This is a genomic window from Arthrobacter koreensis (assembly GCF_035792275.1).
In the GTDB taxonomy this organism is placed as follows: domain Bacteria; phylum Actinomycetota; class Actinomycetes; order Actinomycetales; family Micrococcaceae; genus Arthrobacter_B; species Arthrobacter_B koreensis_A.
On sequence record NZ_JAMWKK010000011.1, the window covers coordinates 57672 to 113783 of the forward strand.

58 protein-coding genes (2 of these 58 running past the window's edge) are annotated in these 56112 nt (G+C 66.4%); 37 read left to right on the plus strand and 21 right to left on the minus strand.

The window, feature by feature from the left end; genetic code table 11:
* Positions 1 to 269: the start of a non-hydrolyzing UDP-N-acetylglucosamine 2-epimerase gene (gene wecB, locus NGB94_RS11745; RefSeq protein ID WP_325790828.1), read on the minus strand. It extends 883 nt beyond the left edge of the window; 269 of the gene's 1152 nt are visible here — the first part of the coding sequence; the start codon lies at positions 267 to 269; the stop codon falls past the left edge of the window.
* Between the two features lie 76 nt (positions 270 to 345).
* Positions 346 to 582, minus strand: a complete 237-nt coding sequence (locus NGB94_RS11750; protein ID WP_325790830.1) for a hypothetical protein — start codon at positions 580 to 582, stop codon at positions 346 to 348.
* Between the two features lie 198 nt (positions 583 to 780).
* Between NGB94_RS11750 and NGB94_RS11755 the strand changes: the two genes are divergently transcribed.
* Genes NGB94_RS11755 through rsmD form a run of 3 tightly spaced genes read left to right on the plus strand, consistent with a single transcriptional unit; the run spans position 781 to position 4629 of the window.
* Positions 781 to 1758, plus strand: a complete 978-nt coding sequence (locus NGB94_RS11755; protein ID WP_325790831.1) for a DAK2 domain-containing protein — start codon at positions 781 to 783, stop codon at positions 1756 to 1758.
* 6 nt (positions 1759 to 1764) lie between these two features.
* Positions 1765 to 3990 carry an ATP-dependent DNA helicase RecG gene (locus NGB94_RS11760; RefSeq protein ID WP_325790832.1) on the plus strand — a complete coding sequence of 742 codons (2226 nt, stop codon included), beginning with the start codon at positions 1765 to 1767 and terminating at the stop codon, positions 3988 to 3990.
* Between the two features lie 57 nt (positions 3991 to 4047).
* Positions 4048 to 4629 carry a 16S rRNA (guanine(966)-N(2))-methyltransferase RsmD gene (gene rsmD / locus NGB94_RS11765; RefSeq protein WP_325790833.1) on the plus strand — a complete coding sequence of 194 codons (582 nt, stop codon included), beginning with the start codon at positions 4048 to 4050 and terminating at the stop codon, positions 4627 to 4629.
* A gap of 6 nt (positions 4630 to 4635) precedes the next feature.
* Here the strand turns inward: rsmD and NGB94_RS11770 are convergent, their stop codons facing one another.
* Together NGB94_RS11770 and NGB94_RS11775 are read right to left on the minus strand one after the other, a co-directional pair.
* A complete protein-coding gene (locus tag NGB94_RS11770) occupies positions 4636 to 5430 on the minus strand; it encodes a fused MFS/spermidine synthase (RefSeq protein WP_325790834.1) in 795 nt (264 codons plus the stop codon).
* Between the two features lies 1 nt (position 5431).
* Positions 5432 to 6676, minus strand: coding sequence for an aminotransferase class I/II-fold pyridoxal phosphate-dependent enzyme (locus NGB94_RS11775; protein ID WP_325790835.1), 1245 nt, complete (start codon positions 6674 to 6676; stop codon positions 5432 to 5434).
* A gap of 244 nt (positions 6677 to 6920) precedes the next feature.
* Between NGB94_RS11775 and NGB94_RS11780 the strand changes: the two genes are divergently transcribed.
* The 3 genes from NGB94_RS11780 (at position 6921) to coaD (ending at position 8471) form a co-directional block, all read left to right on the plus strand.
* Positions 6921 to 7139: a hypothetical protein gene (locus NGB94_RS11780; protein WP_325790836.1), complete on the plus strand. Its 219-nt coding sequence runs from the start codon at positions 6921 to 6923 to the stop codon at positions 7137 to 7139.
* Between the two features lie 234 nt (positions 7140 to 7373).
* On the plus strand, positions 7374 to 7970 hold the full coding sequence (locus tag NGB94_RS11785; protein ID WP_325790837.1) for a polysaccharide pyruvyl transferase family protein: 597 nt from the start codon (positions 7374 to 7376) through the stop codon (positions 7968 to 7970).
* 36 nt (positions 7971 to 8006) lie between these two features.
* The gene (coaD, locus tag NGB94_RS11790; RefSeq protein ID WP_325790838.1) at positions 8007 to 8471 is read left to right on the plus strand and encodes a pantetheine-phosphate adenylyltransferase; all 465 of its coding nucleotides are present in this window, start codon (positions 8007 to 8009) and stop codon (positions 8469 to 8471) included.
* On the opposite strand, the gene NGB94_RS11795 is transcribed toward coaD, so the two are convergent.
* Positions 8468 to 9052 (minus strand): YdcF family protein, encoded by a 585-nt coding sequence (locus NGB94_RS11795; protein WP_325790839.1) that lies wholly within the window; start codon positions 9050 to 9052, stop codon positions 8468 to 8470. The genes coaD and NGB94_RS11795 overlap by 4 nt on opposite strands.
* Positions 9053 to 9271: 219 nt before the next feature.
* Between NGB94_RS11795 and NGB94_RS11800 the strand changes: the two genes are divergently transcribed.
* From NGB94_RS11800 to mutM, 4 genes are all read left to right on the plus strand, one after another.
* Positions 9272 to 9835, plus strand: a complete 564-nt coding sequence (locus tag NGB94_RS11800) for a YceD family protein (protein ID WP_152227418.1) — start codon at positions 9272 to 9274, stop codon at positions 9833 to 9835.
* Positions 9836 to 9837: 2 nt separating this feature from the next.
* Positions 9838 to 10041: a 50S ribosomal protein L32 gene (gene rpmF, locus NGB94_RS11805; RefSeq protein ID WP_055240805.1), complete on the plus strand. Its 204-nt coding sequence runs from the start codon at positions 9838 to 9840 to the stop codon at positions 10039 to 10041.
* 82 nt (positions 10042 to 10123) lie between these two features.
* On the plus strand, positions 10124 to 10831 hold the full coding sequence (rnc, locus tag NGB94_RS11810) for a ribonuclease III (protein WP_325790840.1): 708 nt from the start codon (positions 10124 to 10126) through the stop codon (positions 10829 to 10831).
* Between the two features lie 8 nt (positions 10832 to 10839).
* On the plus strand, positions 10840 to 11802 hold the full coding sequence (gene mutM, locus NGB94_RS11815) for a bifunctional DNA-formamidopyrimidine glycosylase/DNA-(apurinic or apyrimidinic site) lyase (protein WP_325790841.1): 963 nt from the start codon (positions 10840 to 10842) through the stop codon (positions 11800 to 11802).
* On the opposite strand, the gene NGB94_RS11820 is transcribed toward mutM, so the two are convergent.
* Genes NGB94_RS11820 through NGB94_RS11835 form a run of 4 tightly spaced genes read right to left on the minus strand, consistent with a single transcriptional unit; the run spans position 11803 to position 17264 of the window.
* A complete protein-coding gene (locus NGB94_RS11820; RefSeq protein WP_325790842.1) occupies positions 11803 to 12621 on the minus strand; it encodes a serine hydrolase domain-containing protein in 819 nt (272 codons plus the stop codon). It lies immediately after the preceding gene.
* 10 nt (positions 12622 to 12631) lie between these two features.
* Positions 12632 to 13618 (minus strand): NAD-dependent epimerase/dehydratase family protein, encoded by a 987-nt coding sequence (locus tag NGB94_RS11825; protein WP_325790843.1) that lies wholly within the window; start codon positions 13616 to 13618, stop codon positions 12632 to 12634.
* Complete coding sequence (locus NGB94_RS11830) at positions 13615 to 16245, minus strand: alpha/beta fold hydrolase (RefSeq protein ID WP_325790845.1); 2631 nt, start codon at positions 16243 to 16245, stop codon at positions 13615 to 13617. Before NGB94_RS11830 ends, NGB94_RS11825 begins: the two co-directional genes overlap by 4 nt.
* Positions 16239 to 17264: a 3-oxoacyl-ACP synthase III gene (locus NGB94_RS11835; RefSeq protein ID WP_325790846.1), complete on the minus strand. Its 1026-nt coding sequence runs from the start codon at positions 17262 to 17264 to the stop codon at positions 16239 to 16241. Before NGB94_RS11835 ends, NGB94_RS11830 begins: the two co-directional genes overlap by 7 nt.
* Before the next feature lie 213 nt (positions 17265 to 17477).
* Here NGB94_RS11835 and smc point away from each other — a divergent pair, with 213 nt between their 5' ends.
* Positions 17478 to 21077 (plus strand): chromosome segregation protein SMC, encoded by a 3600-nt coding sequence (smc, locus tag NGB94_RS11840; protein ID WP_325790847.1) that lies wholly within the window; start codon positions 17478 to 17480, stop codon positions 21075 to 21077.
* Between the two features lie 5 nt (positions 21078 to 21082).
* Here smc and NGB94_RS11845 read toward each other — a convergent pair whose 3' ends face one another.
* Positions 21083 to 21814 (minus strand): glutamine amidotransferase, encoded by a 732-nt coding sequence (locus NGB94_RS11845; protein ID WP_325790848.1) that lies wholly within the window; start codon positions 21812 to 21814, stop codon positions 21083 to 21085.
* Positions 21811 to 23049, minus strand: a complete 1239-nt coding sequence (locus NGB94_RS11850; protein WP_325790850.1) for an MFS transporter — start codon at positions 23047 to 23049, stop codon at positions 21811 to 21813. The genes NGB94_RS11845 and NGB94_RS11850 overlap by 4 nt, the downstream gene beginning before the upstream one ends.
* 110 nt (positions 23050 to 23159) lie before the next feature.
* Here NGB94_RS11850 and ftsY point away from each other — a divergent pair, with 110 nt between their 5' ends.
* On the plus strand, positions 23160 to 24362 hold the full coding sequence (gene ftsY / locus NGB94_RS11855) for a signal recognition particle-docking protein FtsY (protein WP_325790851.1): 1203 nt from the start codon (positions 23160 to 23162) through the stop codon (positions 24360 to 24362).
* Between the two features lie 69 nt (positions 24363 to 24431).
* Here ftsY and NGB94_RS11860 read toward each other — a convergent pair whose 3' ends face one another.
* Positions 24432 to 26141: a hypothetical protein gene (locus NGB94_RS11860; protein ID WP_325790852.1), complete on the minus strand. Its 1710-nt coding sequence runs from the start codon at positions 26139 to 26141 to the stop codon at positions 24432 to 24434.
* 251 nt (positions 26142 to 26392) lie between these two features.
* Between NGB94_RS11860 and NGB94_RS11865 the strand changes: the two genes are divergently transcribed.
* Together NGB94_RS11865 and NGB94_RS11870 are read left to right on the plus strand one after the other, a co-directional pair.
* Positions 26393 to 27685, plus strand: coding sequence for an ammonium transporter (locus NGB94_RS11865; protein ID WP_325790853.1), 1293 nt, complete (start codon positions 26393 to 26395; stop codon positions 27683 to 27685).
* The gene (locus NGB94_RS11870) at positions 27682 to 28020 is read left to right on the plus strand and encodes a P-II family nitrogen regulator (RefSeq protein ID WP_055240813.1); all 339 of its coding nucleotides are present in this window, start codon (positions 27682 to 27684) and stop codon (positions 28018 to 28020) included. The genes NGB94_RS11865 and NGB94_RS11870 overlap by 4 nt, the downstream gene beginning before the upstream one ends.
* Before the next feature lie 105 nt (positions 28021 to 28125).
* Here NGB94_RS11870 and NGB94_RS11875 read toward each other — a convergent pair whose 3' ends face one another.
* Positions 28126 to 29544, minus strand: coding sequence for a glucose-6-phosphate dehydrogenase (locus NGB94_RS11875; protein ID WP_325790854.1), 1419 nt, complete (start codon positions 29542 to 29544; stop codon positions 28126 to 28128).
* Positions 29545 to 29674: 130 nt separating this feature from the next.
* Here NGB94_RS11875 and ffh point away from each other — a divergent pair, with 130 nt between their 5' ends.
* From ffh to NGB94_RS11940, 13 genes are all read left to right on the plus strand, one after another.
* Positions 29675 to 31258 (plus strand): signal recognition particle protein, encoded by a 1584-nt coding sequence (gene ffh / locus NGB94_RS11880; RefSeq protein WP_325790855.1) that lies wholly within the window; start codon positions 29675 to 29677, stop codon positions 31256 to 31258.
* A 102-nt stretch (positions 31259 to 31360) separates the two neighbouring features.
* Entirely contained in the window at positions 31361 to 32077 is a 717-nt protein-coding gene (locus NGB94_RS11885) for an alpha/beta hydrolase (RefSeq protein ID WP_325790856.1), read from the plus strand.
* Positions 32070 to 32603, plus strand: coding sequence for a GNAT family N-acetyltransferase (locus tag NGB94_RS11890; RefSeq protein ID WP_325790857.1), 534 nt, complete (start codon positions 32070 to 32072; stop codon positions 32601 to 32603). The genes NGB94_RS11885 and NGB94_RS11890 overlap by 8 nt, the downstream gene beginning before the upstream one ends.
* A 26-nt stretch (positions 32604 to 32629) precedes the next feature.
* Entirely contained in the window at positions 32630 to 33517 is an 888-nt protein-coding gene (locus NGB94_RS11895; protein WP_325790858.1) for a VOC family protein, read from the plus strand.
* A 208-nt stretch (positions 33518 to 33725) separates the two neighbouring features.
* Entirely contained in the window at positions 33726 to 34133 is a 408-nt protein-coding gene (gene rpsP / locus NGB94_RS11900) for a 30S ribosomal protein S16 (RefSeq protein WP_055240818.1), read from the plus strand.
* A gap of 1 nt (position 34134) precedes the next feature.
* Positions 34135 to 34377, plus strand: coding sequence for an RNA-binding protein (locus NGB94_RS11905; protein WP_091604027.1), 243 nt, complete (start codon positions 34135 to 34137; stop codon positions 34375 to 34377).
* Positions 34378 to 34509: 132 nt separating this feature from the next.
* Entirely contained in the window at positions 34510 to 35052 is a 543-nt protein-coding gene (gene rimM / locus NGB94_RS11910) for a ribosome maturation factor RimM (protein ID WP_325790859.1), read from the plus strand.
* Positions 35053 to 35841 carry a tRNA (guanosine(37)-N1)-methyltransferase TrmD gene (gene trmD, locus NGB94_RS11915; protein WP_325790860.1) on the plus strand — a complete coding sequence of 263 codons (789 nt, stop codon included), beginning with the start codon at positions 35053 to 35055 and terminating at the stop codon, positions 35839 to 35841.
* Between the two features lie 230 nt (positions 35842 to 36071).
* Positions 36072 to 36431: a 50S ribosomal protein L19 gene (gene rplS / locus NGB94_RS11920; RefSeq protein WP_325790861.1), complete on the plus strand. Its 360-nt coding sequence runs from the start codon at positions 36072 to 36074 to the stop codon at positions 36429 to 36431.
* Between the two features lie 62 nt (positions 36432 to 36493).
* Positions 36494 to 37141 carry a signal peptidase I gene (gene lepB, locus NGB94_RS11925; protein ID WP_325790916.1) on the plus strand — a complete coding sequence of 216 codons (648 nt, stop codon included), beginning with the start codon at positions 36494 to 36496 and terminating at the stop codon, positions 37139 to 37141.
* Positions 37142 to 37152: 11 nt separating this feature from the next.
* The gene (lepB, locus tag NGB94_RS11930; protein WP_325790862.1) at positions 37153 to 37935 is read left to right on the plus strand and encodes a signal peptidase I; all 783 of its coding nucleotides are present in this window, start codon (positions 37153 to 37155) and stop codon (positions 37933 to 37935) included.
* Positions 37932 to 38732: a ribonuclease HII gene (locus NGB94_RS11935; protein ID WP_418910648.1), complete on the plus strand. Its 801-nt coding sequence runs from the start codon at positions 37932 to 37934 to the stop codon at positions 38730 to 38732. Before lepB (NGB94_RS11930) ends, NGB94_RS11935 begins: the two co-directional genes overlap by 4 nt.
* A 7-nt stretch (positions 38733 to 38739) precedes the next feature.
* On the plus strand, positions 38740 to 39063 hold the full coding sequence (locus NGB94_RS11940; protein WP_091604041.1) for a DUF2469 domain-containing protein: 324 nt from the start codon (positions 38740 to 38742) through the stop codon (positions 39061 to 39063).
* On the opposite strand, the gene NGB94_RS11945 is transcribed toward NGB94_RS11940, so the two are convergent.
* Positions 39060 to 39677, minus strand: a complete 618-nt coding sequence (locus NGB94_RS11945; RefSeq protein ID WP_325790863.1) for a GNAT family N-acetyltransferase — start codon at positions 39675 to 39677, stop codon at positions 39060 to 39062. The two genes, NGB94_RS11940 and NGB94_RS11945, sit on opposite strands and share 4 nt — an antisense overlap.
* Before the next feature lie 51 nt (positions 39678 to 39728).
* Between NGB94_RS11945 and NGB94_RS11950 the strand changes: the two genes are divergently transcribed.
* The 7 genes from NGB94_RS11950 (at position 39729) to NGB94_RS11980 (ending at position 45965) form a co-directional block, all read left to right on the plus strand.
* On the plus strand, positions 39729 to 40370 hold the full coding sequence (locus NGB94_RS11950) for a 2'-5' RNA ligase family protein (RefSeq protein WP_325790864.1): 642 nt from the start codon (positions 39729 to 39731) through the stop codon (positions 40368 to 40370).
* 143 nt (positions 40371 to 40513) lie between these two features.
* On the plus strand, positions 40514 to 40873 hold the full coding sequence (locus NGB94_RS11955) for a YraN family protein (RefSeq protein ID WP_325790865.1): 360 nt from the start codon (positions 40514 to 40516) through the stop codon (positions 40871 to 40873).
* Positions 40873 to 42417: a YifB family Mg chelatase-like AAA ATPase gene (locus NGB94_RS11960; protein ID WP_325790866.1), complete on the plus strand. Its 1545-nt coding sequence runs from the start codon at positions 40873 to 40875 to the stop codon at positions 42415 to 42417. The genes NGB94_RS11955 and NGB94_RS11960 overlap by 1 nt, the downstream gene beginning before the upstream one ends.
* Positions 42414 to 43721, plus strand: a complete 1308-nt coding sequence (locus NGB94_RS11965; protein WP_325790867.1) for a DNA-processing protein DprA — start codon at positions 42414 to 42416, stop codon at positions 43719 to 43721. The genes NGB94_RS11960 and NGB94_RS11965 overlap by 4 nt, the downstream gene beginning before the upstream one ends.
* Before the next feature lies 1 nt (position 43722).
* On the plus strand, positions 43723 to 44247 hold the full coding sequence (locus tag NGB94_RS11970; protein WP_325790868.1) for a methylated-DNA--[protein]-cysteine S-methyltransferase: 525 nt from the start codon (positions 43723 to 43725) through the stop codon (positions 44245 to 44247).
* Positions 44248 to 44278: 31 nt separating this feature from the next.
* Complete coding sequence (locus NGB94_RS11975) at positions 44279 to 45247, plus strand: tyrosine recombinase XerC (RefSeq protein WP_325790869.1); 969 nt, start codon at positions 44279 to 44281, stop codon at positions 45245 to 45247.
* 214 nt (positions 45248 to 45461) lie between these two features.
* On the plus strand, positions 45462 to 45965 hold the full coding sequence (locus NGB94_RS11980) for a DUF3145 domain-containing protein (protein WP_325790870.1): 504 nt from the start codon (positions 45462 to 45464) through the stop codon (positions 45963 to 45965).
* 89 nt (positions 45966 to 46054) lie between these two features.
* Here NGB94_RS11980 and fabF read toward each other — a convergent pair whose 3' ends face one another.
* From fabF to aceE, 7 genes are all read right to left on the minus strand, one after another.
* Positions 46055 to 47296, minus strand: a complete 1242-nt coding sequence (fabF, locus tag NGB94_RS11985; RefSeq protein WP_325790872.1) for a beta-ketoacyl-ACP synthase II — start codon at positions 47294 to 47296, stop codon at positions 46055 to 46057.
* Between the two features lie 96 nt (positions 47297 to 47392).
* Positions 47393 to 47638: an acyl carrier protein gene (locus NGB94_RS11990; protein WP_055240832.1), complete on the minus strand. Its 246-nt coding sequence runs from the start codon at positions 47636 to 47638 to the stop codon at positions 47393 to 47395.
* 79 nt (positions 47639 to 47717) lie between these two features.
* Positions 47718 to 48779 (minus strand): beta-ketoacyl-ACP synthase III, encoded by a 1062-nt coding sequence (locus NGB94_RS11995; RefSeq protein ID WP_325790874.1) that lies wholly within the window; start codon positions 48777 to 48779, stop codon positions 47718 to 47720.
* Positions 48776 to 49732 carry an ACP S-malonyltransferase gene (locus NGB94_RS12000; protein WP_325790875.1) on the minus strand — a complete coding sequence of 319 codons (957 nt, stop codon included), beginning with the start codon at positions 49730 to 49732 and terminating at the stop codon, positions 48776 to 48778. Before NGB94_RS12000 ends, NGB94_RS11995 begins: the two co-directional genes overlap by 4 nt.
* 131 nt (positions 49733 to 49863) lie before the next feature.
* On the minus strand, positions 49864 to 51093 hold the full coding sequence (locus tag NGB94_RS12005; RefSeq protein ID WP_418910649.1) for a PucR family transcriptional regulator: 1230 nt from the start codon (positions 51091 to 51093) through the stop codon (positions 49864 to 49866).
* Positions 51094 to 51169: 76 nt separating this feature from the next.
* Positions 51170 to 51424 carry a hypothetical protein gene (locus NGB94_RS12010; RefSeq protein WP_325790877.1) on the minus strand — a complete coding sequence of 85 codons (255 nt, stop codon included), beginning with the start codon at positions 51422 to 51424 and terminating at the stop codon, positions 51170 to 51172.
* Between the two features lie 100 nt (positions 51425 to 51524).
* The gene (gene aceE, locus NGB94_RS12015) at positions 51525 to 54263 is read right to left on the minus strand and encodes a pyruvate dehydrogenase (acetyl-transferring), homodimeric type (protein ID WP_325790878.1); all 2739 of its coding nucleotides are present in this window, start codon (positions 54261 to 54263) and stop codon (positions 51525 to 51527) included.
* A 304-nt stretch (positions 54264 to 54567) separates the two neighbouring features.
* On the opposite strand from aceE, the gene NGB94_RS12020 reads away from it, so the two are divergent.
* The 3 genes in view from NGB94_RS12020 to NGB94_RS12030 are tightly spaced (at most 9 nt apart) and all read left to right on the plus strand, a layout consistent with a single transcriptional unit that may run on beyond the window.
* Positions 54568 to 54987 (plus strand): DUF3052 domain-containing protein, encoded by a 420-nt coding sequence (locus tag NGB94_RS12020; RefSeq protein WP_152227474.1) that lies wholly within the window; start codon positions 54568 to 54570, stop codon positions 54985 to 54987.
* A gap of 9 nt (positions 54988 to 54996) precedes the next feature.
* Positions 54997 to 55482: a peroxiredoxin gene (locus NGB94_RS12025; protein ID WP_325790879.1), complete on the plus strand. Its 486-nt coding sequence runs from the start codon at positions 54997 to 54999 to the stop codon at positions 55480 to 55482.
* Between the two features lies 1 nt (position 55483).
* Positions 55484 to 56112, plus strand: the 5' portion of a protein-coding gene (locus NGB94_RS12030) for an NAD-dependent protein deacetylase (RefSeq protein ID WP_325790880.1). Its footprint extends 319 nt past the window's final position; the window shows 629 of its 948 coding nt (coding positions 1–629); the start codon lies at positions 55484 to 55486; its stop codon lies off the right edge, out of view.

The following is a 56112-nucleotide window of genomic DNA, read 5'->3' on the forward strand; positions in this document are numbered from 1 at the left end:
ACGCCGAACAGCTTGTCCAACCCCTCAATCGTCCTGATGAGAATCCCGTTGAGGCTCTGCCCCGGGGAAAATATGTTCAGATCATGGTCGGGGACGATGCCGAACAGCCGGTTGACCTGGTCCAGCATGGAGCGGTGCTGTCCGGTCACGGTAACAAAGCACTCCAAGCCCGGCGCGCGCCGCAGTTCCACGACAAGGGGAGCCATCTTGATGGCTTCGGGGCGTGTCCCGTAGATGGGCATGACAAGCGGCAAGGCGATACTCCACATGGCTGCGATGGTGAGCGTAGTGGAGGGGAGTGTAACGGATAGCAGTTACGGGTGTTACAGGTGTTTTTGCCTGCTTTTAGCCGAAGAGCACCAGTGCTGCTATCAGCGCTGGAACCGAAGCCATCACGAGGACCGTCAAAACCCAGGCGACGGCCCGCTTACGGCGGTAGGCCCGGAGTTCGGCGGGATCTGTCCGCGGAGCCAGCTGCACCGAGAACGGAGCGCTCGCCGCAGAGTCATCCGAGGCGGAGCGTTTTGTCCCCGAACTCATGTGCCGCGCAGCCGCAGCCTCCGCGTATAGCCGTTTTCCCATGGGGTCCACTTTCCCATATTTTCGGTTCCGCTTCTCGGACGCTGTCAGAGCCCTGCGGTAGGCTTCCTAGTGACCAAGCCGGTTCCGGGACAACGATGTCCTGGAAGATATTCCGGAGGAGAAGCATGAGCAGCAGCACGGAACGGGATTACCTTGCAGACTAAGATCACCGCAAACGCTCAGGCGCTCAAGCGATGGTTGAGTAACGCCGAGGTGTCCCTTGGGAACCACAGCGACCGGCTGAACGCCATCAACATTTTCCCGGTAGCCGACGGCGACACCGGCACGAACCTCTACCTCACCATGCGGGCGGCCTCGGCTGCCGCAGCGGAGCTCGATACCCAGGACATCGGCGAGCTGCTCTCCGCCGCTGGCAGGGCTGCCATGGAACAGGCAAAGGGCAACTCGGGGACGCTGCTCTCCGTATTCCTGACGTCCATGGCTGAGCCGCTGCAGGGAAACACCCGACTGTCCGCGCCCGTGCTGGCCCGCTCGCTGGAGCGTGCCCAGCTGCGTTCATGGTCCGTGCTGAGCGATCCGGTTCCGGGCACCATGCTCTCCGTACTCGAGGAAGCCGCCCGGGGCGCCTCCCAGGTGGAAGCAGCGCAGACCGGGGACGACAGCAATGCAGGGCTCGCCGAAACGCTGCGGGCCATGATGACCTCCGCGCTCGCCGCCGTCGTGCGCACTGAAGAGCAGCTTGAAACCCTGTCTGACGCCGGCGTCGTGGACGCAGGCGGCGTGGGGTTCCTGCTGGTCCTGGACGCACTGCGCGCCGCTGCCCTGGGTGAGGAACTGCAGGGTGAGCTCCTGGACGGCCTGCACGGCTACGACGTCCAGGATCCCCATATCCACGGCACCCAGCCGCAGCTTGAAGGCGTTGAGGTCATGTGCACCATCACGCTCAGCCCTCTCGATGCAGCGACACTGCGACTCCAGCTCGATGAGCTGGGAGAGTCAGTGATCATGAGTGCGGTCAGCCCGGTGGGCGACGGATACCGCTGGCGCGTCCACGTCCACACCCCCGACGCCGGTGCCGCAATGGATGCGCTGCATGCGGTGGGTGAGCCGACCAACGTGACCATCACGGAGCTTTCTGCCAACGGGCACCAGACCACGGAGATACCGCAGGTGCCGCTGCCGGGCGAGTCCGCCGGTTTCGCCCGCGAAGCCTAGAGGCCCATGCAGGACAGGATTCCCGGCGAGCTCGATTTCCCCCTGAACCGCCGGATTGGGAAGAAATCTGCGGACAAGATCGAGAAGCAGCTCGGCATCACCACGGTGGGCCAGCTGCTGCTCCATGTTCCGCGGCGGTACATGGAACGCGGGGAACTGACCCGGATTTCAGAGATCCCGTTCGATGAGGAAGTCACCCTCATCGCGCGGGTGCAGAGCAGCAACTCGCGCCGCATGCAGACCCGCAAAGGGATGATCGTTGAAGTCACGGTCACTGATGATGACGACGACGGCGCACTGGGCCTGCTGCATCTGACCTTTTTCAACGGCTACGGGGCGCTCAAGGACCTGCAGCCGGGCATCCGTGCCATGTTCTCCGGCAAGGTGGGCGTCTATAAGGGACAGCTGACGCTCACCAACCCGAACTATGTGCTGCTTAGCGACGAAGCGGATGACGAGGAAGAAGCCAAACGGCCCATCCCGGTCTATCCCGCCACCGCCAAGCTGACCAGCTGGGAAATCAAGACCACGATCGACCTGCTGCTCGACTCGCTCCAAACCGAGCGCCTCCGGGACCCCATTCCGCCGGCCATCCGCTCCCGGGAGCGGCTGATGGGCATGGCTGACGCGTTCAACGCCATCCACCGCCCCGCCGCGATCGAAGATGCCTACAAGGCGCGCCACCGCTTCCGCTACGAGGAAGCCCTGGTGCTGCAGACCGCGCTGGCCCGCCGGCACGCCTTCACCGCGGAACAGGATGCCACCGCCCGCCCGCCGCGCGCCGGTGGTCTGCTGGAGGCCTTCGACGCCGCTCTTCCGTTCACGCTCACGGCAGGGCAGGCCTCGATCGGCGGGGAACTGGCCGCCGACCTGGCCAAGCCCCACCCCATGAACCGGCTGCTGCAGGGCGAAGTTGGCTCCGGCAAGACGCTGGTGGCCCTGCGCGCCATGCTGCAGGTGGTCGACGCCGGGGGACAGGCAGCGCTGCTGGCACCCACCGAGGTCCTGGCAGCCCAGCACTACGCGTCGATCACCCGGACGCTCGGTCCGCTGGGGCAGGCTGGCATGCTGGGCGGCAGCGATACCGCCACCCGGGTCACGCTGCTCACCGGTTCGATGTCGACCGCCCAGCGTAAGGCCGCCCTGCTCGAAGCAGCCTCCGGTTCTGCGGGCATCGTGATCGGCACGCACGCGCTGCTCTCCGAACACGTGCAGTTCGCCGATCTGGGCCTGGTGGTGGTCGATGAGCAGCACCGGTTCGGCGTCGAGCAGCGGGATATCCTGCGCACCAAGGGACGCGATTCCACCCCCCACCTGCTGGTCATGACCGCAACTCCCATCCCGCGCACCGTGGCCATGACCGTCTTCGGTGACCTGGACGTCTCAACCCTGACTGAACTGCCTGCCGGGCGGGCACCGATCTCCACGTATCTGGCCCCGCTGGCGGACAAACCGGCCTGGGGTCCCAGGATCTGGGCACGCGCCCGGGAAGAGATCGACGCCGGGCGGCAGGTCTACGTGGTCTGCCCCAAGATCGGGGACAGGGAAGAAGAACCGGGAACCGAGCTGGCGCTGCTGGAGGAGCTGCCCCAGCCGGCTGCTCCGCGGAACCAGCGGCCGCTGGCATCCGTCCTGGAAACGATGGAACGCCTCCAGGAACTGCCGGCGCTTGCGGGAACGCGGCTGGGCATGCTCCACGGCCGGATGGATCCGGCTGACAAGTCCGCCACGATGGACGCGTTTAACCGCGGCGACATCGACCTGCTGGTCTCCACCACCGTGATCGAGGTGGGCGTGGATGTGCACAACGCCACCATGATGGTGATTCTCGACGCCGAGCGCTTTGGCATCTCCCAGCTCCACCAGCTGCGCGGCCGGGTGGGCCGAGGGGGACTGCCTGGGACCTGCCTGCTGGTCACCAACCTGGAGAACGGCCATCCCAGCCGGGAACGCCTGGACGCGGTGGCAGCCACCACGGACGGCTTTGAGCTCTCCCGGCGGGACCTGGAACTGCGCCGCGAGGGGGACATACTCGGTGCCTCCCAGTCCGGCGGCCGGTCGACCTTGAAGCTCCTGCGCGCCATCCAGGACGAAAAGGTCATTGAACGTGCCCGCGCAGACGCCCAGGCGCTGATCCAGGAGGATCCGGATCTGCTGGAGCATCCAGCCCTGAACGAGGCGATCGAGGCGTACCTGAACCCGGAGAAGGAAGCGTTCCTGGACCGCGGCTGACACCGGCAGAGGGTCGAGGATGCCGGACGGCACCTGCCCGCTGGCTAAAGTGGACACATGAGCCGCATCATTGCCGGAGCCGCCGGCGGATCCACCCTGTCCAGTGTTCCCGGATCGGGTACCCGGCCCACCACGGACCGGGTGAAGGAAGCGCTCTTCTCCCGCCTTGAGTCCTACGGGATCCTGGACGGAGCCTACGTACTGGACCTGTTCGCCGGATCGGGTTCCCTTGGCGTGGAAAGCGCCAGCCGCGGGGCCGCACGCGTAGACCTGGTGGAGCTGGCAGAAAAGGCTGCACAGGTCTGCCGCAGCAACGCCTCGCTGGTAAACAAGATCCTGGGCTCGGAGCGGGTGCGCGTTCACCGGACCAAGGCGGAGTCCTACCTGCTGAGGGTCCCGCCGGGACTGGCCTGGGACCTGGTCTTCCTGGACCCGCCCTACCCACTGGAGGAGGAAGGCCTGGCAGCTGTGCTGGAGGCGCTAAGCCCCCGGCTGGCGGACGGCGCCGTCGTAGTGGTGGAACGCTCAACGCGGTCACCCGAGCCCGCCTGGCCGGCAGGCATGGAGCGTTTCAGTGAACGTTCCTACGGCGAAACAACCCTGTGGTTCGCCGAACCGGCGCAGAAAGACGAGGACTAGGCTTCCTTAGCGCCCGGACGCAAAAGCATCCAGGTCCGTCCCGGTCAGCACTGCTGCCGGATGCGGCCCGGCCTGCAGCAGGGACTGCGTCCACTCCGCCGGCCAGCGGAAGGGCGCCGCTGCCAGGACAATGTTCCCCGGGTGCCTGCCGGTGAACATCGAGGTGTCACCAAGGGCTGCCACGTCGCCGCCGGCTGCAGCGAAGACTTCCTGCAGTGCCTTCGCCTGCCGGCGCGCGAAAGCCAGCGGCGGATCGTCGCCCACGTTGACCAGCAGCACGCCGCGTTCCGAAAGCAAGTCCTTCAGCTCAGCGTAGTAGCCGGGGTCCGTTAGATGCTCCGGAGCATCCGCACCTGCGAAGACATCCAGGACGACGGCGTCGAACGAGCCGGGTTCGAACCGTTCAAGTTCGGTGCGCGCATCGCCGGTCACCGTTTCCAGCTCGGTTCCCTCCGGGAGCGGCAGGTACGCCAGGACATAGTCCAGGAGCTCACGTTCAAGTTCGACCGCGGCCTGCATCGAACCGGGACGCGTTGCCTGCACATACCGGGCGAGGGTAAGGGCACCGGCGCCCAGGTGCAGGACCCGCAGCGGTGCGCCGGGCGGGCCGGCCAGATCCAGGACGTTGCCAATCCGGCGCAGATACTCGTAGAAGATTTCATCAGGATGGGCAAGGTTGACGTGGGACTGCTGGGCTCCGCCGATGGAGAGGATCCAGGCGCCGTCATTGAAGGCGTCCTCGTCCAGCTCAGCGTGTGCGCCGATTCCCCGCAGCAGGCGTGAGGGCGGGCGATGTGCCATCTCAAAGCACCTCGTTCAGGCGGGAAATGCGCTCAGCGGCTTCCTGCAGCACATCGAAGCGCTTGCAGAAGGCAAACCGGAGCATTGTCCTGGTCCGTTCCGCTCCGTCGGAATGGCAGAACATTGCCACCGGAATGGCTGCGACGCCCACCAGTCCCGGAAGCCGCCGGGCCAGTTCGGTGGCGTCACCGATGCCCAGGGGAGCGACGTCGGCGTTCACGAAATACGTTCCCTGCGGCTGGTAGACGTCCAGCCCGGCTTCGCGGAGGCCGGCTGAGAGCACATTGCGCTTGGCCCGGAGGGTTCCGGCGATGTCGGTGAAGAAGGCATCGTCCATCCGGAGACCGTCGGCGATGGCCGCCTGGAACGGGGAGCCGGAGCTGTAGGTCAGGAAGCTCTTGACGGCACGCACCGCGGCAATGAGTTCCGCGGGTCCGCTGATCCAGCCGATCTTCCAGCCGGTCAGGGAGAACGTTTTTCCAGCGGAGGAAATAGTCAGTGTCCGGTCTGCGGCACCGGGCAGCGTGGCCACCGGAATATGCCGGGGGCCGAACGTGAGGTGTTCGTAGACTTCGTCGGTGACAATCACGGCGTCGTGCTTCACTGCGAGGTCAACGATGCGCTGCAGGACTGCTTCCGGGAAGACGGCGCCGGTGGGGTTGTGCGGGTTGTTGACCAGGACTATCCGGGTGCGGTCGGTGAACGCTGCTTCCAGCGCAGCCATGTCCGGCTGGAAGTCCGGGACCAGCAGGGGAGCGGTGGTGTGCTTGGCACCGCTGAGGCCGATCATGGCGCCGTAGGAGTCATAGAACGGTTCGAAAGTCAGAACCTCGTCGCCCGGGCCGGCCAGTGCCAGGAGCGTGGCTGCGATGGCTTCGGTGGCGCCGGTGGACACCATGACTTCGCTCCCGGCGTCCAGCTGCAGGCCGTAGAACCGTTCCTGGTGTTCGGCGACGGCCTCGCGGAGCACCGGCAGCCCCATTCCCGGGGCATATTGGTTGGCCCCGGCCAGGATAGCTCTGCGGGCTGAGTTGCGGATCTCTGCCGGACCGTCCTCGTCCGGGAATCCCTGGCCCAGGTTGATCGCTTCGTGGGTACCCGCCAGGGCAGTGATCTCTTCGAAGATGGTTATGCCCAGGTTGCCGTCTGCGCCAAGCAGGTTTGCGCCGGCGGCTGTCCGCTGCCACGGTGCGGGCTGTCCGTCCCGGGAGTTCCGTAGCGGGCGGGTGCGCGGTGTTGAAGTCATGCTTTCCAGTATTACCTGCCGCGGCCGCGAAACGGGCCGCCGGTATAGTTGCTGGCGATTGGCCGCACCGTCCAGCCGGGCCCGGCCCGGTTCGGAAGCAGGAAAGGCAGGAAACATGGAGTCATCCCCGCTGCTGCGGCCTGCCGTGCAGCGTGAAGCCCGTGAAAAGACCCCAAAGTGGCAACCGGTCCACACCGGCAGCAGGCATGGACCTGCACTCAGGACCGGGGGCCACAGCTTCTCATTGGAAACCAGATCTGACGGAGGCGCGCCGCAGCTTTCAGTTACCGCCGTGGGCGAAGAACCGCGCCGGGTGCTGCGGAACGCACTCGTGGGCAGGTTTCCGCTGGTCCAGGACGAGGGCGAGCGGCACCTCCTGGGCGCCGCCGCAGCAGATCCCGCGGAGCTGCCGGCTTGCGCTGAGGAGTGGGCCCGGCGTCTCGGCCTGCTCATCAGCGGCTGACTGGATGCCTCGCTGGCTGGGGGAGCGGTTCCCGCCGGTTTCCTCAACCTGCTCTGGTGGGATGAGCGGCCCAACTTCGGAGACGCCGTCGGGCCGTGGCTCGCCAAACGTCTGAGCGGCCTCACCCCGGTGAACGGCAGGGGCCGACGGCTGGCAACACCCGCACTCGCCACGGCTGGGTCCATCGCGGGTTGGCTGGAACAGGACGGCTCCGGGATTTGGGGTTCAGGGCTGATGGGCCCCCTGGAAGGGGACAGCCTGGCCCGGCTCCGCAGCCTTGAAAACGTGCGCGTCCATGCTGTGCGCGGGCGGAACACCCGAAAGGAACTCGTGCAGAAAACGGGCTGGGAAGTGCCGGAGGTCTTCGGCGATCCAGCCCTGCTGCTGCCGCGCTTCCTCTCCGCCGGGGGCGCAGGCAGCACTGGAGGCATCGCCGTCGTGCCCCATCTGGACCACCGGAGCTGCACTGACGCCGCTGCGGGGCCGGGGATCACCATGGTGGATGTCCGGGAGGGCGTGGAAACGGTGGTCCGGAAAATCGCCGGGGCGGACGCCTGCGTCTCCAGTTCCCTGCACGGCATCATCGTGGCGCAGGCGTACGGCGTGCCGTGGGTGTGGCTGCGAGTCAGCGACCGCATTATCAGCGGAGACCGGTACAAATTCGACGACTTCTTCACCACGCTGGACGCCGGCGCCGTGCGGTCCTGTGACGTGCCTGCCGATGCGCTTTCACCCGGGCTGTTCGAGCAGCTTGCAGCCCGGGCTGCCCTGCCGGAACTCACCATCGGCCTGGACCCCCTGCTGCAGAGTTTCCCTCACCGCCGTGCCTGACCGGGCAACAGGCCGGCAACCGGGTAGATTCGTCTCATGCGACGCGCTGTATGCCCCGGATCCTATGACCCCATTCACAACGGCCACCTTGAAGTGATCGCCCGCGCCACGAACCTCTTCGACGAAGTGATCGTGGCAGTCTCCACGAACTATTCCAAGAAGTACCGGTTCTCCGAGGAAGAACGCCTGGAAATCGCGGCAGAGACGCTGGGTTCCCTGGCCGGAGTGTCAGTGCTGCCCATGGGACGCGGCCTGCTGGCGGATTTCTGCCGCGAACACGGTGCAAGCGCGATCGTGAAGGGACTGCGCTCGGTGCAGGACTACCAGTACGAACTGCCCATGGCCGTAATGAACCGCCAGCTTGCGGGCGTGGAAACCGTTTTCCTGGCTGCGGAGAACTCCTACACGCACCTCTCCTCAAGCCTGATCAAGGAAGTGGCATCCCTGGGCGGCGATATCACGGACTTTGTGCCGCGTGCTGTCCTGAAGCGGATGGGCTAGCCCACCGGGGAGCCGCAGGCCGGGCGCAGGAAGGCGGCCAGCAGTCCGCCGGTTTCCTCAACGAACCGGCCCAGCCACTGGCCTGCCGAAAGATCCGGTTCCGCGGCCACCATCCGCACCGTGGCATTGCTGCACTGCTCGATGTTCGCCTTGGCCCGGACCAGATGATAGGTGGACGTAACCACAATGATGTTGTCCCAGCCGTTGTCCGCTGCCAGCCGGGCAACGGACCGGGCTTCGCCGCGGGTCGTCAGCGGCGAAGGGGAGAAGCACTGTATGGCGGGGTCTTCGGTGTACTTGCAGACGATGTCCATGTTGGTGTTGCCCGGCGTGCTCGTCGTCGAGAGAACCAATACGGGGGCGCTGCCGGCGCGCATCAGTTCCCGGCCTACGGGCAGGCGCTCCGAGGCAGCACCGGCCAGGACCACGACGGCGTCGGCCGGTCCGGTTTCCCGTGCCGTCTGCGGGTAGTAGAAGAGGTTTACTGCCACCAGCAGCCAGACAAGCAGAACGGATACTGCGGCCGCTGTGGACACGGCGATGATCCGAAGCAGTCTGTTGCGGGAACGGGTAAGCAGCACACCCTAAGCCTAGGCGACGAGGGAAAGCCGCTCAGCACCGGCGCCGCCGCGTGGTGCGCAGGCAGTAGACTTGATCCGGAGACGGAAACCGGGAGTGCTTTCGGCTTGCCCGAACCCCGGTTTGAGAGATTCCGGCTCCTCAGGCTAAGATGATATGTCGGTCTATGTTCTACAGGAGTTCTCATTAGCGTTTCATCGCGGTCACAACCGAGTTCCCCCTTGGCAATTAATGTCAAGGATCTCGGGCGCAGCCCGGGAACCATGCGGACAATGCATGAGCATGTGCCGGCACCGAAAGACTTCGGTGTTGCGCTTATTGGCGTGCCGTTCGGATCGGACATTGAGCTCGATCTGAGGTTCGAAGCTGTACACGAGGGGATCCTGGTCTCGGGTTCCGCACTTGTTCCCGTCAAGGGGGAGTGCGGACGGTGCCTGGTTCCCATCGAGTACAACGAGGACGTCGATGTGCAGGAACTCTTCTACTACGAGGACACTGAGTCCTTTGAAGAAGAAGAGGAAGAAGAGCAACGCCGGATCGAGCGAGATGTAATCGATCTTGAACCGGTTTTGCGGGACGCAGTGGTAACTTCCCTGCCGTTCCAGCCGGTGTGCCGGGAGGACTGCGAAGGCCTTTGCTCCGAATGCGGGGCGCGCCTTGAGGAGGATCCGGGTCACCACCATGAAGTCGTGGATCCTCGCTGGGCAGCCCTTGCCGGGTTGGCTGGCACCGCCGCTGAAGATGCGGCAACAAGTACAGAGTCAGACGAGAGAGAAGAGAGTTAGTCGTGGCTGTTCCCAAGCGGAAAATGTCCCGCTCGAATACGCGTGCACGCCGGTCCCAGTGGAAGGCAACTGCGCCCAACCTGGTGAAGACCGTTGAGAACGGCCGCGTTACCTACAGCCTGCCCCACCAGGCCAAGGTCGTAACCGACTCCGCAGGTACCGCGCTGTTCCTTGAATACAAGGGCCGCAAGGTAGCGGACGTCTAAGACCAGTGAACGTCCCCTTTGCCGTCTGCCCCACGGGCAGCCGCTGGAGGGGGCGCACTGCTTTTCGGGGCACAATCAGCAAGTGAAAAATACTGAAGAGCTTCTGAAGCGTCTCGGCGTCGACATCGACGCCGAGACGCTTCGTCTTGCGCTCACACACCGCTCCTACGCGTACGAGCACGGCGGCATCCCCACCAACGAGCGCCTCGAATTCCTGGGCGACTCGATTCTGGGCTTCTCCGTGACCGATGCCCTTTACCGGGACAACCCCGATCTTTCCGAGGGCGAACTGGCCAAGCGCCGTTCCGCCGTCGTCAGCACCAAGGCGCTGGCATCCGTTGCCCGCCAGCTGCACCTCGGAGACTTCATCCTGCTCGGCCAGGGTGAAAAACTGACCAACGGCAAGGACAAGTCCTCCATCCTGGCGGACACCACCGAAGCGCTGATCGGCGCGGTCTACCTCTGCCACGGCATTGAAACTGCGCGCTCAATGGTCATGCGCCTGATCGGACCGCTGCTTCACGACGCCGACACCCTGGGCGCCGGAACCGACTGGAAGACCAGCATCCAGGAAATCGCTGCCGCCCGGAAAATGGGCGACATCGAATACCGGGTCACCGGATCCGGACCGGACCACTCCCGCAGTTTCGTCGCCGTACTGCACATTGGCGGACGTGCCTTCGGTACGGGAACCGGCAGGTCGAAGAAGGACGCCGAGCAGGAAGCCGCCGCCGACACCTGCCGCCTGCTCCGGGAGCAGGACGCAGTCCAGAGCCCTGCCGGCGCGTAGGCTGCGCCATGCCCGAACTCCCCGAAGTCGAGGTAGTGCGACGCGGCCTGGCCCGCTGGGTGCGCGGGCGCACCATCACCGGCGTCGAAATCCTCGACGTGCGCTCCATCCGCCGGCACGCCCCGGGTCCCGAGGACCTGCGCGGCAACCTTGAAGGAGCCCGCGTCCTGGACGTGGCCCGGCGCGGCAAATTCCTCTGGATGCCGCTGGTGGAGGCCTCAGCGCCCGACGCCGCACCCCCGTTCGCGCTGATGGCCCACCTGGGCATGAGCGGACAGCTGCTGATGGAAACCCCGGACCTGCCGGATGAAAAGCACCTAAAGGTCCGGTTCACGCTCAGCCCGGCATCGGACGCCGACGGCGAGCCGATGCCGGATGAACTCCGCTTCGTGGACCAGCGGATCTTCGGCGGAGTCTTCCTGGCCGACCTGCAGCCCACCCCCGACGGGGAGCCGGGCGGCCTCTCCGAAACGGGCCTGCCGCTGGTCCCCTCCGAAGCGGCGCATATCGCCCGGGATCCCCTGGACCCGGCGTTCTCCTTCGACGAGTTCTACCGCCGATTGCGTGCCCGCCGCACCGGCATCAAACGCGCCCTGCTGGACCAGGGCCTGGTCTCCGGCGTCGGCAACATCTATGCGGACGAGGCCCTGTGGGCTGCGAAGCTTCACTTCGCCCGGCCCACGGACACTATGCGCCGTGCCGATGCCCTGCGCCTCGTGGAAGCTGCTCGGGATGTGATGCTCCGCGCCCTCGAAGCCGGCGGAACCAGCTTCGATTCGCTCTACGTCAACGTCAACGGAGCGTCCGGCTACTTCGCCCGGTCCCTGAACGCGTACGGGCGCGAGGGCCAGCCCTGCCCGCGGTGCGAGGCAGCAGGACTCCCCACGCTTATCCGGCGCGACTCGTTCATGAACCGATCCTCGTATTCATGCCCGGTCTGCCAGCGGCGCCCGCGCAACGGCCGCTGGTAGTCAGCGCTCCCGCAGTTCGGCGACCAGCGCGTCGTTAAAAGCCGGCCATGTTTCGGCCGCCCAGGGGCCAAAGGCCCGGTCAGTGAGCGCAACGGCAGCTGTCTTGAGCTCCGGATCCACCCACAGGAACGTGCCCGACTGCCCGAAGTGCCCGAATGTCCGCGGGGAGTTGGACCCGCCGGTCCAGTGCGGCGATTTTCCGTTGCGGATCTCAAACCCCAAGCCCCAGTCATTTTCCGCCTGCCGGCCAAAGCCGGGCAGCACGCCGGTCAGGCCGGGAAAGACGACTGAGGTCGCGGTGGACAGGGACCCGGCGGAAACCAGCGAAGGAGCCTGCAGCTCCGCAGCGAAACGGGACAGGTCAGCGGCGGTGGAGACGGCTCCGGCGGCCGGAGAGCCCACCAGCGCAGTATCTTTCATGCCCAGCGGAACCAGCACCGCCTCGGAGAGGTAGTCGGCGAACGCGATGCCGGTGGCTGCTTCCAGATGCTCGCCCAGGACCTCAAAACCCGCGTTGGAGTACAGTCGGCGGGTTCCGGGTTCGTAGCGGACCGTGCGGTCGCCGAAATCGTAGCCGCCGGTGTGGGCCAGCAAGTGGCGGATCGTGGACCCATCAGGGCCGGTGGGATCATCCAGTGCAACGGCTTCCTCTTCCAGTGCCACCTGGAACGCGTAGGCGGTCAGCAGCTTGGTGACCGATGCCAGGGGGTACCGTTTCTGCTGGTCACCGGCGGTTCCAAGCACTGCGCCGTCGGCAGCGACGACGGCGGCGGAAACGTTTTCGGCGGGCCAGGAGCGGGTCTGTTCGAGAGTCTTCATCCCTGCCATCCTATGCGGCGTAGTGCTTGGCGAGCCGGGCCATGCCCTCCTCGACGGAGACCTCAGGCGTCCAGTCCAGAACCTGGCGGGTGTGCCGCTGGTCGAACCAGTGCGAGGTGGACAGCTGTTCGGCGAGGAACCGGGTCATGGGGGGTTCGTCTTCCACCAGGCCGCGGGAACCGGCGGCAAGCCAGGCCCTTTCGATGACGCTGCCCGCGCCGCGGGCGAGCCAGCCCGGAACGCTGAGGGACGGAGACGGAATGCCTGCGGCGGCGCAGATGCCGCTGATCATTTCCCGGACCATGCGCGGCTGGCCGTTGGTGACCACCAGCGCCTGCCCGTGTGCCTGTTCTATCCGGTCGAGTGCGCGGGCAATGGCAGCGGCTGCGTTGTCCAGGTAGGTGGTGTCGATCAGTGCGGCACCGCCGTCGAGCAGCGGGAGTCGTCCGGACCGTGCCCGGTCCATCACGCGTTCCACCAGCTGGGTGTCGCCGGGACCCCAGACAATGTGCGGGCGGATCGCTGCGACGCGGAAACCGGGGGAGTCCGCTGCGAGGGCCAGGAGCTCTGCCGCGGCCTTGGACCGGGCGTAGTTGCCGCGTGCCCGCTCGGGGTCCGCGGTCCCGGCCCCGGCTCCGGCGATCGGCTCACCGAAGTGGGCCACCGACGGGGACGAGACGAACACGACGTCGCGCACGCCCGCCGCTCGGCCCGCAGCCAGGATGTTGCGGGTGCCTTCGATGTTGGTGGCCTGGAATTCGGACCACTCACCGGTGAAGGACACCTTCGCAGCAAGGTGTACGACGGCGTCCATTCCGGACATGGCTGCGTCCACTGCGTCCCGGTCCGTTATGGACCCCGAGAAGGACTCCAGTCCGGGAACCGCGGCAGGGCGCCGCTGCAGCGTGCGAACATAGTGGCCCTGCCCGGCAAGGACGCCGGCAACGGCACCGCCCAGCAGGCCGCTGGCTCCGGTGACGAGTATCCGGCGGCTCATCGGCGTGCTCCCGGTGCCGGAATGCGGCCCCCTGCCAGTACCCGGGCAGCCCAGGCACCCAGCACGGAGCGGTCGATCTTCGAGTTATGGCGGATGTCCGTAGGCATCTGCGGGAGCACCAGCACCGCGGCCAGGTCCAGGCCGCAGCGTTCCGCAACGGCGGAGCGTACTTTGGCAGCCAGGGAATCCGCTGCGGGGCCGGGGCGGCGGACGCCGTCAACGGTCTCCACCACGGCCACGGGAACCTGGGTTCCGGCCGGTCCGACGCCCACGAGGGCAGCCAGCCGGACAGCGGTCACCGACTCGGCGGCCTGCTCGGCAGCCACCGGGGTCACCGGGCCCGACGGCGTGGTGAGCACATGGCCCAGCCTGCCTTCTACCCAAAGCCGGCCGTCGGCGTCGAAATGGCCTACGTCTCCGGTCCGGTGCCAGCCCGGCAGGGAACTGCTGTGCGACTCGGTGATCCAGAGCCGGTCGTACCGGTCCTTCACATGCGGTGCGCTGACCAGGATTTCACCGGTGATCCCGGATGCTTCCGAGATCGTGCTGCCGGACGTGCCGTCGGCGGCCAGCGGAGCCAGCGCCACCCGGGCGCCGGCCACTGCCGTGCCGACGCACACGCCGTTGCCGGCGCCCGCCTTGCGGATCTGTTCCAGGCTGATGTCCGTGACCGGCAGCGCTTCGGTCATCCCGTAGGGAGTGTGGAGCGCGGCGGCCGGAACCAGGTCCTGGACGCGGGTCAGCAGTGCCTCCGGGATGGGAGCCCCCGCGGAGAGCAGCAGCTCAACCTTGCCCAGGGCGGCCCGCTGGGCAGCGTCCAGGTTCCCGGAGGTGGCCAGCACGTTGCTCAGTGCGGCGGGGGAGGCGAACACAGTGGTTGCCTGGACGGCAGCCGCGGCGTCTGCCAGGGCAGCTGCGCTGAGCGTACGAGGTGCGGTGACATCCATGTCCGGGGTAACCGACGTCGCGCCCAGGGCCGGCCCCAGCAAAGCGAACGGGGCAAAACCTGCCACCAGAGAGGATCCTGCCTTGAGGTTGTACGTCCGGCGCAGGGTGTCCCGCATGGCAGCCAGCCGGCGGTGGGTATAGACGGCACCCTTGGCAGGCCCGGTGGAGCCGGAGGTGAAGAGCACGGCGGCGTCGGCATCGGGGTTGACCTGCCATTCCGGGACGGCTTGACCGGTTCCTGCGGCGGTGAGCTCCGCGACGGTGTGCGCTGCGCCCAGCAGGCGCCGCCTGGCCGGGGAGACTTCGCCGGCGAGGACCCGGACGCCGGGCCAGCCGAAGAGCCGTGCTCCGGTGAGTCCGCGTTCAATGCCGACGATGAAGTCCGGTCCCGCGCCCTTGATGGCGCGGCTCAGGCCCTTGGAACCGAGCCCTGCGTCGGCGACCACTACGACGGCGCCCAGCCGAAGGCAGGCGTAGATAAGGGTGGTCAGTTCGCTGCCCGGCGGCACCAGCAGGTTTACCCGGCTTCCGGGCCGCACGCCGACGCCGGCGAGTCCGGCGGCCAGCGCGTTGACTCGGGCGCCAAGTTCGGCCCAGGACAACACGGCCGGTGCCTGCCCGGACGCTGCCGGGGCCATGTCCACGACGGCAGGTGAATCGTCTCCGGCGCGCTCATCCAGTTCGGCGAGCATGGACCTGAACGACGCCTGTTCCGCCGGTTTCGCGGCGGCAGGCTTGGCTGATGCCCGGGCGCCCTGGACGGAGTCCAGCCAGGCGAAGACAGGAGAGGCAATGTCACGGTCCTCGGCCACCAGGTGTCCGGCACCCTCAAAGCGGTGCACATCGGCCTGCGGAAGACGGCTGACCAGGTCGCGGAGGTACCGGTCGGAGAAGACCGGGTCTTTCGGGCCCCAGAGCGCCAGCACGGGCACGTCCAGGCCACGGATGCCTTCAGCGACGCGGGTCAGAGTCCGGTAGCTCGGATGGCTCTCGTCCGCAGGAATGTCGGCGACGAAGTTGCCGACGCCGGAGCGCCGGGCCGAGGAGCGGTAAGGCTCGGCGTACGCCTGCCGGATTTCGGGGCGGAGCGCCGGGCGGGCCAGCGAATGCGTGACGCGCAGGAAAGCATCGGTGCTTTTGGTGCCCCAGCCGTGCACGGCCGGGTGCAGGGCCAGCTTCAGCGCCGGCGGCAGGGAGAACCCGGCGGGATGGACGGCAGTGTTGGTGAGGACCACGCCGGCGAGCTGTTTGCGGTGGGCCAGTGCCCAGCCCAGGGAGATGATGCCGCCCCAGTCATGTCCCACGCTGACTACCGGTCCGGTGAGGCCAAGGGCCCGCGTCAGGTCACCGAGGTCGGTGATCCGGTCAGCGAGCCGGCGGAAGGTGCCGGTGCGGTCGGAATACCCCATGTCCAGCTGGTCCACGGCAATGACCCGCCAGGGCCGCTCCGCCGTGCTGCCTGCCGCTGCCAGCGTGCGCCAGAGGTAGGACCAGGTGGGGTTGCCATGGACGCAGAGCAGGGTTCCGGCTGGTTCGACGCCGCGGGCAGCGAGGTCCGGTGCGTTGTCCAGCAGGTGCCAGGTTCGTATGGTCCCGGGCGCATCAACGGCAGCGGTGGAAGGCACCTGGACATGGCGGGACCACGCGGCCGGAACTCCGGGCCAGAGTTCAGCTACCACGCGATTTCCATCATGGTGGTGTTCAGGCCGGAGCCGACCCCCATGCACAGCACCCGGTCTCCGGGATGCAGGGTGCGGGCTTCCTGCGCCAGGGTCATCGGCAGTGAAGCGGGGCCAACATTGCCCCAGCGCGGGAAGGTGATCGGAACGCGTTCCTTGTCCAGGTCCACGGCCTTGATGATGGCGTTGGTGTAGGAATTTGAGACCTGGTGGGTGACGTAGCGGTCCATGCCCTTCCAGTCCCAGCCGTTCTCCTGTGCTTCGTGCCAGGCGGTGACGACCAGGTCAAGGCCGCCCTCCAGCAGTCCCTTGGTATCGGTGTACATGCCGCCCTCACCGCCGACACAAAGCTCGTGGTGCTCGGTGCCGGCCCGGGAGACTCCGCCGAGGATGCGGTGCGAACCGGGGTGGTCTCCGGCCCTGCCGATCACAGCGGCCGCGGCGCCGCTGCCCAGCGTCAGCGTCGCGAATTCGCGCAGGTAGTCCTGCCGGGTTGAATCCTCGCGGTTCAGCCGGCCGAACGTGGCCTCCTGCACACCCTGCGAGTCTTCCCCCGCCACGATCAGGGCATAGTCGATCTGCCCGGATTCAATCATGTTGGAGGCCATCGTGATGCCGTTCACGAACCCGAGGCAGGCATTGGCGAGGTCGAAGTTCAGGGCAGAGGACGGCAGGCCCAGGTGGTGGTGGATCTTCACTGCCACGGAGGGCTCGAGGTTCTTCCGTGTCACGGAGGTGTTGATGAGCAGGCCGATCTGGGAAGGCTCGACCCCGGCCTCGGCCATTGCCTTCGCACCTGCCTCGATTGCCCCGTCCTCGAAAGTCGACCCGGGGGCCCACCATCGGCGCTCGCTGACGCCGGCTACGCGCTCCAGCAGTCCCTTGGATAACCGCAGCCGTTTCAGGGACGGCGAGAGCCGTTCGTCAAACTCGTGCGAACTGACAACAACGGGCGCTTCTACGCTCTTGACGCTCAGGAGTGCGGTGTTGGTGTGGTGGAAGTTGAAGTTCCCGCTCAAAATGCCTGCCTTGTCTGCTGCCAAAAAAGATCGCGGTCCGGGCCCGGTCAAGCCCGTAACGGCGCCGTCGAACCATATGATTCTCTAAGAAGCCTACTTTCCTGCCCGGCCTGGAACGCGCGAAATCCCGGATTACGCTCTGCGAGTACTGCGCTTAAGTGTGGAGTACCGTCCGGCTTTAAGGAATCTTCCACAAACGAGAGACAGAGGCCAGTGCACTTAAAAACCCTCACGATGCGGGGCTTCAAGTCCTTCGCGTCGGCCACCACCTTCGAGTTTGAGCCGGGAGTTACCGCCGTCGTCGGTCCCAATGGCTCAGGCAAGTCCAATGTGGTGGACGCCCTGGCCTGGGTGATGGGGGAGCAGGGCGCGAAGACCCTGCGCGGCGGAAAGATGGAAGACGTGATCTTCGCCGGCACCTCCGGGCGCCCGCCGCTGGGCAGGGCGCAGGTCTCGCTCACCATCGACAATTCCGACGGTGCCCTGCCGATCGACTATTCCGAAGTCACCATCTCCCGCACCCTGTTCCGGGCCGGTGGCTCCGAGTACGCCATCAACGGGGCGCCCTGCCGGCTGCTGGACATCCAGGAACTGCTCTCAGACTCCGGGCTGGGCCGGGAAATGCACGTCATCGTGGGCCAGGGCCAGCTGGACAAGGTTCTGCACGCTTCCCCGGAAGACCGCCGAGGGTTCATTGAGGAAGCGGCCGGGATCCTCAAGCACCGCCGCCGGCGGGAAAAGACAGTCCGCAAGCTGGACGCAATGCAGGCTAACCTGGCCCGCCTCACGGACCTGACGGCTGAGCTGCGGCGCCAGCTGGGCCCCCTGGGCAAGCAGGCAGCCGTGGCCCGCCGGGCTAAGCAGGTACAGCTGGATGTGCGGGATGCCCGCGCCCGCCTGCTCGCCGATGACATCGTGACCCTGGCTGCGGCAGTGGAGGAAGACACCGCTGCGGAGGCGGCACTGCGCTCGCGGCGGCAGCAGGTGGAACAGGAGGCTGCCGCCCACGGCGCGCGCCTTGCAGAACTCGAACGGCTTGCCGCCGAAGCGACGCCGCGGGTCAACGCCGCCCGGGAGGCCTGGTACGCGCTGTCTTCAGCCCGGGAGAGGCTGCGGTCGCTGGCTGCGCTTGCCCAGGAACGCCGGCGGCTGCTGGGCTCCGCAGAACCTGCTGCGGATCCCGGACGCGACCCGGAGAAACTCCAGGCTCAGGCAGAACGGGTGCGCTCCGACGCCGAACAGCTCGCCGCCGACGCCGCTGAGCGTGAAGGCATGCTCGAAGACGCTGTGGAAGTCAGGGCTGCGGCGGAGGAAGAAGCTGCTGCGGAAGAGCGCCGGCTGGCGGCGCTGCTGCGTGCTGCGGCGGACCGCAGGGAAGGCCTCGCCAGGCTCTCCGGCTCGGTGTCGGCCGCGCGTTCCCGCGTGGAGGCTGCCGAAGCTGAGCTGGGCAGGCTCCGCGGCTCGATCGCGCAGGCCGAAGAACGCCGGCGCAGGGCCGAAGCGGACTTCGCTGCGCTGGAACAGGAAGCCGCGGGCGCCGAGTCCGGAGAGGAAGGCCTGGACGCCGAATACGAGGAAGCGACCGAGGCGCTGGACGCCGCGGAGGCACGGCTGGCGGAACTGGTGGAAGAGGAGAGGCAGGCGGTCCGGGACCGGGAGACCCTGACGGCCCGCCGTGATGCGCTTGCGGTGGGGCTGGACCGGAGGGACGGGTCCAGGGCACTGCTTGATGCGGGACTCGACGGCGTGCTCTCACCCCTTGCCGATCTGCTCACCGTGGCACCCGGCCATGAACGCGCGCTCAGCGCAGCGCTGGGCCCGGCGGCCGAAGCGCTCGCAGTGCGCGACAGCGCCAGCGCAGTCCAGGCGCTGAAGACCCTCAAGGATTCCGACCTGGGCCAGGCCAGCCTGGTAGTAGCTGGCGGGCCGGACATCGAGGAGCCGGCGGCAGGACGCGCTGGCCTTCCCGCCGGCTGCGTCTACGCCGCCGACCTGGTGGAAGCGGCCCCGGACGCCGCGCCTGCCGTGCGCTCCCTGCTGCGTACCGCCGTCGTCGTTGATTCGCTGGAACAGGCCGCGGCGCTGCTGGCTGAACACCCCGGGCTCAGGGCGGTCACCGTTGAGGGCGACGTGCTCACCGCGTTCACGGTTTCCGGCGGATCCAGCACCGCGCCCGGACTAATCGAAATCCAGGCCGCCGTCGAGGAGACCCGGACCCGGCTGGATGAGGCAACAGCCCGGGCCGAAAAGGCGCGGTTCGCGATCGCCGAGGCACGGACGGAGCGGGATAGGGCGAAGGCACGGTCCGACGCCGCGCTCGCCGTGCTGCATGAATCCGACGCCCGGCTCGCGGCAGTAGGGGAGCGGCTCGGGGCGCTTGGCTCGGTGCTGCGTTCGGCAGCCGGCGAAGCGGAACGGCTGGCGCGGCTGGCCGAGGCCGCCGAAGCCAATCTGGCCGGAGAACAGGCAAAACTCGCCGAAGCCGCACAGCGGCTGTCCGCGGCGCAGGAGAACCCGGAAGAGACTGCAGAACCGGCGACTGACCGCCGCGACGCCCTGGCGCTCGCGGCCGCGCAGGCCCGGCAGGCGGAGATGGACGCCAGGCTGTCCCTGCGTTCGGCCCAGGAACAGCTGGCTGCGGTTTCCGGGCGGGCTGAATCCCTGGAGCGGGCGGCGGCCGCCGAACGGCGGGCACGGGCAGCGGCAGCAGAGCGGGCACGGGTGCGTGCCGCCCAGGCTGCCCGAGCGCAGGCCGTCGCTGATGCTGCCCTGCAGGCCGGACGGTGGGCGGAAGTTTCACTGGAGGCCGCCGCTGCTGAGCGGGACCAGGCGGAAGCCGTCCGGGCTGAATTCGACGCCGAGCTCACCGCCCTGCGCGCCGCAAATGCTGAAGCAGCAGCCGAGCTGGCCAAGCTGACGGACTCCGTGCACCGCGACGAGCTGCTCCGCGCGGAGAAACGCCTGCGGATCGAGGCGCTGGAAACACGTGCCGTGGAGGAGCTCGGAATCACCGCGGACAACCTGGTGGCCGAGTACGGCCCCGACCAGCCGGTTCCCGTCCCTGCGGAGGCGGGCGAGGGGGCTGGAAAATGGGCTGCCCTGCACGTGCCGGTGGACGAGGAGGGAAACCCGGTTACCGAGGGGGTGCCCTACAACCGCGCCGAGCAGGAGAAACGGCTCAAACGGGCCCAGCGGGACCTCTCCGCGCTGGGCAAGGTAAACCCGCTGGCTCTGGAAGAGTTTGCCGCGCTCGAAGAACGGCACTCCTTCCTCAGCACCCAGCTCGAGGACCTCAAGGCCACCCGGAAGGACTTGCTGGATATCATCCGGGAAGTGGACCAGCGGGTGGAGGAAGTCTTCACTGCGGCTTTCCACGACACCGCTGTCCAGTTCGAGCGGGTTTTCGGCCGGCTCTTTCCCGGCGGGGAAGGGAAACTGGTCCTCACCGACCCGCAGGACATGCTCACCACGGGGATCGAGGTGGAGGCCCGCCCGGCGGGCAAGAAGATCAAGCGCCTCTCCCTGCTCTCCGGCGGAGAGCGCTCGCTGACGGCGGTCGCGCTGCTGGTGGCGATCTTCAAGGCCCGTCCCTCACCGTTCTACGTCATGGACGAGGTTGAGGCCGCACTGGATGACACCAACCTCGGCCGGCTGATCACCATCTTCGAGGAGCTGCGCGAGTCCAGCCAGCTGATTGTCATTACGCACCAGAAGCGGACCATGGAAGTGGCCGACGCCCTGTACGGCGTGTCGATGCGCGGCGACGGAGTCTCGGCAGTGATCGGCCAGCGGCTGGCCGGCGCGCGGACATAAGCCGTTTAGCGGGCGTAGCGGGCAGTGAAGTTGCGCAGGATCAGCGGAGGGGCAGAGACCCGGGCCGGACGCACTGAATCCATCACCGTCTCGGCCTCTTCCGGCGGGAAATAGCCGGCGTTGCGGTAGACCGAAATGCGGGTCAGCAGCCCAGCAACGTCCAGCTCCGGATGGAACTGGGTGGCGTAGAGGTTTTGCCGCACCCGGAACATCTGCACCGGGCAGGTGGGGGAACCGGCCAGGTTCACCGCATGCGGGGGCAGCGTGAGGACGGCTTCCTTATGGCCCACGAACGCATCGAAGGTGTCCGGCAGGCCCTCCAGCAGGGGATCCCGGCGTCCCTCGGGCGTGAGGGTAACCGGAACGGCGCCAATCGCCTCGCCGTAGGTGCGGTCGACGACGGCACCCTGGTGCCGGCCCAGGGTCCCCACCCCGTAGCAGGCGCCCAGGAACGGAAAGTCCTCCGCGACCACGGTGTCCAGCAAGGAGGCGAGTTCCTTTTCAACCCGAAGCTGCAGCATTGACTTGCTCTCTTCCGGGTCGGAGGAGTTGAACGGGCTGCCGCCCACGATGATGCCGCTGTAGTCCGCCAGGTCGATGGCGGGCAGGGGAGCAGCTTCCATTCGTACCCGGTGCAGCTGGCGGGGTTCCAGACCTCCGAAGTGCAGGTAGGACTCGTATTCCTCCTCGGCGGCGCCGTCTTCGGCTCGGGTGGCCAGGAGCAGGAAGGGCTTCATTCCTCGATGGTAGTGCTGCGGGAACGCATCCTCGCCACCCGCTGCTCCGGTGCCAGGGATTCCCGGGCCGTGAGCCAGATCAGCAGCGCCACCAGTGCGGTGGCGCCGGTGACAGCGAAGGCCCAGGTATAGCCGAGGGTGTCGGCCAGCACGCCGGCAAGAATGGGGCCGAGGATCGCACCGGTATCGGCGGACATCTGGAATGCCGCCAGGACCTTGCCGCCGCTGCGTTCGGAACCAACGACGTCGGCCACCGCCGCCTGCTGGGCCGGGTTGAGGAGGCCAGTACCCATCCCGGCTATGGCGGAGACCACCAGGAACATCGCCACCGACCCGCAGAAGCCGATTGCCGCGGTGGCGGCACCATTGATGGCCAGGCCCGTGATCACCAGGGGTTTGCGGCCCCATGAGTCCGCGAGTTTGCCGGAGAAGGTGAGCGCCAGCGCCGTTCCGGCAGCGAAGGCGGTCAGGGAGATGCCGGCGATCTCGGGGCCGGCCGAAAGCACCGCGGCAGCGAAGAGCGGCAGCAGTGAGTTGCGTACGCCGAAGGAAGACCAGCCATTGGCGAAGGAAGAGACCATCGCCGCGCGGTAGGCCGAGTCGGAGAGCGCCTCGCGGACGCTAAGGTGCTCCCGCTCTGCAGGCTTTTCCCTGGCGCCCGCCGTTCCGCGTGCATCCCGCAGCAGGTAGGCGACGACGACGGCGGCCACCAGCAGAGCTGCTGCGTACACCAGGAAGGGGACCCGCAGGCCAAACCCTGCCAGCAGGCCGCCGAGCAGCGGACCGCCAATGTTGCCCAGCAGGAAGGACGAAGCATAGGCGCCGGAGATCCGGCCTCGGATGGCGGGCGGGGCAAGGCGGATGATCAGGGCCATGGCGGAAATGGTGAACATGGTCGATCCGATGCCGCCGAGACCGCGGAAGATCAGGAGCTGCCAGTAGCTTCCGGCGAAGGCGCACGCTGCAGTTGAGAGGGCCACGATCAGCAGGCCCATTACGTAGACCGGGCGTTCGCCGAGTTTCTCCAGGAGGGCTCCGCCCGCCGGGGCGAAGATCAGCCGGGTGAAGGCGAACGCACTGACCACCACGGAGGAAGCCGTCACGCCGACGTTGAAACTCTGCGCGAACTGCGGCAGGACCGGCGCCACCAGGCCAAAGCCAAGGGCGATCAGGAAAGCCGCGGCGATGAGGACCTTGATTTCGCGGGGGATGGGAATCCGGGGTGAACTGGCCATGATGTTTTGATTCTTGCAGATCCCGGCTGGTTTGCGTGCCGGTGCCGGCGGGGCAGAAGGCAGCGTCCGGCGGGTGCCCGGCGGCGGGCCCGTATGACATGCTGGAAAGCGTGAATGAGACTCTTTCAATTGTGATCTATGTGGTCATTGGGCTGGCTGTTGTCGGTTCGCTGGCAGCCTTGCTGGTCCGCACGCGCCGCACGCCCAAGGGGATGTACCCCACGAAGCGCGACGCAGACGACCTGCCCGGCGGCAGCGGAGCGACCTCCGTCCTGGACCGTCCCGGAACCGCTGAGCCGGAAGCCGACTCAACACTCACCGTTCCGGACGACCTGCGGGACCTGGAAGAAGCTCCCGCCGAACCCGAAGCTCCTGCGCTGGAGAAACCGGAACCGGTCCAGGGCCGCCTGGCCCGCCTGCGCGCCCGGCTGGCCAAGTCCAACAATGCCCTGGGCAAGGCGCTGCTGGCGCTGCTCTCCAGCGACAAGATCGACGAGGACGTCTGGGACGAGATCGAGGAAACCCTGCTGCTCGCAGATCTCGGCACCGAACCCACAACCGAACTTGTCGACGCCCTGCGCGAACGGGTCCGCATCTCCGGCAGCCGCGATCCGCAGGAAGTCCACGCCATGCTGCGCGAGGAACTGATCAAGCTGGTGGATCCGTCCATGGACCGTTCCCTCGCCGTGGACCGGCATGCCGACAAGCCCGCCGTCGTGATGGTGGTTGGCGTGAACGGCGTCGGCAAGACGACAACCGTGGGCAAGCTCGCCCGCGTCCTCGTGGCCGAGGACAAGGACGTTCTCCTTGGAGCAGCAGATACGTTCCGTGCAGCCGCTGCTGAGCAGCTCGCAACCTGGGGTCAGCGCGTGGGCGTTCCCACCGTGCGTTCCGAGGTCGACGGCGCGGATCCGGCGTCGGTCGCGTTCGAAGCCGTGAAGGCAGGCATCGACGGCGAAGTGGACACCGTGCTCATCGACACCGCCGGCCGCCTGCAGAACAAGGTCGGCCTCATGGACGAGCTGGGCAAGGTCAAGCGGGTCATCGAAAAGCAGGCCGAGGTGGACGAGGTGCTGCTGGTCCTTGACGCCACCACCGGACAGAACGGTCTTACCCAGGCGAAGGTCTTTGCCGAAGTCGTGAACATCACCGGCATCGTGCTCACGAAGCTGGACGGAACCGCCAAGGGCGGAATCGTCGTCGCGATCCAGCGCACCCTCGGCGTGCCGGTCAAGCTAGTGGGGCTCGGCGAAGGCCCGGATGACCTGGCTCCGTTCGACGCTGAAGGTTTTGTGGACGCGCTGCTTTCCTAACAGCTCGAAAACGATAAAGGGCCCCCGCACCAGTCTTGGTGCGGGGGCCTTTTGGCCGCTTGTGAAGGGCTACGGCTGGAAGGTGAAGTTCAGGACAGTCACGGTTCCCGCGGTCAGCGCGAACTTCTGAGAGGTGGAGCCATATTCAAATCCCGGCAGGGTGAGCCTTTCGGCCACGGGGACGGCTTCGGTTCGCCCGCCGTCGATCAGCGTGCCGTCCTCTGACGCGTAGGAAGGACCAGTCAGCTGGGACATGGCCGCGGTGAGGGGCCGGGCCGGAAGCTCCAGGTTCACCTCCATCTGGGCGTCCGTCTCCGGATTATTGGCGTTGATGATGACCACGCTGATGCTTCCATCCTCATGGTGGACGGCGTATGAGTGGCTCAGGCCGCCGCCGTTCTCCTCGCGCTGAAGGAAATCACCCGGAGCCATCTCGGCAACCATCGACAAGCCGAAGTAATTCGCCCTTTCGTTGACCGTTCCGTCCGGCTGGAGGTAGTCGCCCCCAGTGCAAATCGCGGACATGGGCGGACCGCCTGTGCAAGTGATCAGGGAAGAGTGGTAGCTGAGGCGGCTAATGCCCATTTCCGCTCCGCTGAGTGCGTAGTCGGCTGCCCACAGGGCGGACGCGTGGGTCTTGGTGGTTTCATTCGATCCAGGGCAGGCTGAGACGCCTGCTTCGGTGATCCAGGTCTCCAGCCCGGCCGCGCTGGCCGGCTCCAGTGCGGCTTCGCGGTATCCGTTGCCGTGGTCATGGATCCGCTGCGATACGAGGTTGGCCAGGGTCGGTTCGCCGTACGGGTCAGCCTTCCCGTCGCAGACCGAGAGCGGGTAGTGGTGGAAGGAGAAGATCTTCTCCTGTGGCAGGTCCACCTTGGTGAACGGCTCCCACCACGGCTGGGTGTACACGCCGGGGCCGATGATCTTTACTTCGGGAGCGGCCGCATAGATCGCCTCGGCGTAGGCCTTGAGCTCTACCAGGTAGTCGTCCGAGGTCCAGGATGGGTCGCGCAGTCCGTTGGTGGGGTATCCGTTGGGCTCGTTGCCCACGGTAATGCCCGCCAGACGGTCACCGAAGATCCGGGCAGCGTGGCCTGCCATGTCCGCAGCGCGGGCAGGATCGTAGTTGCCCAGGTCCACGGTGAGGTTGACTGTGCCGTCAACGGCTTCGATCAGCGTTGCCACCCGTTCCAGATCTGCCGGTGTGACGGCTCGTACCGGGTGGGCCTTGTCGCCCTTCAGGTTTCCTGGAAGAGGCTCCCCTGCAGACGTCCAGAAGAAGCGGCGGTCTACGGCGTTCCCGCCGAACCGCAGCAGCGGCTTGCCAAGGCCGGAGAGCGCCTGAACCATTTCCGGGTTGTCCCCTGACAGGGCCGGGTCAGCCAGGTCAGTAGCTTCCAGGGACAAACCAACCAGTCCTTCGGGGAGGCTGGTCCCGGAAGTTTCGGCGCCAACCTGCAGCGAGAGAGACTCCACTGCGTTCAGGGGTGAACCGGCAGGAGGTCCAACCTGGTTGTAATAGGTGAACTCGGGGGCAGGGGGAAGCGGATCGGGCTGGTCTTCAATAACCTTCACGCCCGCAGCACCGGCCGGTTCGCCCTCGTCGTTCAGGGTGAGCGGAACGGCAACACCCGCGGCGATGACCAGGACCGCGGCTGCTCCGCCGGCGATCCAGCGGCTGCGTTTCTTCCGGGAACCACGGCGGGAACGCAACGTCCCGTCCGGCTCCGCGGGCACCGGGCGTGATCCCGGTCCGGGCAGGGGTGTGTTCTCTGGCATAAGGGGATGTTCCTCCGGAGGTGTACGAGACTCCCGACCATGCTAGCCGGGAGCATGCAAGCCCACCGGCAACACTCACGGCGGGTTCCCGGCCGGCGGTAACGTGCCCGAAACGCGCCGGACACCGCTCTTTTACCCGGCACAGTAGTTTGTAATCTCCCGGCAATACCCCCGGCTGAATACCGTAACGTCGCCCCGGCAATGTTCTTCGTAGCGCGGGAGATGCCCGCAAAGCGTGAAAGGACATGGAGATGGATCTGTCAGCAGGTCACGTCTGGGTGATGGTGTCGGCGGCTCTCGTGCTGCTTATGACCCCCGGGCTGGCATTCTTTTACGGCGGCATGACGCGGGCCAAAGCGGCCCTGAACATGATGATGATGAGCTTCGTGTCGATCGGGCTCGTAGGCGTGGTCTGGGTCCTTTGGGGCTACTCCATGACCGGAGGCGACGGCATCGCCGGTCTATTCGCCAGCCCCTTCGCAGCCTTCGGCCTCGAAGGCCTGATCGGCACCGAAGACATGATCAGCGCCGGCTTTGGAGCCACCTTCGCGATCATCACGGTAGCGCTGATCAGCGGCGCCATCGCAGACCGCGCCAAGTTCGGCGCCTGGGCCGTGTTCGTTCCCGTTTGGGTCACGCTTGTCTACTGCCCGCTGGCCTTTATGGTCTGGGGCGGCGGCCTGCTGGGTGAAGAAGGCGCAATCGGCTCCGTTGTCGGAGAAGCCATCGACTTCGCCGGCGGCACCGTGGTCCACATCAATGCTGGTGTGGCAGCCCTGGTACTGGCCCTGATCATCGGCAAGCGCCGCGGCTTCGGTTCCGACCCGAGCCACCGCCCGCATAACATCCCGTTCGTCATGCTGGGCGCCGCAATGCTCTGGTTCGGCTGGTTCGGATTCAACGGCGGCGCCGCCGGTACTGCCGAGGAAGCAGGCCTGATCTGGGTCAACACCCTCGCCGCTCCCGCAGCCGCCATGGTTGGCTGGCTCATCACCGAACGCATCCGCGACGGCCGCCCCACCTCCCTGGGTGCAGCCTCGGGCATCGTCGCCGGCCTGGTGGCCATCACCCCGGCCTGCGCCAGCGTCTCCCCGGTGGGTGCACTCGGCCTGGGTCTGGTCTCCGGCATCCTGGCCGCCCTGGCCGTGGGCCTGAAGTACAAGCTCGGCTATGACGATTCGCTCGACGTCGTCGGCGTCCACCTGGTGGCCGGACTGGTCGGCACCGTGGCAATCGGCTTCATCGCACTGCCGGTCGACGGCGAAGGCGGCGGCCTCTTCTACGGCGGCGGTTTCGCCCAGCTCGGCGCGCAGATCGTGGCAACTGTCGTAGCGATCGTCTTCTCCGCCGTCATGACCCTCATCATCGGCCTGGCCATCCACAAGACCATGGGCTTCCGTGTCACTGAGGAACAGGAAATCAACGGCGTGGACCTCAGCGAGCACGCTGAGACCGCTTACGAACTGGGCGGCATCGGCGTCGGCGGTTCCTTCCGCCCGGCAGCCGAGCACACCACCCCCGTCAAGGAGAGCGTCAACTCATGAAACTCGTAACCGCAATTGTCCGGCCGGAAAAGTTCGACGCGATCCGCGGTGCCCTGGAGAGCTACGGAGTCCAGGGACTCACTGTCAGCCAGGCCAGCGGCTATGGCCGCCAGCGCGGCCACACCGAGGTTTACCGCGGCGCTGAGTACACCGTGGACCTGCTGCCGAAGCTCCGCGTGGAGGTCCTGGCCGCCAATGAGTGGGTCAGTGACATCGTCGATGTGCTCGTCTCCACCGCCAACACCGGCCGCGCCGGAGACGGAAAGGTCTGGGTGACGAACGTGGAGGAAGCGCTGCGCGTCCGTACGGGCGAGCGGGGCGACTCGGCACTCTAACCAGCAAGACAGAACCTAGGGCATCTCCTGACAGAGCCGCCCGGCCGGACATACCTGATAAAGGGTCCGGCCGGGCGGCTTTGTGTATCGCGAGGGACGGCGGAGTCAGAGGCTGCTGCGGCTGGTTGTCCAGCCGGAGGGCCCCTGTGTGCCTGCCGCGTAGGTGTCCATGGGAACCTCGTCCGCGCGCCAGGCTGCTAGCACCGGGTCCACGATCCGCCAGCATTCCTCGGCGATGTCCCCGCGGACTGAGAGCAGGCGGTTGCCCTCGATCACGGCCTCCAGGACTTCGCCGTAGGCAGTTAGCTGCGACGTGTGCAGCTGGGCGGTGAGTGTGCTGCGGTCAAGGCGGAAGATGTCTGCCGGTCCGTTGACGTTCAGTTCGAGTTCCAGGAACGCCGGGTTGAAGGAGATGCGCAGGCGCGACGGCGATGCGGTGGATCCGGTGAACCCGTCCGGCAGATGGTTCACCTTGCGGAACGTCACCACCGCTTCCTTCCGGGTACGGGACTGGGCCTTGCCGGAGCGCAGAATGAACGGCACGCCGGACCAGCGTTCGTTGTTGATGGCGATCTCGATCTCCGCCAGCGTTTCAGTATTCCTGCCCGCGTCAACGCCGGGGGAGTCTGTGTAGGCTTCAACTTCCCGCCCGTCGATGACTCCGGCGGTGTAGCGTGCGCGCCGGGTGCTACGGCGGTAATCCGCGGGTACTGAGGAGGCCCGAAGCGTGGCGGCAACCAGGTCGCGGAGGTCATGCTCGCCCAGGGAAGCAGGCGGACCGATGGCCATGAATGCCATCGTGTGCAGCAGATGGCTCTGGATCATGTCCTCCAGGGCGCCGGAAGCGTCGTAGTATTTCGCCCGTCCTTCGAGGGCAAGCTGCTCGTCAAAAACGATTTCCATCTTTTCGATGTGCAGCGAATTCCAGATTGGTTCCAGCAGCCGGTTGGAGAAACGCATCCCCACGATGTTCATGACAGTCGTCATGCCCAGGAAATGATCGACGCGGAAAATATGGTCCTCGGGAACCAGCGACGCCAGCGCCAGGTTCAGTTCCCGGGCCGAGGCCTGGTCGGTTCCGAACGGTTTTTCCAGGATCAACCGGGTGTCTTCGGGCAGATCCCCGGCCTGCAGCGCCCCAACCGTGGCGAGCGTCAGCTTTGGCGGGAGCGCGAAATACACCGCGAGCGGCGGTTCCATCCCCTGGAGCCCGGCGGCGAGGGTCTCCGGAGCGGACAGGTCCAGTTGGCGGTAGGAGCTCCGCTCCACAGCGGCGTCCAGTTCCCGCCGCGCCTGCTTTCCGGCGTCGTCGTACTCCGTGGAGAAGGAGTCCGTCACGCGGAGCTTCCAGTCTTCCTGGCTCCAGTCCCGTGAGCCGGACCCGACCACCACCAGCCCCGGAGCCCGTCCGCGGGCGATCAGCCGCGCGAGGCCGGGCAGGAGGAGACGGTGGGAGAGGTCTCCGGTTCCGCCCAGGATCAGCAGCGTCTTAACACGGGACTCCCGCGTTCCGTTGGCAGCCATGGTTCCAGCGTCCCACTGGGGTTCGTGCCGGCATAGGGTCCGTGCGGCCAATACCCATCCGCGCTTGGTACCCTTAACAGCTGGGCCTGGCAAACATGGCGAACTACCCGATGAAAGAAGTGCGCAGCGCGTGTTCAATTCACTGTCTGACCGGTTGACTTCCACGTTCAAAAACCTGCGTGGCAAGGGACGTCTGAGCGAAGCCGACGTCGATGCCACAGTGCGGGAAATCCGGCGTGCACTGCTCGATGCGGACGTCGCTGTTCCCGTGGTGCGGGCCTTCACCGCGTCCGTCAAGGAACGCGCCCTCGGTTCCGAGGTTTCGCAGGCCCTGAACCCCGGCCAGCAGGTCGTCAAGATCGTCAACGAGGAACTCGTCGGCATCCTGGGCGGCCAGACCCGCCGCCTGAACCTGGCCAAGAACCCGCCGACGGTCATCATGCTCGCGGGCCTGCAGGGTGCCGGTAAGACCACCCTGGCCGGCAAGCTCTCCCGCTACCTCAAGGACCAGGGCCACAGCCCGCTGCTGGTCGCAGCAGACCTCCAGCGTCCCAACGCCGTCAAGCAGCTGCAGGTCAACGGCGAACGGGCCGGCGTGCCGGTCTACGCTCCGCACCCCGGGGTCAGCTCCGAATTCGAGGCAGCCACCGGTGATCCGGTTGCCGTCGCCCGCCAGGGCGTTGAAGAGGCACGCACCAAGCTCCACGACATCGTTATAGTCGACACCGCCGGCCGCCTGGGTGTGGACGCGGAGCTGATGCAGCAGGCTGCGGACATTCGTACCGCCATCACGCCGGACGAGGTCCTCTTCGTCATTGACGCCATGATCGGCCAGGATGCCGTCGCCACGGCACAGGCCTTCAACGAGGGCGTGAACTTCACCGGCGTGGTGCTGACCAAGCTCGACGGCGATGCCCGCGGCGGTGCCGCGCTGTCCGTCGCTTCGGTTACCGGCAAGCCGGTCATGTTCGCCTCCACCGGTGAGGGCCTGAAGGACTTTGAAGTCTTCCACCCGGACCGCATGGCCAGCCGCATCCTGGACATGGGCGACATCCTCACGCTCATTGAGCAGGCGGAGAAGTCCTGGGACAAGGACGAAGCGGCCCGCATGGCCAAGAAGTTCGTCGACCAGGAAGACTTCACCTTCGAGGACTTCCTGGCCCAGATGCAGCAGCTGCGCAACATGGGCTCCATGAAGAAGATGCTCATGATGATGCCCGGTGCAGCCGGCATGCGCGAGCAGCTGGAGAACTTCGACGAGCGCGAAATCGACCGCGTCGAGGCGATGGTCCGCTCCATGACCCCGCACGAGCGCGTTGCCCCCAAGATCATCAACGGTTCCCGCCGTGCCCGCATTGCGCGCGGCTCCGGCGTCCATGTGTCTGAGGTAAACGCCCTGCTGGAGCGTTTCACCCAGGCCCAGAAGATGATGAAGAAGATGGCAGCCGGAGGTGGAATCCCAGGGATGCCCGGTATGGCAGGACCCGGCGGCTTCGGCGGTTCCCGGAAAAAGCAGCAGGCAGCCAAGGGCAAGAAGAAAGCCCGCTCCGGCAACCCGGCCAAGGCCGCGCAGGAGCGCGCTGAAGCCGAGGCACGGCGCGCGGGCGCAGCCAAGGCGCTGCCCACCGGTTCCGCCTTCGGCCAGCAGGGCGGGGACTTTGATCCCTCCTCGCTGAACCTGCCCAAGGGCTTCGAGAAGTTCCTCGGAAAGTAACACAGGCAGATAACACGCTTCGGCAATTCACGTGCACGGCCGGTCCGGGTCTTCCCGGGCCGGCCGTGCGCGTCCGTCAGGACCCTTGGATAGGCTGGTTTGATGGCTCAGCAGCGGATTGTGTTTGTGCATGGGGCGGGCCGGTTCGGCGCCGCAGCCTGGCCGGGCCAGCATGCCCTGGCCCGCAGTTATGACTGCCTGTTCCTCCGCCGTGCCGGCTACGGTCTCCAGGTGGCTCCGTCGCCGACAGACCACGCCGCCGACACGGATGCGGTCCTAGCCGCGCTGGGCAGCGGCGGCCATGTAGTGGCCCACGCAGAAGGTGCGGTGTCCGCGATGCTGGCGGCGGTCAGCGACCCCGCCAGGGTCCGGTCGCTGACCCTGTGCGAACCGGCCGTTTTTTCCCTCACCCGGGACCTGCCGGCGACGGCCGCCCGGCGCGCACTGCTCGATCCGCTCTTCGCGGCCGCCCCCGGGCTCTCCGACGAAGAGTACCGCCGGGAGTATGCCCGGCTGGTCTTCTCCGCCGAGTCTGCTCCCGATCCGGGCAATGATCCCCATGCCGCCGCGCGTCAGCGGCTGCAGTCTCCGCCATGGGACGCTCCGCTGGACATCGTTCCCGGCGTCCCCACGCTGGTGCTGACGGGGGAGTGGGAACCGCTGTACGAGGAAGTGGCCGGATTCCTGGCCTCTACCGGTGCCGAGCATCATCCCGTGGGCGGAAACCATCGTCCGCAGGACACAGATGCCGGACGGGCCGCGATCGCGGCGTTCCTTTCCCGCGCCGGGTCAGCCGCCCTGGCAGATGGCCGTGCCTGACATTCGGCCTGCGCTGGCGACGGACCTGGCGTTCCTTCCGGCGCTGGAAGCGGCGTCGGACACCCTGCTGGCCGGCCGTCCCGAAATCGACAGCGACCTCCTCGGAACCCTGCCGGCACCTGCAGGTCCCGGAGAACTGGCCGCGGCCCGCCACCTACTGGTCGCGGGCAACCCTCCTGCTGCGTTCGCCCGTGTCGAAGAAGTGGGCGGATGCGCACACCTGGAACAGCTTTCGGTCCACCCTAAAGCGGCCCGTGCAGGGCTGGGGCGCGCCCTTGTCGCCGCGGCTATCTGGTGGGCGGAGGAAGCGGGATATCCGGCGCTTACCCTCTGCACGTTTGCCCGGGTGCCCTTCAACGCGCCGTTCTACAGCAGCTGCGGATTCACCATTGTGACTCCGGAGGGCGAATTGGCCCGGGTGCGTCGGCAGGAGGCTGAACACGGACTGGACCGCATCGGTGAGCGCGTGGCAATGCGCATCGATTTAGCTGCCCGGACCGGACAAGCAGCAGACGCTGGCAATTAGCTGAAGCTTCAAGTAAAGTTGAATACATGAACCTTCAAGTAAATGCCCAGGACCTGCTTCCCGCGAACCTTGCCATGGGGACCGTGATGCTCAAGGTAGGAGACATGGAAAAAGTCTCCGCCTACTACCGGCAGGCGCTGGGCCTGCAGGTCATAGCGGAGGCCGACGGCGGACTGTACTTGGGCCGCGGAACGGTCCCGCTGGTGCACCTGGCACCCGCGGCAGGGCTGCAGGTCCCTTCCCGCGGCGAAGCCGGACTGTTCCACACCGCCATCCTCTTCGACACCCAGGCCGACCTCGCCGCCACCGTGGCCCTGGCTGCGCAGTTTGACCCGTCCGCCTACGTCGGCAGTGCGGACCACCTGGTCAGTGAGGCGTTCTATTTCACGGACCCCGAAGGCAACGGCATCGAACTGTACTGGGACCGGCCGCGCGAAGACTGGACCTGGGACGACGCTCCCGAGGGGCGCACCGTTCGCATGGCCTCGCTCGCGCTGCCGCCGCAGCAGTATTTCCGGACCCATCTGAGCGAAGAAGCCGTGGCGCGGACGGCAGTGGCCGGTGCCGGCGTCGGGCATGTGCACCTGCAGGTGGGCGACACCGGGACGGCTGCAGCCTTTTACGTGGACACCCTCGGCTTCGAGCGGACCGCTGACTTCCACGGCCAGGCCCTGTTCGTTTCGGCAGGCGGGTATCACCACCACATGGCCATGAACGTCTGGAACAGCCGCGGTGCCGGACCCCGCCGCGACACCCTGGGGCTGGGCGAGGTGCTGATCACCGTCCCCGGCCAGGACGACGTTGGATCCCTGGCTGACCGGCTGAAGTCTGCCGGCATCGCCAGTCACCACACCGGCGCCGAACTGCGTTTCGAAGATCCCTGGCGGAACCGGATCCGCGTCGCCGTCGGCTAACCGCACGGAGGCGCCGGCAGGGGTGCAGCCCGCCCGGTGCCGTGAGTCGCGAAACGCGGACTCATCTGGCACAATGGACAGGTACTCGATCTGCGTGGCCCCTCTCTCCGTGCAGTATCTTGTCCTTTTGAACCCCAAACGTTATGGCCCGCCCCACGGGAGCAGAAGTTCGGGTTCGCCCCATTTCAGATCAGGAGTGACCACAAAAGTGGCCGTAAAGATTCGCCTTAAGCGCCTCGGCAAGAAGTTCTCAGCACACTACCGCGTTGTTGTCATGGATTCCCGTGCCAAGCGCGATGGCCGTGCCATCGAAGAAATCGGACTGTACCGTCCGACCGAGGAGCCGTCGTACATCGACATCAAGTCCGACCGTGCGCAGTACTGGCTCGGCGTCGGCGCCCAGCCGACCGAGCAGGTCGCAGCACTGCTGAAGATCACCGGTGACTGGCAGAAGTTCAAGAACATCGACGGCCAGGAAGGTACCCTGCGTACCAAGGCTCCGAAGGAGCCCTTCGTGGCTCCCGAGAAGAAGTCCGTGATCGTCCCCGAGGCAATCACCCCGAAGGCCAAGAAGGAAGAGGCAGAAGCCGCTTCCACCGAGGCTGAGGCTGAGTAGATTGCTGGCCGAAGCGCTGGAGCACCTCGTGCGCGGAATCGTTGACTCCCCGGAGGACGTCAAGGTTTCCGCCAAGAACAACCGCCGCGGGGAAACCCTCGAGGTTCGTGTTCACCAGGACGATCTTGGCCGGGTTATCGGCCGCCAGGGACGCACCGCCCGCGCACTGCGCACGGTGATTTCCGCCCTGGCCGGCAGTGAGGCAGTCCGGGTCGACGTCGTCGACACCGACCGCCGCCGCTGACGCACCAGCAATTCCACGCAGTACACAGCAGTTCCTAACATCCGGCCCCGGCACCAGATAATGGTGAAGGGGCCGGATGTTTTTTCGGCTCCGGCCATTTCCGCCGCGCCCATACCGACCCAAGGAGAATCCATGCAGTTACAGGTGGCACGCATCGGCAAGCCCCACGGTATCCGGGGCGAGGTGACCGTCCAGGTGCTGACCGACGCCCCCGGGGACCGCTTCGCCCCCGGCGCCGTCCTCACAGTGGAGCCGGCAGCCAAGGGTCCGCTGACCGTGATTAGTGCCCGCTGGAACAAGGACATCCTGCTGCTCGGCTTCGAAGAAGTTGCTGACCGAAACGGCGCCGAGGAACTCCGCGGCGCCAAGCTGTTCATTGATACCGATGAGGCTGACGACGAAGACGGCGGCGAGGGCTGGTACGAACACGAACTGGTGGGCCTGAAGGCCAAGGTGGGCAACGACGTCGTTGGCACTGTGACCGCGCTGCGCACGCTCACCGTCCAGGACCTGCTGATCGTGGAGGACACCAAGGGCCAGGAAATCCTGGTTCCGTTCGTGGAGGCGATCGTTCCTGAAGTGAACACCGAAGAGGGCTACGTTCTGCTGACCCCGCCGGCCGGACTGTTTGAACTGAACCTGCCCGACGCAGGCAAGGACGGGGCAGGGCGCTAAGTGCGTATTGACGTTTTCTCCATTTTTCCGGAGTACCTCGCCGCACTCGATCTGTCCCTGATCGGCAAGGCCCGGCAGGACGGGCTGCTGGATCTCCGGGTAAAGGACCTGAGGGAGTTCACCTCGGACCGGCACCGCACCGTGGATGACACCCCTTACGGCGGCGGAGCCGGGATGGTCATGAAGCCCGAACCCTGGGCGCAGGCGCTGGCAACAGCGCTCGACGGCGCTCCCGAGGAGGCTGCGCGGCCCACCCTGATCGTGCCGTCCCCGGCCGGGGAGGTCTTCACCCAGAAGACCGCTTACGAACTCGCTGCCGCGGACCATCTTGTGTTCGCCTGCGGCAGGTACGAAGGCATCGACGAGCGGGTCCTGGAATGGGCCGGGGAGCACTTTGACGTGCGGCCCATGAGCCTGGGGGACTACGTCCTGAACGGCGGAGAGGTGGCAGTGCTTGCCATGGTTGAGGCCATCGGCCGCCTGGTGCCGGGCGTCGTCGGGAATCCCGAGTCACTGGTCGAAGAGTCCCACTCTGACGGGCTGCTGGAATACCCCGTGTACACCAAGCCCTCGCAGTGGCGGGAACGTCCCATCCCGGAGGTGCTGCTCAGCGGAAACCACGCCAAAATCGCGCGCTTCCGCCGCGACGAGCAGCTCCGCCGCACCTCAGAGCGCCGCCCGGACCTCATCGCCAAGCTGGACCCGGCCAGCCTGGACAAGGCAGACAAAGCTACCCTGTCCGCCCTGGGCTGGACCGTCTCGGCAGGGGCCGTGCTGCCGCAGGCCTGAGGCGCCGCCCGATTGGTGGGCTCCGGCGGCGCTGTGGCACAATGGGTAGTTGTGTCATCTGGGTCCGCGCCTGCCACAGGGGGAGCGAGGCCAACAGGCAAGGCACACCGGCAACCGATTCCCGGAGGGCCGGTTTCATAGCTTCGGCAGCATCTGTGCACCGTTGAGGTGCATCCTTGCCGCCGTGACCAAAGTGGATGACCTGTGGCGTTCACCAGGAGTGAGTAACAATGCACATCCTAGATTCCCTCGATGCAGCCTCGCTGCGTTCGGACATCCCCGAGTTCCGCGCCGGTGACACGGTCAAGGTTCACGTCAACATCGTTGAAGGCAAGAACACCCGTGTTCAGGTCTTCCAGGGCTTCGTCATGAAGCGCCAGGGCGACGGCCTGCGCGAGACCTTCACGGTCCGCAAGGTCAGCTTCGGCGTCGGCGTGGAGCGTACCTTCCCGGTACACTCCCCGGTTCTCGACAAGATCGAGGTTGTCAGCCGCGGTGACGTCCGCCGCGCCAAGCTGTACTACATGCGCGACCTGCGCGGCAAGGCTGCCAAGATCAAGGAAAAGCGCGACTTCCGTCCCGCCAAGTAATTTTCTTGCCGCAGACATCCGCGGACGGGGCTGGTCCCCGGAAACACACAAAACGCCGGTCCATTGCGGGCTGGCGTTTTGTGCTCTGGGCGCTGGCGGGTGCAGTGGTGCTCGCCGGCCTGGTCCGGGCTTTCATCTTCGACGTCTATTACATTCCCTCCGGGTCCATGCAGCCGCTGCTGGAACCGGGGGACAGGGTGCTGGTTTCCCGCACCGAATACCGGGGCTCGGAGATCCGGCGGGGCGACGTCGTGGTCTTTGATGGACGCGGTTCCCTGGCTCCGCTGCACAGCTCTGATCCGGTCCTGAAGCAGGCAGCCGATGCGGCTGCGCAGTGGCTGGGCCTGGCGGGGAGCGACACCGTTTACATCAAGCGTGTCATCGGCGTGCCCGGAGACCGGGTGGCCTGCTGCACCGACGCGGGCGGGCTCACCGTGAACGGGCAGCCCATCCGTGAGCCTTATCTCTTCCCCGGCGATACCGGGAGCGAAACGCCGTTCGACGTCGTTGTACCCGAAGGCCGGCTGTGGCTGCTGGGCGACCACCGCTCCGATTCCGCTGATTCCCGGACACTGCTGGGTGCTCCCGGGGGCGGGCTGATTCCCGAGGAACGGGTGATCGGCCGCGCACAGCGAATCCTTTGGCCGTTCGAAAGAAGTACCGAGATTGAGCGACTAGAGTTGGACACCGTATGGCAATTCGTGGAATAAGAGGAAAGCACATGGCGCAGGACTTCCCGGACGACCCCGCTAACGGGGAAGCCAATTCCGGCGAAGCGCACTCCCGCGCCTCCCATGCCAAGGGCAAGGACGGCAAGAACCGCGGGTTCGGCGCCTGGCTGCGCGAAGTGGTCATCATTGTGGCGATCGCACTGCTGCTGTCCTTCCTGATCAAGACTTTCCTCTTCCGCGCCTTCTTCATTCCCTCCGGGTCAATGGAGGAAACCCTGGAAATCGATGACCGGATCTTCGTGAACCTGCTGGTTCCGGAACCGTTCGACCTTTCCCGCGGCGACGTCGTCGTCTTCAAGGACACCCAGGCCTGGCTGCCGGCAACGGACCAGAACGACGACGGCAATTTCATCGCCGACGCACTGACCTTCGTGGGCCTGCTTCCGGATGAGTCCGAACAGCACCTGGTCAAGCGCATCATCGGCATGCCCGGAGACCACGTGGCGTGCTGCGACGCCGACGGCAAGGTCACGGTTAACGGCGAGCCCCTCACCGAGCCGTACATCTACCCCGGGGCGCAGCCCTCCGACACTCCGTTCGACGTTGTGGTGCCTGAGGGCAAGGTCTGGGTCATGGGGGACCACCGCAACGCCTCCGCGGACTCACGCGAGCACCAGGACGGACCCAACGGAGGCTTCATCAACATCGAAGACATCGAGGGCAAGGCTGCGGTGATTGCCTGGCCGCTCAGCCGTGCCGGATTCATCGGCAGCTACCCCGAAGTATTTGAGAACGTTCCCGAACCGTCCGGGGCGGAGACGGCTTCGAAGTGAGCTCCCAGCCCGGCCGCACCCTGCGGTCACCTGCGGGTGCCACTGCAGTAAACGCCGTCCGTACTCCGCGTGCCCGCCCCGCAGCCAAGGGGCCGACCCTGCGCTATGAGCGCACGTTTGCGGCCGTGGGCCACCGGGTGCTGGCCGGCTGCGACGAAGTGGGCCGCGGCGCGCTGGCAGGACCGGTCAGCGTAGGGCTGGTGGCAGTGCAGCTGGACTCTGTCCGCGCGCTCAAGGGTGTGCGGGACAGCAAACTGCTGACGCCGGCCGACCGGGAGGCACTGGTTCCGCAGATCAAGAAGTGGTGTCCGGCCTGGGGCGTGGGCCATGCCAGCGCCGCCGAGATCGACCTGCTGGGCCTGATGGGCGCGCTGCGACTGGCCGGGACGCGCGCCTGGACGCAGGTCTGCGAAACCCTGACTCCCGACGTCGTGCTCCTGGACGGAAACCACAACTGGCTTTCCCCCGAAATGCAGGCAAGCCTCTTCGATGAGCCGGAAGAGGATGACGACGCCGCCTGCACGGCTCCGGTCCATACCCGCATCAAGGCGGACATGACCTGCCTGAGCGTCGCCGCAGCTTCGGTCCTGGCCAAGGTTGAACGTGACGCGCTGATGGTTGAGTACGCGTCCCTGCATCCGGAATACGGCTGGGAAATCAATAAGGGATACGCCACCGAAGCCCACCGTTCGGCGATCGACACGCTGGGGCCGTCACCGCTGCATCGGCTGTCCTGGCGGCTGGGCACGGCACGTTCGGCCGGGGATGGGCCCGCAGCGGGCCCGGTTGGGGGATGATGGTGCCATGAGCGCAGAGGATCTTGAGAACTACGAGACAGACATGGAGCTGCAGCTCTACCGCGAATACCGTGATGTTGTGGGGCTGTTCAGCTACGTGGTGGAAACCGAACGGCGCTTCTACCTGGCCAACCATGTGGACCTCCAGGCACGCAGCGCCGACGGCGAAATCTACTTTGACCTGACTCTCCAGGACGCCTGGGTCTGGGATGTGTACCGTTCAGCCCGGTTCGTGAAAAGCGTCCGGGTGATCACATTCAAGGACGTCAACGTGGAAGAGCTGGCACGCAACGACGACCTGACCCTGCCCAAGGCCGACGAGCTGGGCTAGTCCGCCCTGAGCGGCCGGCGGGGACCTGCCGGGGCCTGGGGGACATGCGGCAGCAGCGCGAGGCAGTCGCTCCACAGGATCCGCGGAATGCGCGGAGAATCCGCGGCAAGTTCGGAGAACCAGCCGTCCACCATTTCACCCCGGTGGGCCAGCATTTTCGGCACCGTGACCGGCAGCGGAAAACCGTTGCGCCACACCGCCTTGTAGCTGCCCAGGTTGCCCACATTCGCTGTCCAGTTGAGGGATTCCCACCCCAGGGTGTCAAAGGCATAGGCAACCGCCAGCCGCACCGCACGGCTCATAAGCCCCTGGCCGCGGAATTCGGGTGAGGTAACGAACCCAAGCCCGCCGGTCCCGGCCCCCTGCCAGCGCAGATCGATGCTGCCGGCGTACTGTCCATTGGCTTCCAGAGCCCAGGAGATGGTGTCCTGCTGCGGAACTCCCACGGCCGAGATGTAGTTCAGGGCCATTTCCCGGGTGTAGTCCAGCGGCACTGTCGTCCACTGGATGGTCAGCGGGTCACGGGAACGGGCGGTCACGGCGTCCGCATCGGCGGTGAGATGCGGCCGCAGCAGCAGCGTTTCATCGCGCAGCAGCGGGATCTGGAACACCATTTTTCCAAGGTACCGCGCTGCCCTTCTGTGCCGGCATCTTAGACTGCCTAGATGGCAGCCATCCCGTCCGATCCTTCGCGGGACGCCCTGGAGACCGTAGGCGCCCTGGCAGGAGTGCGCATCTACGCGCAGCTGAAGCCCGACGCCGCCGGGCTGGCAGAGCTGCAGCGTCTGCAGTCCGAGGCGCGGGTCCTGGTGCCCCGTGCCCGGACCGTGAGTTCCGGGCGGCTCCACTTGACGCTCATCCACTTCGGCAAGGCAGACGAAGCGTACGAACGGCTGGAGCGGGCTGCCGGAGTGGTGCTGGAGACCTTCAGCAGGGCCCTTGAGAGGTATCTCGCCGCTACGGAAGCGTCCTTGCCGGTCCGTGACTTTCTGCTGACTCCGATTGGGCTGGCCGGGTTTGGGATCAACGGGTCCACCCTGGCGCTTGAGTGCAGCGCCTCTCCGGAACTGCAGGAGGTCCATGCGGTGCTGTATGCGCTGGTGCTGGAGTTCCTTGCTGCCTGCGGAGTATCGGATCCGGCGGGCTATGCAGCGCAGGATCCGGCACTGGCGTTTTCAGCGGTGCTGCGGCCGCATATCAGCATCCTGCACGGCTTCCGCCTCCCTGCCGAAGCTGCCGGAAGGCTTCCGGTCCCGGCGTTGGAACAGCTGCGGCTGCATCCGCTGCCGGTGCTGTACCGGGCCTGACGACGCTGTACCGGGTCTGACGAAGCGCAGCGGCGCTGCCTCCTGTCCTGCACAGGCCCGTCCCAGCGGGTGGACAGGCGGCTGCCTCCACACCAGTCCGTTGTTCTCCCGTGTTCGGCAGTGTCCCCGGCCAGACTCGGAACATGAAAGCCAAAGACGCGCTGGGCCAGACCGGAGAAGAACTCGCCGCCCGGTACCTCACCACCGCCGGATATCACGTTCTGGAGCGGAACTGGCGCTGCCGCCAGGGTGAGATCGACCTGGTGGCCAGGGACGGGAGCACCCTGGTTATCGCCGAGGTGAAGACCCGCTCCTCCCTGGACTACGGGCATCCCTTCGAAGCGGTGAGCGCTGCCAAGCTCTCCCGCCTCTATCTGCTGGCAGCTGCCTGGACCAGGGAGCATGCAGAGGGGCATGTGAGCTGGCGCGTGGATGCAGTGTCCGTGCTGCTGCCCGGGGGAGACCGGCCGCCGGTGATTGAACACCTCAAGGGGATCGGCTGATGGGTCTGGGACGGACGTACGGGGTCGGCCTGATCGGGTTGGAAGGCCGTATCGTGGAAGTCGAAGCGGACATTGGCCAGTCGCTCCCTGCGTTCATTCTGCTGGGCCTGCCGGATGCGTCTCTGAACGAATCCAGGGACCGGGTCAAGTCTGCTGCCAAGAACGCCGGGCTGCCCCTTAGCCGGCGCAAGATCACGGTGAACCTGATGCCCGCGGATGTGCACAAGCGCGGTTCCGGGTTCGACCTGGCCATAGTCATGGCCGCCCTTGCTGCAGCCGGAGATGTGGGCAGCACCGGCAGGACGGTTTTCCTGGCCGAACTGGGACTGGACGGACGGCTGCGCCCGCTGCGGGGAGTCCTGCCGTCGGTCATGGCGGCTGTCGATGCCGGTTACCCGGACATTGCCGTAGCCCGGGACAACGCGGCCGAAGCCGCCCTCGTCCCCGGAGCCCGGGTGCGGGGATTTACATCGCTGGCCTCGGTAGCGGAGGCCTTTGGGGCACGGCCGGACGCATTGGTCTATCCCGCCGACGAGTCCAGGACCGCGGCTGGCAGTACCTCCGAGGAGCCGGTTGCCCCCGCTAGGCATGACCTTTCGGATATTGCCGGGCAGGATGAGGCGCGGTTCGCACTGGAAGTAGCTGCGGCCGGTGCCCACCACCTGCTCATGACCGGCCCGCCCGGGGCGGGCAAGACCATGCTCGCCGAACGGCTCCCGGGTCTCCTTCCTGACCTGTCGGACACCCCGGCCATGGAAGTCACCGCCATTCATTCCCTGGGCAGCCGGGGAACGCACTGCACCAGCCTCATCCGGCGCCCTCCCTTCGAGAGCCCCCACCACACGGCCACCGCCGCCGCTGTGATCGGCGGCGGAAGCGGAATCCCCCGGCCCGGTGCCGCTTCCCGGGCCCATCGCGGAGTGCTGTTCCTGGACGAGGCCCCGGAGTATGACGCCCGTGTGCTCGATGCTCTCCGCCAGCCGCTCGAGAGCGGAAAACTGGTCCTGCACCGGGCTGCCGGCACGGCGGTCTATCCCGCCCGGTTCCAGCTCGTCCTTGCTGCGAACCCCTGCCCCTGCGGGCTTGCCAGCGGGAAAGGAACTGAATGCACCTGTACGCCGCAGCAGCGCAGACGTTACTTCAGCAGGCTTTCAGGTCCGCTGCTGGACCGGGTGGACCTGCAGCTGGAGATTAGGCGCGTTTCGCTTCAGGACTTCGACGCAGCGGGGACAGGAGAACCGAGCGCGAGCGTCGCGCGGCGGGTGGCCAAGGCAAGGCAGCGGCAGCAGGAAAGGCTCGGCCCGCTGGGCTGTGAAACCAACGCAGAAGTTCCCGGTGCGGTGCTAAGGGGTGCCCTCCGGCCTTCCCGGAGCAGCACGGCCGCGCTGGACAGGGCACTGGACCGGCAAACCCTCACCGCCCGCGGCTACGACCGGGTGTTGCGGGTGGCTTGGTCAGTAGCCGATTTGGCCGGGCACAGCTGTCCCGACGCCGACGACGTTGGCCAGGCGCTTGGATTCCGGCAACAGGCGGTGGCGGCATGACGGCCTTTGAACCGGTGCTGCTCGCCAGGGCTGCTCTGTCCCGGTTGATTGAGCCTTCGGATGCTGTAGGACAGGCACTGGTGGCAGCGGCCGGCCCCGAACCGGCCGCCCTGATTGCTTCGGGACGGCGGCAGGCGGGAACGGCTTTGCGCGCGGAAATCTCCGAGCTGCTGGAAGAACGCGGGGTCCGCGGGACCGGCCGCGTCTTCGATGAAGCGCTGGAACGGTGGCGGCCGCGTGCGGCGGACCTGGCACCCCAGCGCGACCTCGAAACCGTCCACCGCTTCGGCGGCAGCCTGCTGGTCCCGGAGGACGGAGACTGGCCGGCGGCCCTGCTGGACCTCGGACAGGCTATGCCATTCTGTCTCTGGACCCGCGGAAGCGCCACGATCCCCGGGCTGGCACAGTGCCTGGCGGTGGTGGGATCCCGGGATGCCACCTCCTATGGACTGGCGATCACCGGAGACCTCACCGCCGGCCTGGTTCAGAGGGGCCGCACAGTCATTTCGGGTGGTGCCTACGGCATCGACGCGCAGGCGCACCGGTCCGCGCTCGCGGTGGGTACACGCGGCAGCGGACCCGAACCGGATCCTTCCCGCAGCGGTATCCGTCCGGCCGCTGCGGGAAGCGCGCCCCTGCCCACCATCGCGGTGCTGGCCGGAGGCGTTGACCGGTTCTACCCGGCAGGAAACGAGGACCTGCTGCGCGCCGTAGCGGATGCAGGATTGATTCTCAGTGAAGTCCCGCCCGGGTCGGCTCCAACCCGCTGGCGGTTCCTGCAGCGGAACCGGCTTATTGCTGCGCTGGCGGCAGCAACCGTGGTGGTGGAGGCACGCTGGCGCTCCGGTGCATTGAACACGGCACACCATGCAGCGGAGCTTGGCAGGGGAGTAGGGGCCGTGCCGGGCTCCGTATACTCGGCCAATTCTGCCGGCTGCCACCGGCTGCTGCGCGACGGCAGCGCTGTCTGCGTCACGGACCCGACCGAGGTCCTGGAACTGGCAGATCCCTTCGCGCCCGTTCCGGCCGGAGGCATTAATCCAAACCACGCCGGCTCGTCCGCCGACCACGACGGCCTGCGGGTGGAGGACATTCTGCTGCTCGATTCCCTGCCGCTCCGCAAAGCGGTACCGCCGCAGAAGCTCACGGCCGTTGCCGGTCTTGGGGCAGGAGCCGTCCGCGCAGGGCTGGCACGGCTGGAACTTGCCGGACTGGCCCGCAGGACCAGCGAGGGCCTCTGGCAGCGTGCTGCACGACCACAGCAAAAGCCACAACCAATCAACCGAGAACCCGATGGAGACTGACATGCTGACCCACAAAGTGATCTACTCGCCCCTTGGCATCCTGACCCTTGTCGCGGAGGACGGGGTGCTGGTTGCGGTTGAGGCCGCATCTACTGATGCCATGCTGATTGACACAGCGCGGCTGGGACTGGCTGCCGAGGACGGGTTCGAGTCCGCCGAGCGCCAGTTCGAAGAGTATTTCGCCGGGCGCCGGTGCTGCTTCGACCTGATGACTTCCCAAACCGGTACCCCTTTCCAGGAGCAGGTATGGCAGGCCGTCAAAGCAATTCCCTACGGACAAACCCGCACGTACAAACAGCTCGCGGTTTCCCTCGGTGATGCTTCCAAGGCGCGCGGAGTGGGGGCTGCACTGGCCCGTAACGCACTCGGCATCGTGGTGCCGACACACCGGGTAGTGGGGACCAAAGGTGCGCTGACCGGTTACTCAGCAGGGATCGATGCCAAACGGGCTCTCCTGGAGCTTGAATCCGCTCCGGCCAACGAAGCGCTGCGCCAGCAGTGTTCGGGCGCCGGTGTGCCTGCTTGAAGCCGGAGCGGAAAGCGGCGAAGGTGGAGCAGTGGGCAACTCCAGCAATGCAAAGGCACCGGACAGCCGGAACGGCGCGCCGAGCGTCCGTCCGGAGGCGTACGTCCGGGCACTCGAGGGTTTCTGCAGCTACCTGGCCTTCGAACGCGGACGCTCGGAGCACACGGTGCGGGCCTACGAAGGGGACGTAGCCGGGCTGCTGGACTACGCCGCAGGACTGGGACTGGGCACACTCGCCGACATCGACCTTTCCGTCCTGCGCAGCTGGCTCGGCAAACTCAGCGACAGCGGACTTGCGCGGGCCACGATTGCCCGCCGGGCTGCCACCGCGCGTTCATTCACCGGCTGGGCCCTGCGCGAGGAACTGATCCCAACCGACCCAGCGCTGCGGCTTAAAGCGCCCAAGCGTACCAAGACCCTGCCCGGCGTCCTTCGCCCAGCCCAGATCGAAGCACTCTTCAACACCCTCGCCGAAGCCGCGGCAGACGGGGACGTACTGGCGCTGCGGGATCGTGCCTTAATGGAACTGCTGTACGCCACCGGCATCCGGGTGGGGGAGCTGGCCGGGCTGGACGTGGATGACCTGGACCAGGACCGGCGCACCCTGCGCGTGATCGGCAAAGGCAACAAGGAAAGGACCGTTCCCTACGGACTTCCGGCGGCCCTCGCAGTAGATGACTGGCTGCGCCGTGGCCGGCCTGCTCTAGTCCGCGAAACCAGCGGCCCCGCCCTGTTTCTGGGCCGGCGAGGCGGCCGGATTGACCAGCGACAGGTCCGTGGCGTGACAGCTGCCCTCTTCGAGGCACTTGGGGATACCTCCGCCAGCGGGCCGCACGCTCTTCGGCACAGTGCTGCCACCCACCTCCTGGACGGAGGCGCAGACCTGCGCAGCGTCCAGGAACTCCTGGGACACAGCAGTCTTGCCACCACCCAGCTGTATACCCATGTCTCCGTGGACCGGCTCCGCCGGAGCTACCAGCAGGCCCATCCCCGGGCCTGAGCCGCCGCCGCCGTCCCTGAGGGCCGCGAAAAAATCACTTACAACCAAGTAGTTTCATTGGCGTAATTGCGTAACATGCGGCACAATGATGCTAGGTCTCACGCCGGCAGCGAAAAAGCATGCCTGCCGCGAGAGTTTAGGGCTTCGAACTTCAGGAACCATCCCGTCCATGCAGGTCGTTGGGGAAGACGCACCTACAGCTACGGAGGATGGAATGACTGTTGTGATGGCGCACGGCGTATTGTTCGTGCACTCAGCCCCTTCTGCGTTGTGCCCTCATATCGAATGGGCCATCGAATCGGTCGTTGAGAAGCGCACGGATTTTGAGTGGACCCCGCAGCCCGCAGCCCCGGGCATGGTCCGAACCGAGCTTGCCTGGGCCGGCCCCCAGGGCACGGGGTCGCTGCTTGCCTCCGCCCTGCGCGGCTGGGCCCATCTGCGCTATGAAGTCACTGAGGAACCCAGCGCAGGTGCCGACGGCAGCCGCTGGTCCCACACTCCCGAGCTTGGCATCTTCCACGCCACCACCGATGTCCACGGCAACATCATGGTCTCCGAGGACCGGATCCGGTACGCCTATGAAAACGGTGCAGGTGACCCGGCAGCCGTCTACCACGAACTCTCGCTGGCACTCGGCGAAGCCTGGGACGATGAACTCGAGCCCTTCCGCCACGCCGCAGACGGTGCACCCGTGCGCTGGCTCCACCAGGTTGGCTGACCAGACCAGCCGCCGAAACACCCTCCGCAGCACAGAAGGCCGGGTTCCGATCAGGGAACCCGGCCTTCTGTTTGTCTTGTCTGAGGACCTTAGTGGCTGCGCAGCGCCACGACGGCATTGTGGCCGCCGAAGCCGAACGAGTTGTTCAGCGCCACGATGTCACCGGCGGGCAGATCACGCGCAGTAGTCACCACATCCAGCGGGATCTCGGGATCCTGGTTGTCCAGGTTGATTGTGGCAGGGGCCTGCCGCGAGTACACGGCCATGGCAGTCATCACGGCTTCGACCGCACCGGAGGCACCAAGGAGATGCCCCGTCTGGGACTTGGTGGCCGAAACCGCCACGTTGTCCACGTGCGAACCGAGGGCGGACTTCAGCGCGGTGTATTCCGGCTTGTCTCCGACCGGGGTGGAAGTTGCGTGGGCGTTAACGTGGACCACGTCCTCGGCGTGGGCACGCGCATCATACATAGCGGCCTTGAGCGCACGGGTGGCGCCCAGGCCCTCAGGGTCCGGAGCAGTGATGTGGTAGGCGTCGGCAGTGACGGCCGTGCCGGCGAGCTCGGCGTAAATGCGCGCGCCGCGGGCCAGCGCGTGCTCTTCGGCCTCGAGGACGAGGGCGCCTGCGCCCTCACCCATAACGAACCCGTCGCGGTCCTTGTCATAGGGCCGGGATGCGCGCTCGGGGTCGTCATTGCGCCGGGAGAGAGCCTGCATTGAAGCGAAGGACGCCAGCGGCATGGGGTGGATGGCGGCTTCAGCGCCGCCGCAGACTACTACGTCTGCCTTGCCGGAGCGGATCAGCTCCAGCCCCTGGTGCAATGACTCCGTGCCCGACGCACAGGCTGACACGGGAGTGTGGGCACCGGCACGGGCGCCCAGGTCAAGGCTTACGGCAGCTGCCGGGCCGTTGGGCATCAGCATGGGAACCGTCATGGGCAGCACACGCCGGGGGCCCTTCTCCCGCAGAGTGTCCCAGGCATCAAGCAGGGTCCACACGCCGCCGATGCCGGTTGCAAAGGAAACGGCCAGCCGGTCGTGGTCGATATCTGCCTCGTCCAGGCCGGAGTCTGCCCATGCTTCACGGGAAGCAACGACGGCGAACTGTGTGGAAGGGTCCATCCGCTTGGCTTCGACCCGGGAGAGGACTTCGGTGGCCGGCGTGGAGACACGCGCGGCGAAGGTGACCGGAAGTGAGTACTTCTCGACCCAGTCGTCTTCCAGGGTGCGGGCACCGGAGACGCCCACCAGGGCGTTCTTCCACATGGTCGGGACATCTCCGCCGATCGGCGTGGTTGCGCCGAGGCCGGTAATGACTACTTTGCGGGCCATGATTCACTCTCTCGGAAAGTTTGGGGGCGCACCTGGTTGCTGGTGCAGCGGGTGGTACTGAAAAGGGCGGCCGCCAAAGCGGCCGCCCTTCACGAACTACGCCTGGGCGTTGGAGATGAAGTCGACGGCGTCGCCAACGGTCTTGAGGTTCTTGACCTCTTCGTCGGGGATGCGAACGCCGAACTTTTCCTCGGCGTTGACCACGATGGTCATCATCGAGATGGAATCGATGTCCAGGTCATCCGTGAAGGACTTGTCCAGCTCAACGGCCTCGGGGGCCAGGCCGGTTTCCTCGTTCACGATCTCTGCGAGACCGGCCAGGATTTCTTCGTTGCTAGCCATGGGGGCTCCTTTTTTCGTTGGTACCGGTGCTGGACCGGTAGGGGTTTTCCAACCGCCTCAGGCGGTGTGGTCTTGCAAACTAGGGGAGGACTACTACCTGCGCGCCGTAAACCAGGCCGGCGCCGAACCCAATCTGCAGCGAGAGCTTCCCGCTGAGTTCGGGGTGCTCGCTGAGCAGGCGGTGCGTGGCCAGCGGAATGGAGGCAGCCGAGGTGTTGCCGGCATCGGCGATGTCCCGGGCAATGACAACCGACTCAGGGAGCTTCAGCTGCTTGGCCAGCTCATCGATGATGCGCATGTTGGCCTGGTGCGGCACGAAGGCAGAGAGGTCATCGGCGGTGATCCCCGCTGCATCCAGGGCCTGCTGGGCGGCCTTGGCCATTTCCCAGACGGCCCAGCGGAAGACGGTCTGGCCGTCCTGGCGAAGGGTGGGCCAGAGCTTGGTCTCGCGCTCGGCCAGCACGGAAGCAGGCAGCTCACCGTCAGCTTCGGCGGCCAGTGAGAGTTCACGGATTTCGAGCATCGAATGCGTCATGCCAATCGCGCCGGACTTGCTGCCGTCCGATCCCCAGACCGAGGGACCAATGCCGGGGGTGTCGGAAGGACCGACGACGACGGCGCCTGCGCCGTCCCCGAGCAGGAAGGAGATCGTGCGCTCGGTGTTGTCGATGAAGTCAGAGAGCTTTTCCACGCCGACGACCAGCACGTACTTTGCGGCGCCGGAGCGCACCAGGGCGTCGGCTTGGGCAATGCCGTAGCAGTACCCGGCGCAGGCAGCCGAAACGTCGTAGGCGGGGGCGGGCGTGGCCCCGAGGCGGTCCGCGACCTGGGCCGCGGCCGAGGGTGTGGCGAAGGGGTGGGTCACGGTGGAGACGATGACGGCGTCCAGTTCGGCGCCCTCGATGCCTGCCTTGGCCAGTGCGTCCCGTCCGGCCAGCTCGGCCATGTCCACCACGGAGGTACCCTTGTCGGCCCGGTGCCGGGTGACGATGCCCGTGCGCTGGCGGATCCACTCGTCGGAGGAATCGATCCACTGGCACACGTCGTCATTGCTGACGATTACGTCGGGGCGGAAAGCGCCCAGGCCGTGGATCCGGCTGAACTCGTGGACGGGTGTTTGCTTCAGGGTGGGCGTGCTCACGCATTACCTTCTTGGGTTGTAACTGCTGCCGCGCCGGAATGCTCGGCCACGAAGGCACGGGCAGCGGCGAGGTCTTCGGGGGACTTCAGGGCCAGCGAGGGAACACCGCGCATTCCCCGCTTGGCCAGTCCGGTCAGGGTGCCTGCCGGAGGAAGCTCCAGTATGCCGGTGACGCCCATGGTTGTCATGGTTTCCATGCACGCGTCCCAGCGCACGGGGCGGGAGACCTGGGCGATCAGGCTGTCAAGGTTGGCTTCCCCGCTCACCACGGCGGCGCCGTCGTAGTTTGAGAGGAGGGTGGGCAGGGGCTCGGCGGGGGAGAGGGATGGCCGGAGTGCCTCCAGCACACTGAGCGCGGGCTCCATGTGCTTCGTGTGGAAGGCGCCCGCAACCTTCAGCGGAATGACCCTCGCTTTGGCCGGCGGATTGGCGGAAAGCTGTTCCAGCTGCGCCAGCGTGCCCGCTGCCACAACCTGGCCGCCGCCGTTGGCGTTGGCTGCCGTGAGTCCGAAGCTCTCCAGGACCCGGGCGACGTCGTCCGGGTCGCCGCCGAGCACGGCGCTCATGCCGGTGGGAACCTGGGCCGCTGCGCGGGCCATCGCATTGGCGCGTTCGCGGACAAAGGCGAGTGCGTCGTCCTCGCTTAGCGCCCCGGCAACTGCGGAGGCGGTGATCTCGCCAACGGAGTGGCCGGCGACGACGGTGGCTGCGGTCAGCGCATCGGTGTCCAGCAGCTGCCGCGCTGCTACTAGTCCCGCAGCGACGATCAGCGGCTGGGCGACGGCCGTGTCCTTGATGGTCTCCTCATCAGAGACCGTGCCGTGCGCTACGAGGTCAAGCCCCGCAGTGTCGGACAGCGCTTCGAGGTGCTCCCGCACTCCGGGCAGTTCCAGCCACGGAGCGAGGAAACCTGGTGTTTGTGACCCCTGGCCGGGGCAGACGATTGCAAGCACGTAACAAGCTTTCCAAAGAGGGAGTGGATTACCGGGTGTTTGGGTGAACCAAGCTCACCCGGGGGCGTTGTAGGAAGTCTACAAGGGCATCCCTCCGGTGCAAGAGGGGAGCAAGCGGGCATCCGGAGGGTTCAGGACCGTGTGGCCGGCCGTTCGGGGACTGCTTTCCCGGCCGGTGAGAGCCTGCCGACCACCAGTGCGGTCTGCAGGACGAAAGCCTCCCGGGGAAGCATCGGATCCCAGCCGGTGATGTCGCAGACGCGCCGGAGCCGGTACCGGACGGTGTTCGCGTGGACGAACAGTTCCCGGGCCGTGGCTTCCAGCGAGTGGCCCAGGGAGAGGTAGGCGGAGAGTGTCTCTGCCAGTCCGTTGGAGGCAGCCAGCAGGGGCCGGTAAATGCTGCGCACCAGCGCTTTGCGGGCCGAATCGTCACCGGACATCACCCGTTCCGGCCACAGATCGTCCGCGGCCACCGGGCGCGGGGCGGCCGGCCAGGCACGGGCTGCAGTGAGGCCGGCGAAAGCAGCCTGGGCGGAAGGACCTGCATCCACGAGGGAGTCAGCGGGCGGCCCGTAGACAACAGGTCCCGCACCGAACAGGTCAGCCAGCCGGCCCAGCGCTCCTGACTTTTCGCTCATGCCGCCCAGTACCAGGATCAGCCGGTCGCCCTGGATGCCCACCAGGGTGTCCTCAGCGAGCCGTCCGGCCACCCGGCGGAGTTCGTTGACGAAGGACGGACTGGGATCGGCCGGGGAACTCCCCACGATCACGGTCACGCCTGCGGTGGAGGTCCAGCCGACGGCGGCGATGCGCGAACGCAGGGCGTCCGAGCTTTCGCCGCGGAGGATGGCATCGACCACCAGGGCCTCGAGCCGGGTATCCCAGGCGCCCCGGGTCTCAGCAGCGCGCGCGTAGACATCCGCCGCGGCGAAAGCCACTTCTCGGGAGTACCGCAGCACGGCCTCGCGCAGCGGTCCCTGGACCGAACCTGCGGCCAGTTCAGGCACCCGGTCCTCCACCACCTGCACCACGACCCGGATCAGGGCCAGTGCTTTTTGCAGGCTGATGGCACGGGTCAGCTCGGTGGGGGCGGTGCCAAACACATCGCTGAGCACCCAGGCCGGGGAAGCCGGCCGCTCGTACCAGTTGACGAAGGAGGCAATGCCCTTCTGCGCCACCATGCCCAGGGCTGAACGCTCGTCAGGGCGCAGTCCCCGGTACCAGGGCAGCGAGACATCCAGCTGCTTCAGCGTGGCAGTGGACAGCTTGCCGATATTCGCTTTCAGCCGTTCCAGGATGATCGGGTCGGCACCGTTTTCCGGTGCCGCAGCGGCTTGTTCAGTCGAGCGGGTCACTGGCATCCTCGAAGCTTACGGCCTTCGGCACGCAACCTCCATTTTGTGTGAAGGCTACAACTTGGCTGAAAGAGCGCAGGGGTCAGAGCGCAGACCCCAGTGTGCGGAACTTTTCGGTGCGGCTGTGCAGCCGGGTGCCTGCGTCCTGCCCAGAGAGAGCGCTCAGCTCATATTCCACAGACTCCGCCAGCCGGCGGCAGAATGCAGGCCCTTCGAGCGCAGCGTCAGGGAATTCTGCAACGATGCGGTCCACGATCCCATGCTCGGCGAGGGCGGAGACTGCTAGGACACCGCCTCCGGCGCCCTGGCCCAGCAGCACGGAACGTGTGTGAGACATTTCAGGCAGCCTCGCAGGCGATGCAGGCGCACATTGACCTCGTCGCCGAGAACGGTATCTAGGGCGTGCCGGGAGTTACCCGCCGGGCCCGGGAACGCCGCTAGGCATCCCCGCCGGCGTTGCCGCTGGTTCCCTTGGTGACATCCAGCAGGTGGTAGCGGCTGATCGCGTCCCGCGGGGCCGGCGAATCGACCTCTCCGCGCCGTGCCAGCATCTCCAGGGTCCGGACAACCATCGAATGGCTGTCGATCTTGAAGAACCTCCGGGCTGCCGCGCGGGTGTCGGCAAACCCGAACCCGTCCGCGCCCAGGGACGCGAACTCGTTGGGCAGGAACTGGCGGATCTGGTCGGGAACAGCCTTCATGTAGTCGGTGGAGGCAACCACGGGTCCGGTGGCGCCGGCCATCTGCTGGGTCACGAACGGCACCCGGGGCTCGGCGTCCGGGTGCAGGAAAGCTTCCTCCTCAGCGGCCAGGCCGTCGCGTCGCAGTTCGTTCCAGCTGGTCACGGACCACACGTCGGCGGAGACGTTCCAGTCATCTGCCAGGAGGCGCTGGGCTTCCATGGCCCACGGAACTGCGACGCCGGATGCCAGCAGCTGCGCCCGCGGGCCGTCGATGGAGGCAGAAGAGAGCAGATAAATGCCCTTGATGACGCCCTCCACATCCAGTTCCTCCGGTGCCTTCGGCTGAAGGATCGGCTCGTTGTAAGCCATGATGTTGTAGATCAGGTTGGGGTCCTTGGAGTCCGGCCCGTACATTTCCTCCAGGCCATGCCGCACGATATGTCCAATCTCGTACCCGTAGGCCGGGTCGTAGGTCTTCACCGCGGGGTTGGTAGAGGCCAGGACCGGGGAGTGCCCGTCCGCGTGCTGCAGGCCTTCACCGGTCAGCGTGGTGCGGCCGGCAGTGGCCGAAACCATGAAGCCGCGTGCCAGCTGGTCGGCAGCCGCCCAGATGAAATCCCCCGTGCGCTGGAAACCGAACATGGAGTAGAAGACGTACACCGGAATCAGCGGCACGCCCTGTGTGGCGTAGGCCGTGCCGGCCGCGGTGAACGCTGCGATGGAACCGGCTTCGTTGATGCCCACGTGCACAATCTGGCCCTGTGGGGACTCCTTGTAGGCCAGGACGAGGTCCCGGTCCACGGAAAGGTAGTTCTGCCCCTGCGGGTTGTAAATCTTGGCCGTCGGGAAGAACGAGTCCATCCCGAACGTGCGGGCCTCGTCCGGGATGATCGGCACAATCCGCATACCGAATTCCTTGTCCCGCATCAGGTCCTTGAGCAGGCGGACAAACGCCATGGTGGTGGCCGCCAGCTGCTTGCCTGAACCGCGGTTGGCCACCTCATAGGATTTCTCCCCGGGCAGGTGGATCGGCTTGAAGTCCGAGCGGCGCTCAGGGAGGAAACCGCCGAGTTCCTTCCGCCGGTCCAGCATGTACCGGATCTCCGGCGCCTGGGGGCCCGGGTTGTAGTACGGAGGCTGGTACGGGTCCGCTTCGAGCTGCTCGTCCGTGATGGGGATGCGCAGGTGGTCGCGGAAAAGTTTGAGGTCATCGAGGGTGAGCTTCTTCATCTGGTGCGTGGCATTGCGGGCCTCGAAGTGCGGTCCAAGGCCGTAGCCCTTCACCGTGTGCGCCAGGATGACCGTTGGCTTGCCCTTGAACTCCAGGGCTGCCTTGTACGCGGCGTAAACCTTGCGGTAATCGTGCCCGCCGCGCTTGAGGTTCCAGATGTCGTCATCGGAAAGCCCGGACACCATGGCCTTGGTCTGCGGGCTCTTCCCGAAGAAGTGGTCGCGGATAAAACCGCCGGATTCGGCTTTGTAGGTCTGGTAGTCGCCGTCGACCGTGGAGTTCATGATCTCCACCAGCGCGCCGTCGTCGTCGGCAGCCAGCAGCGGATCCCATTCCCTGCCCCACAGCACCTTGATGACGTTCCAACCGGCGCCGCGGAAGAAAGCCTCGAGTTCCTGGACGATCTTGCCGTTGCCGCGCACCGGACCGTCCAGTCGCTGCAGGTTTGCGTTCACCACGAAGGTTAGGTTGTCCAGCTTGTCATTGGCCGCCACGTGCAGCAGACCGCGCGATTCCGGCTCGTCCATTTCGCCGTCACCCAGGAATGCCCAGACATGCTGCTGGGAAGTGTCCTTGAACCCGCGGTTGTCCAGGTACCGGTTCAGCTGCGCCTGGTAGATCGCGTTCATGGGACCGATGCCCATTGAGACCGTAGGAAACTCCCAGAAGTCCGGCATGTTCCGGGGGTGAGGATAAGAGGAGAGCCCGTGGCCCTCGCGGGATTTCTCCTGCCGGAAGCCGTCGAGGTCTTCTTCCGTCAGCCGTCCTTCCAGGAAGGCCCGGGCGTACATACCCGGGGCCGCGTGGCCCTGGAAGTACACCTGGTCGCCGCGCCCGGGATAGTCCTTGCCGCGGAAGAAATGGTTCATACCTACCTCATAGAGGGTGGCCGCGCCGGCAAACGTCGAAATGTGGCCGCCGACGCCGATGCCCGGGCGCTGCGCGCGGTGCACCATGATCGCTGCGTTCCATCTCATCCAGGCACGGAAGCGGCGCTCAATCTCTTCATCTCCGGGGAACTCAGGTTCCTGGTCCACCGGAATCGTGTTGACGTAGTCGGTAGTGGTGACCATGGGCACGCCGACCGAATGCGCACCTGCGCGCTGGAGCAGGGAACGCATGATGAACTGCGCCCGTTCGGTGCCTTCGGTCTTGACCAGGTCATCGAGGGACTGGATCCACTCGGCGGTTTCTTCCGGATCGGAGTCGGGCAGCTGGCCGGTGAGCCCGCTGAGGATATCCGTTCTGTCTTCTGCGGCCACGAAATTCTCCTATGCACAGATGGTGCCTGGGACCTGCCGCTGCGGGGGCTCTTGTGCCTGCCGGACGTCTCCGCGGTCGGCCGGATGCCGGGGACTTACGCGCCGCGCGAACCGCCGTGCGTGTCCTTTTAGCCACTGTAGACCGGCCGCCGCGGCTTGCGTAGCCTTCACCGGGGAAGCTCCGCCGGTGAACAGGGAACCCTTGAAGCTTGCCGGTTAAAGGTGTTCCCTTGAGTCAGGAAAAGGGCAGTTCTGGCCAAGATGTGATTCCCTTGTATTTATGCAGTCAACCAGGAGGAGTGAAGTGAGCGAGGCCGATGCCGTCACAGAGAAGAACGTGGCGGAAAGAATGGGTTTCAAAGACGGCGACCTGATTCAGGAATTCGGCTACGACGAAGACGTGGACTTTGATCTCCGTGAGGACCTCGAAGACCTGTCCGGCGGCGAGCTCCTCACCGAGGACGACCACGAGGTTGTTGACGGCGTCGTCCTGTGGTGGCGTGCGGATGACGGCGATCTGGTCGATGCGCTGGTTGATTCCCTGACAACGCTCGACGACGGTGGCGTTGTCTGGGTCCTGACTCCCAAGTCCGGCCGTGAGGGCTATGTCCCGCCGGCCGACATTGAAGAAGCAGCACCCACCGCCGGCCTGCACGTAACGACGTCACCTGGCGTCAGCCGGGACTGGGCTGCTACGCGCCTGGTCAGCCGCCGAAAGAAGTAACCGGCCTTGATGCCTGCAGCCGGGATCCCCGGCATTGGGGATCCGGCTCCGGTTTTTGAGCTGCCCAACCAGTACGGCGAAACCGTGCGGTCTGCGGATCTTGCGGGTGCCCCGGCCGTGCTGATGTTCTATCCGTTCGCGTTTTCCCGGGTCTGCTCGGGTGAACTTGAAGAGCTTGCCGGTCTTCAGCCCCACTTCAAAGCCGCCGGTGCGCGCCTGCTCGCCATATCCTGCGACCCGAAATATTCGCTGCGGGCCTGGGCGCTGGAGAAGGGATGGGAGTTCGACCTCCTGTCGGATTTCTGGCCGCACGGTGAAGCAGCGAGCCGCTACGGTGTTTTCGATGAAAGCCGCGGCATGGCGCTGCGGGCCAGCTTCGTCCTCGATGCGTCCGGCACCGTCCGGCAGGTCCTGCGGTCAAGCGCGGACGAGCCCCGCCGTGCCGAGGATTACCTGGCGGCACTCTCGGCGCTGGCCGCCGGAGAACGGAACTGACATGACCCAGCCTGTGCCCCCGGGAACGGGGCTTACGGGATTCGTCACCCGGGAGGCCGCGGATGCCTCCGCGGATCCCAGCGATGCCGAACGCCGCCGCCTGGATAGGGCCGTGGAGCTGCTGGCCGGCCGGAAGGTGGCGCTGCTGACCGGCGCCGGCCTGAGCACCGACTCGGGAATCCCCGACTACCGCGGCCCGGACGCGCCGCCCCGGAACCCCATGACTTACCAGCAGTTCGTCGGCGATCCGGTACTGCGCCAGCGCTACTGGGCGCGCAACCATGTGGGCTGGCACCACCTGCGCCACGCCGTGCCCAATGCGGGACACGAGGCCGTCGTGCATCTGGAGGAGCGCGGACTGCTCACCGGGGTCATCACCCAGAACGTGGACCGCCTGCACAGCGACGCGGGAAGCATCAGGGTCATTGACCTGCATGGACGGTTCGACCGGGTGCTCTGCCTCTCGTGTGGTGCGGTCTACACCCGGGAAGGCATTGCCCGGCTGCTGGAGAAGCTCAACCCCGGGTTCCTGGAGCGGGTGGCCGGAGACGGGGACATTGCTCCGGACGCCGACGCCGAGATCACCGACACCGCAGACTTCACCGTCGCCGACTGCCCGGTCTGTGAAGG

Excerpts from the sequence above, each read along its gene's own strand:
- NGB94_RS11750 (WP_325790830.1), bottom strand. The coding sequence starts at position 582 with ATGGGAAAACGGCTATACGCGGAGGCTGCGGCTGCGCGGCACATGAGT.
- NGB94_RS11760 (WP_325790832.1), top strand. The coding sequence starts at position 1,765 with ATGCAGGACAGGATTCCCGGCGAGCTCGATTTCCCCCTGAACCGCCGG.
- rsmD (WP_325790833.1), top strand. The coding sequence starts at position 4,048 with ATGAGCCGCATCATTGCCGGAGCCGCCGGCGGATCCACCCTGTCCAGT.
- NGB94_RS11770 (WP_325790834.1), bottom strand. The coding sequence starts at position 5,430 with ATGGCACATCGCCCGCCCTCACGCCTGCTGCGGGGAATCGGCGCACAC.
- NGB94_RS11775 (WP_325790835.1), bottom strand. The coding sequence starts at position 6,676 with ATGACTTCAACACCGCGCACCCGCCCGCTACGGAACTCCCGGGACGGA.
- NGB94_RS11785 (WP_325790837.1), top strand. The coding sequence starts at position 7,374 with ATGGGCCCCCTGGAAGGGGACAGCCTGGCCCGGCTCCGCAGCCTTGAA.
- coaD (WP_325790838.1), top strand. The coding sequence starts at position 8,007 with ATGCGACGCGCTGTATGCCCCGGATCCTATGACCCCATTCACAACGGC.
- mutM (WP_325790841.1), top strand. The coding sequence starts at position 10,840 with ATGCCCGAACTCCCCGAAGTCGAGGTAGTGCGACGCGGCCTGGCCCGC.
- NGB94_RS11820 (WP_325790842.1), bottom strand. The coding sequence starts at position 12,621 with ATGAAGACTCTCGAACAGACCCGCTCCTGGCCCGCCGAAAACGTTTCC.
- NGB94_RS11825 (WP_325790843.1), bottom strand. The coding sequence starts at position 13,618 with ATGAGCCGCCGGATACTCGTCACCGGAGCCAGCGGCCTGCTGGGCGGT.
- NGB94_RS11845 (WP_325790848.1), bottom strand. The coding sequence starts at position 21,814 with ATGAAGCCCTTCCTGCTCCTGGCCACCCGAGCCGAAGACGGCGCCGCC.
- NGB94_RS11850 (WP_325790850.1), bottom strand. The coding sequence starts at position 23,049 with ATGGCCAGTTCACCCCGGATTCCCATCCCCCGCGAAATCAAGGTCCTC.
- NGB94_RS11860 (WP_325790852.1), bottom strand. The coding sequence starts at position 26,141 with ATGCCAGAGAACACACCCCTGCCCGGACCGGGATCACGCCCGGTGCCC.
- NGB94_RS11865 (WP_325790853.1), top strand. The coding sequence starts at position 26,393 with ATGGATCTGTCAGCAGGTCACGTCTGGGTGATGGTGTCGGCGGCTCTC.
- NGB94_RS11870 (WP_055240813.1), top strand. The coding sequence starts at position 27,682 with ATGAAACTCGTAACCGCAATTGTCCGGCCGGAAAAGTTCGACGCGATC.
- NGB94_RS11875 (WP_325790854.1), bottom strand. The coding sequence starts at position 29,544 with ATGGCTGCCAACGGAACGCGGGAGTCCCGTGTTAAGACGCTGCTGATC.
- NGB94_RS11885 (WP_325790856.1), top strand. The coding sequence starts at position 31,361 with ATGGCTCAGCAGCGGATTGTGTTTGTGCATGGGGCGGGCCGGTTCGGC.
- NGB94_RS11895 (WP_325790858.1), top strand. The coding sequence starts at position 32,630 with ATGAACCTTCAAGTAAATGCCCAGGACCTGCTTCCCGCGAACCTTGCC.
- rimM (WP_325790859.1), top strand. The coding sequence starts at position 34,510 with ATGCAGTTACAGGTGGCACGCATCGGCAAGCCCCACGGTATCCGGGGC.
- rplS (WP_325790861.1), top strand. The coding sequence starts at position 36,072 with ATGCACATCCTAGATTCCCTCGATGCAGCCTCGCTGCGTTCGGACATC.
- lepB (WP_325790862.1), top strand. The coding sequence starts at position 37,153 with ATGGCGCAGGACTTCCCGGACGACCCCGCTAACGGGGAAGCCAATTCC.
- NGB94_RS11940 (WP_091604041.1), top strand. The coding sequence starts at position 38,740 with ATGAGCGCAGAGGATCTTGAGAACTACGAGACAGACATGGAGCTGCAG.
- NGB94_RS11945 (WP_325790863.1), bottom strand. The coding sequence starts at position 39,677 with ATGGTGTTCCAGATCCCGCTGCTGCGCGATGAAACGCTGCTGCTGCGG.
- NGB94_RS11950 (WP_325790864.1), top strand. The coding sequence starts at position 39,729 with ATGGCAGCCATCCCGTCCGATCCTTCGCGGGACGCCCTGGAGACCGTA.
- NGB94_RS11955 (WP_325790865.1), top strand. The coding sequence starts at position 40,514 with ATGAAAGCCAAAGACGCGCTGGGCCAGACCGGAGAAGAACTCGCCGCC.
- NGB94_RS11960 (WP_325790866.1), top strand. The coding sequence starts at position 40,873 with ATGGGTCTGGGACGGACGTACGGGGTCGGCCTGATCGGGTTGGAAGGC.
- NGB94_RS11965 (WP_325790867.1), top strand. The coding sequence starts at position 42,414 with ATGACGGCCTTTGAACCGGTGCTGCTCGCCAGGGCTGCTCTGTCCCGG.
- NGB94_RS11970 (WP_325790868.1), top strand. The coding sequence starts at position 43,723 with ATGCTGACCCACAAAGTGATCTACTCGCCCCTTGGCATCCTGACCCTT.
- NGB94_RS11980 (WP_325790870.1), top strand. The coding sequence starts at position 45,462 with ATGACTGTTGTGATGGCGCACGGCGTATTGTTCGTGCACTCAGCCCCT.
- fabF (WP_325790872.1), bottom strand. The coding sequence starts at position 47,296 with ATGGCCCGCAAAGTAGTCATTACCGGCCTCGGCGCAACCACGCCGATC.
- NGB94_RS11990 (WP_055240832.1), bottom strand. The coding sequence starts at position 47,638 with ATGGCTAGCAACGAAGAAATCCTGGCCGGTCTCGCAGAGATCGTGAAC.
- NGB94_RS12005 (WP_418910649.1), bottom strand. The coding sequence starts at position 51,093 with ATGCCAGTGACCCGCTCGACTGAACAAGCCGCTGCGGCACCGGAAAAC.
- NGB94_RS12010 (WP_325790877.1), bottom strand. The coding sequence starts at position 51,424 with ATGTCTCACACACGTTCCGTGCTGCTGGGCCAGGGCGCCGGAGGCGGT.
- NGB94_RS12025 (WP_325790879.1), top strand. The coding sequence starts at position 54,997 with ATGCCTGCAGCCGGGATCCCCGGCATTGGGGATCCGGCTCCGGTTTTT.